Genomic DNA, 57671 nt, shown 5'->3' with positions numbered 1-57671 from the left:
TACGAGCTATTAAAAAAGAGGCCCTCCTAGAGAGGCCTCTTCAGCGTATAGACAAACCCTCGCATTCGTTGTCAGGTCTGCGCGCTGGTGCTCACGAATGTTCAATTCGCTCCGCGCCAGTGCTCGCCCTTCCTAGACTACAAAGGTTTTCTATCACGCTGAAAAAAGAAGACAAAGTGCTAAAATAAAAATCATTTTAGCACTTTGTCAACAATCTAAAGAGGCCCTCCTAGAGAGGCCTCTTTGTTCTGTTAATTCGTTAAATGCTTTTGTAAGAAGGCAAGCTTCTCTGTTTGAAAAGCCGGGATGTACTCGTGTCCAAAGTAGCGATACACCTTTAAATCTTTATCTGTTTCTAAATGGTTATATACCGCAAACACAGTAGATGGCGGGGTGATTTGATCGATCAAACCGATGGCCATCAATGTGGGCTGTTTCACCCATCCGGCTAAATTGATCAAATCAAAATAGCTTAACGTCTCAAATACCTTTTTTTCCGCTTCTGGATCGCTGTTTCTGCGAAAGTATGAATTGATTTCTAAATAAGGCTGCTCCAATGCCACATCTACTGCACGTTCAAAATTCGATAAGTACGGATAATCTGCCACGACGACCTTCGGAATGTCTGAAAGTGCTGCAGCTGCAACCGCTAATGCACCACCCTGGCTCCCGCCCACCACGCCGACCCGGTGTTCATCCACTTCCGGGAAGGACTGAATCACGGCGAGCGCTCGAACCGCATCTAAATAAACACCCCGATAATAGTAGGTCTCTTTCGATAAAATGCCTTTTGTCATCCACCCCAAAGCCTGCGCACCTGGTGTCACTGTCTTATCTTCACTGCCGCCTTGACCGCGGACGAGCATACCAAATGTCGCATAGCCATGCAGTGCCCAGTTGACGATGTCATGAATGCCGCCGTCATAGCTGGCATTATAGCCATGAAAATGAACGAGTGCTGGATGTGGACCTGTTTGATCTGGTACTGCATACCAGCCTTCAATTCGAGAATGATCAAAGCTTTGATACGTCAGACGGTACACCTTCACTCCCTTTACTGGATAATCATAAGGTTCAAGTGCTGGCTCTGCCTCCACTTGGTTCAGTTCTTCAAGCGATGCCTTCCAAAAGTCTGAGAAATCAGGACGTGCTGTTTTCTTCGGTTTATACTTTTTTAGCTCATCTAATGGTAAATCAAACAATTGCATATCCTACTATCCCCCTTTGTTTTATTAGTTGTGTGTATCATATCACTGTTTTCTTGACGAAGAAAGCCATTTTCTATACAAAAGACAAAACCTTCTGACATTTCTATTGGCAAAGAAGTTTGAAACCTTTATGATAAAGAAACTGGCTTGAAAACTAGAGATTCTCAGACAAAAAAATCGATCGATCCATTCATGGATTTCATATTTGCAATCATCGAATAAAGGAGGAACCTGTATGAAAATCGCCCTTGTCCAGATGGACGTACAAATTGGAGAACCTGATGTGAACTTTCAAAAAGCAGAAGCATTTTTAGAAGAAGCGATCCGCGAGCAGCCCGATCTGATCATTTTACCCGAAATGTGGAATACCGGTTACGCTCTTGAACAAGCCGATCAGCTTGCAGATGTAAATGGTGAACGCACAAAACAGCTTTTCTCTTCCTTTGCCCGTAAGCACCAAGTAGTTCTCATTGCAGGAAGTGTATTGAACAAGCGCTCAGAAAGTGACAACATCACCAACACGATGTATGTCTTTAACCGCCAAGGTGAGCTTTTAGTCGATTATGATAAAATTCATTTATTCCGCTTAATGGATGAGCACAACTATTTAACCGCTGGTGATCAGCTTGGTTTATTTGACTATGATGAGGATGTGAAGATCGGGGCCATGATCTGCTATGACCTTCGCTTTCCGCAGCTTTCCAGAACACTTGTCAACAAAGGGGCGAAGGTGCTTATCAATACGGCGCAATGGCCTTCAGCAAGAGTGGATCATTGGCGCAGCTTGCTCATCGCAAGAGCAATTGAAAATCAGTCATTTATGATTGCTGTTAACAGAACAGGCACAAGTAGAGACACTGAATTCCCTGGCCACTCCATGGTGATTGATCCACTTGGCCGTATTTTACTTGAAACAAACCATGAGGAAGATATTTATTATGCGGACATTGATCTTAAGCTAGTGGATGAAGTGAGACAGCAGATTCCTGTGATGACAGATCAGCGGCTGGATATTTATTAAAAAGCAGGGTGCTCCCCTGCTTTTTGCATTTAATTAAACGTTTGTTTAAGCTTTTTCTTGATTTTGATAAAGGTCCATTAGGGCTTGAGCGGCTTTCGTTAAATACCTTTCTTCCACATATGCAAACACAAGTGTGCGGGTTGGACTTGAATCAATTTTCAAATAAGCGACTTCGTTCCTTTCCTCTTGTGCCACCATTTTCGGCACAACTGTCACACCTAGCCCATTTTTGACCAATGCCTGCGCTGTTTGAATATGACTTGTTTCAAAGGTTATCTTCGGCTGAAAACTATGATGATGACAGAGTTCTGTGACCACTTGCCGAAAGCCATATCCCTCTTTCAGCATAATAAATGCGGCATCTTCCAGAAGGCGAAACGGAACAGTCCCTTTCTGATCTGCTTGATTGATGATATCGTTCAATTCCGCCTGTAACCAAGGTTGAGCAGATGGCGGAACTGCAAGAAGAAGCGGCTCTGTCAGCATGTGTTTCGTTTTCAATGATTCATGCTCGACCGGCATAGATAAAATAGCCAAATCCAGCTGACCAGCCAATAGAAGTTTTTCTAGCTCACGAGGTGATTCTTCTATTAGTTGAACGTGAACATGAGGATACGTTTGACAAAAGGTTTTTAATAAACCGGGTAAGACATATCCCCCTGTGACGGCTGGCGCTCCAATGTTCAGCTCTTTCCCCACCTCATAAGCTGCTTCTCCCATTTCACGCAGCAAATCATCTCTTTCCTTCAAAATGTTCTCAGCCCTTTTAATGAACCGAATCCCTTGAGGTGTGGGTGTGACTTGTCCATACTTTCGAATAAATAGGGGGGTGTCTAATTCCTCTTCCAGCTTCTTTATTTGTTGGCTTAAAGAAGGCTGTGCAATGTGAAGCTGATCCGCTGCTTTTGTAAAACTTTTCTGCCGGTACACTTCCATGACATATTCCATCATCCGTATATCCACTTTCATCACCTCATAGGTTTTAACTATTCAAGTCATATCTTTTATGTCTTAGACAAATAACAAAAGGAATTCTACGATAAAGAGACAACAAAAGGGGGAGAAGAAATGAATCCATATACGAAAGCCGAAAACCAATTCTCACAAAATGCTGAGAACTATCGCGATTCACCTATATTTGCAGCCGGAGAAGAGTTGGAATGGGTAAAAGCGGCAGCAAATACGAAGGGTCACGAGTATTTACTTGATATCGGTTGCGGAGCTGGACATACCGTTTTTTCCTTTTCAGACATCATTTCTAAAGGAATCGGCATTGATGTCACGCAAAAAATGATCGAGGTTGCAGCAGCACTTGCGGAAGAACGCCAGCTGAAACATATTACTTTCGAACGGGCAGCCGCAGAAGCTTTGCCATTCGCTGATGAATCATTTGACATCGTGACGTGCCGCTTTGCCGCTCACCACTTTCCAAACCTTCCCGCAGCCATGTCTGAAATCAGCCGTGTCTTAAAAAAAGGCGGCACATTCCTGCTCGTCGATCATTATGCACCTGAGAATGCTGCACAGGATGCATTTATTAATCACTTAAATAGACTTAGAGATCCTTCTCATGTGCGAGAAAGCTCTTTATCAGAATGGGAAGAGCTTTTCACTGCCAAACAACTGACTCAAAAAGAGATTCGTTACTGGGATCTGCAAATTGATTATCAAGACTGGATCACACGTGGACGCACACCAGAGAATGTTCAAAAGGAGATCGTTTCCCATCTTCAAGCCGCAGACCCTGATACAAAACAACTCTTTCAGCTTCAATTCGATGCACAGCAGCAGCCTATTTCCTTCTGCTTAAAAGCTGCATTCATTCAAGGAATCAAGAATTGAATTTATAGAAAAAGTCTACCTTCATCGGTAGACTTTTTATTTCGTATATACATCTTCACTGTCTCTCAGGTATTGCTTTTCATGTTCGTGATCATGTTACTATTATATGATAAATGAACGGAGATAGGTTAGGCATTTTAAAAATTGTACATAGATCCTCTGAATAAAAAAAGAACCTACCCTCTTTAGAATAAGTTCTTCACTGCGTGCGTCAATCACGGTGCAATATCCTCTAATACTTTCTCGCGCGTTTCGATCATTTTAAAAGCAAGAATTGCTCCCACTACAGTCACACTTGCAAAAAGAATAAAAATAGTTGAAACACCGCTTACCTCTAAAATAAAGCCTATCATAATAGGAGCGATCGCTGAGGCCAGCCTAAGCCACGCTGTAGCAAATGCCGTTCCAATCACCCTCATACGTGTTGGATAAATTTCAGGTGTATATAGATAGAGAAGAACTGTAATCGTCCCCATCATTCCGTAAGCAGCGGACCCTAAATATATCACACTTTCTGGAGAACTCGCTCCGCTGATCCATAAAGCAGTTAATAAAGCACCTGTTACGATAAATGCAATGGTTGCCCAGCGCTTTCGTCCTACTTTATCAATTAAAAATGCACAAGCGAATACCCCTATGGTCTGTAAAATATTTGTGAGAGAGGCTGCCCTTAATGAATCTCCAACTGGCAAATTGTAAACCGTATTATAAAGACTTGGTAACCAGTTATTTAAACCATTTGATACAAAGTAGGCAGAAAACCATAGTCCCCATACAATCAGTGTTCTTTTACGGTAGAAAGTTGAAAAAAGCTCTTTCCAGTCGCCCTTTTCAGTACTGCTAAATACTTGCTTTGCTACAGGCATTCGTTTGTCAGTACTAGCTTCAATTTCTTCAATAATTCTTTCGGCCTCATCTAACCTGCCTTTCGAAATAAGCCACCTTGGAGATTCACGTAACATAAAAAAGAATACAAAGACGATTAAACCTCCAATGCCTCCAATCAAAAACATCCACTTCCACCCAAAGCTAGGTACAACAAATGCGCCGATTTGAGCTGAGATCATTAAACCTAAAGGAAAAATCATCTCATACAGCATAAAAAATCTGCCTCTCCCTTGAGCCCGGGACAGCTCATTGATATATGAAGCCGCTACCGGCACCTCTCCTCCTACCCCAATCCCTTGTATAAAACGAAAAATAAACAGTGCCATAAAATTACCTGAAAACACACATGCAAAACTCATGACGGACATGAGGAGTATAGTCCACTTTGCACTAAAAACACGGCCACGCCTTTCTGCTAACCATCCAAAGAAAATGGCACCAATCGCTTGTCCTATATAACCAGACCCAATAAGAAGACCAATTTGAGCAGGTGATAAACTCCACATGCCGATGAGAACTGGGAGAACAAACGCTAAAGACAGAGCATCAAAAGCATCAAAAAAGGTGGCAGATCCCATAATGATACGAGGCTTTAAATGCCATCTAGAAAAAGGTACACTTTCCATTCTCGTCAATAGTTGTGAAGCTCTATCAACAACTTGCCCATCATGAGAATTTGAATTTCCGCTGACTTCTAACGTCATGATATCTCCTCCTTATTAGAGGAAATGATGCAAAAGTACATGCCGAAGAGCGCTAAAGAAATCGCTTACATTTCAAATCAAGAGACATTCTAAAGCGTTCATACGAGTTTTCAGCATCTATCATTTCTTTTTTGGCGTTCCCGTGGTGCCCCGATCTATGTAGTACATAGGGAAGATATGTTCCATCGCCTCTAACTGTTCTCCTTCTAATACCTGTGTTAATAAAGAAACAGCTTTTCTCCCCATTCCAACTAAATCTACATGAACTGAAGATAAAGAAGGGGTTAGAAAACTTGCAATGGGCACATCATCGGCACCAACGACTGACAAGTCATGAGGTATGGACACATTTGCGTGATCTGCAGCTTTCATGACCCCCATCGCCAAAAAATCTGAAGAGCAAACAACTCCAGTCATGTGCTGGTTTCCTTGGAGAAATTGAGAAACCACTTCTACTACTTTTCCCCCATCAAATTCATCTAACTCAAACACAAGTTCTTTGTTCATTGTTAACCCTAAATTTTTAAGTGTGCGCTCATATCCCTTGTAGTACCTCACACTATGCATCGAACTCATTGGACCATTGACCAGCCCAATGGTTCGATGACCTTTCTCAAATAAGGCCGTTACGGATTGACACACACCTTCTTCATCATCTGGCCTGACACATGGGAAAGGAGAATCCTCTAAGTAACTTCCAACAACAATAATGGGAATAGCTAAACTTTTTAACCAATCCATACTCAATTCTTCATTTCTTGGAGAAAATAAAATGGCACCATCTACAGCCTGTGTTTCAAGTAATCGCTGCTGCTGTATAGATGTAAATGACATCAACATATTGAATTCAGTTTCATCTAATTCCTTCGCAATACCATCTAAAATCGTCGAAAAAAATGGATTATTCAAAATATATGAACCACGCGGAACCACGACAGCTATATTGCCAGTCTTTCTTTTAACGAGCCCTCTAGCTCCTAAATTAGGGCGATAGCCTAACTCATCAATCACTTGTTTGATTCTTTCAGCCGTTTGAGCACCTACTCCTGGTTTACCACTTAATACTCTGGAAACAGAGGCGATAGACACTCCAGCTTTCAATGCGACATCTTTAATACTTACTGACACATTTCATACCTCCGGGAGTCTGTTGTTTTATACACTATTATAACCTGACTCACCTTCATCATGAAATCAATGGTCTGTTATCTACCGACGTTTTCCTTAAGCAAACCAACACTTTGAAGGCCCTGACGAATTTCTTCTTTCTCCTCATCAGTTAAAGGTAGTACCGGCTTCCTAGCAAGCGAACTACTGATCAAACCTCGCTGATACATCGCTTCCTTCATGCGCAGATGAGAAGTAGATGAAGGTTCATCCATTTTATACACAGCATGCTTTAATTCGAATATTCTATCGTAAACTTTATTGGCCGCTACAAGGTCTTTTTCTTCCACACATTTCACAAGTTCAGCGATCAAATCTGGCACGAAACAGCCGAAACCTACAAGTGCTCCATCAATGCCTTGAACCAATGTTGGCAATAAATATTCATCATGACATGTGAGTAACGATACATCTGGTGCATGTTTTTTCAATGCCCGTACATCGACCTCGTATTGTGCCATGTCTCTTTGACCAATTTTAAACGAAACAACATTCTCAATTTCCGACATTTCTAGTAATTGACTGGTTGTATATGAGGTTTTTGTCCATGTTGGATATTGATGGACAATGATTGAAATATCAATCGCTTCTGCAACATCTTTAAAGAATTGGACAGGTGATTCAGGCTGCATACCGAATCTTAGCCATGAATGTGGCGGCATGAGAAGTATACCTTCACCACCAGCTTCTTCAACGGCTTTTGCATGCTGGATTGCTTCAATTGTCCCTTCAGCAGAAACCCCAGAAATGACAGGTACTTCCCCTTTTAATTCGTCGGCTGCAATGCGCACTGCTTCAGCTCGTTCATGTGGCAGTAAAGTCATAATCTCGCCAGTATGTCCATTGACAACGATCCCGTTAATCCCTTTGTGATCCGCCACCCAACGGACAAGCTTACGAAAAGCAGGTTCATCAATTGAATAGTCATCTTTAAAAGGAATTAAGACAGCCGGGAATACACCGCTCCATTTTGCTTTATTTTTCATAAACAAATTCCTCCCCATTCGTTATAGTAAACGTTTACGGTAAGCGTTTACGTAAACAATCATAGAATGATATTGTGAATGATGTCAACATTATTTTTTAATAATTACAATAATTCAAAAAACTCTTGTTGAATTTTAGATACTATTTTATTTTTCCAAAAAAGAAAATGAGGGATATATTTTGTGTACCACATCAACCAAAAAACCTCATCTTCGTGAACTGGTTGAAGTATGATACCTCTTTTTCCAAACGGCAACATACCAAAAAAAGGATAAATAAATTTTTATTGTCAAAACATCATCATATCTACGAAGGAAAAGGCATCAATAAAAAAAAGTCTACCCTAAACGGTAGACTTAGATTGTTGACAAAGTGCTAAAATGATGTTTATTTTAGCACTTTGTCTTCTTTTCAGCGTGATAGAAAACCTTTGAAGTCTAGGAAGGGCAGCTACTTTTGCGGAGCGAATTGAACATTCGTGAGCACCAACGCGCAGACCTGCGGGCGAATGCGAGGGTTTGTCTACACGCTGAGTCTACCCTAAACGGTAGACTTTTTTTATTTCGAATATAAATCCCAGCCAAGCTTGAGTGTGTCCACAATATAATTGGCGACTTCCTCAGCCTCTAAATGATCTGTTTCCACTCTGGAGTTATGAAGAGAATAAATCTCCCGGCGTTCTTCAAACAGCTCTTTCATTTCATCAAGCGACCGGTTGTGAAGAACAGGACGGTTTTCAATTAAAATATCAAGTCGCTGCTTCCAATTCTCCCAAGATAGGTCAAGGAAAAGAACCGTACAATGCTTCAAGCAGGCACGTTTGATTTCTTCCTGTTTGAAAGCACCGCCTCCAAGTGAGACGATCTTGAGCTGTGTATGTTCACATAAATCGACGATATAATCCTTTTCAGCCTGCCTGAAGAATGCTTCTCCTTTATGCTGAAACATCTCTGGAATCGTCATGTTGTATTTTTTCTCAATCTCCTGATCGACATCAATAAAATCTCGATATAGCTTTTTGGCAACCAGCTGACCAATGGTTGTTTTCCCAACACCCATAAAGCCAATGAGAACAATATTCCGCTGTCTTACAGGGATTTCTCTATTGATTTTCATGATCGTGACACGTCCTCCTTACGACAAGGAATGCTACATAATGTTTCTATTATATGATAAATGGAGCGCGAAAAGATAGGCAATCTTAAAAATTGTGTTTGACGACGTAGCCGAGCTGTTCAGAAAGCCTCTGTGCCTGTTCTTTCACTTTTTGCTGCAGCTGGGGAATGACTTCTTCAGTAAACCGGTGGGTTGGACCAGATATGGATAAACAAGCCTTCACTTCCCCATGAATATTAAAGACTGGTGCCGCTACTGCCGCAGATCCTACCTCTCGTTCATCGATGCTGCAAGAAGTATACGTGTCAAGAATATGTTTACATTCCTTTTGCCAGTCATCTCTCATCACATGCTCAGCCTCAGACGCTAATACTTTTTGTTGAAATTCTTCACTTTGAAATGCCAATAATACCTTTCCGCCTGCACCTGCGTATAACGGCAGCTTCTCACCAACCTTGACAAGATGTCGAATCGATTGCAGCCCTTCCGCTTGTTCAATACAGACCCTGCTTGTTGCATCCAGTACATACAGGTTGACGGTTTCTTTTGTTTCATCACGAAGTGCGTACATGAGTGGTTTAGCCAGTTCTCTCAATTGAATGGACTTCCCTGCAATGTATCCAAGGAGATAAAGTCTTTGACCCAATCGGTATTTCATTGTGTCTGGATTCTTTTCCACAAAATGATTCATTTCAAGTGCCTTGAGCAGTCTCGTTGTAGTAGACATTGCTAAATTCATCTCTTTTGAAATATCCGTTAGCGTCAGCTCTTGACGTTCTTCACTAAAACAATAAAGAATATCCAAAGCGCGCTGAACTGTGCGCAGTCCTGATTCTTCTTTTGACTTCTTATCAGCCATGTTCAGTTTCTCCTTTTCCCCTTTGATTTCTTATCGACATAAACGATCGATTTTGCTATAATCCATTTTAAACGTTCCACTAAAAGAAAACAAATTCCACCAGTCGGAATAAAATCGATTGGAGAGGTTTGATGGAGGAGATATTTGAATGTACCTGCTCGTTTTTACACTTCTTATTAGCCTATATATTGTTCATCAACTATTTCCCGCTCCCATACTCTCCTATTTTGTTGGTCTGCTGGCCGCTGCTTCGCTCATCATTTCTTTTAAGAAAGCAAGTGGGCTTTATTTGAAAACAGGTGCTATGTTTCTCATGATTGGCTTGTTCTTATTTTTCTTATCCGACGAGCCATTGCACACGTTGTTTCTTCACTTTCATTCCATGCTAGGCTTGCTTTCTCTATTTTTCATGCTGCCTTTTATTCATTCTCTCATACATGTTGGACATTTCGATACACAATTAAATAAACTGCTCACACTGCATACAACGAGCACAAACCAGCTTTATCGCAAGAGTTCATTTGTCACTCATATTCTTGGCATGTTTTTAAATATCGCAACGATCCCCTTACTATATACATCGCTCAAACCGTCGCTGGATTCCCTAAAAGAACAAGTGAAACAACATCTTTATACACGCAACCTTTTAAGGTCATATGCATTATGTTTAAGCTGGAGTCCTGTTGAAGTGCTCGTAAGCGTCACCATTGATGCAACCAAACTCAAATATTATCAAATCGCACCCGTTACTTTTGGTTTAATGGTCATCGTGCTGGCGACAGATTGGATGCTCTTTTCTCGTCAAAGCAAACGACACCCAAACATCATTCAGTCCGCAGAAACACACTCCAATCCTCGTCGAATTAAGCGAAAAACCCTTCAGCTTGCTTTCATGCTGCTGAGTTTTATGACAGCCGTCTCACTTGTCGATGCATGGATTGGGAAAGGCTATTTATTCGCTGTTGTGCTGACAATTATTCCATTTGCTCTATTATTCTCTTCTGTCATCAAAAAAAGAAAACAATATATAGCCGTCTCTGTCCCTCATTGGAAAGAAAGAACCCGTCAGCTCTCCAACTATATGTGTCTATTTTTAAGTGCTGGCTTCTTTGTCGATATGCTGCTTGCCACAAACAGTATGCAGCCGATTCAAGCATTTATTGTCAGTATATCAGACCATGCCATTTTGGTTTATTGTGTCATTGGGTTATATTTTCTGATCACCGCTCTTTGCGGTTTTCACCCGCTCGTCTCGCTTGCTTTGTTAGTTAGCCTGATGGCACCTGTCATCCAAGAACTTCCTGCTCTTCCCATTGCCATCATGCTTATCGTTGCTGGAACATCAACTGTCATGTTTAGTCCTTTTAATGTTTCTGTCTCCCTGTTAGCTGATTTGATGAAGGTCAACCCTTACCGTATCACTCGCTGGAATATATGGTTTGCTGGCTTTTATATCAGTATGGGTATCGCATGTGCAACGATCATCACCGTTATCTTTTATTCATAAAAAAGAGAACTCATCTTGGTTTGAGTTCTCTTTTGCTTCGCTTTCTCACTCTGGTTTTAATTGAATACGTTCAATTTTCCCTACGATAAAAATGTACGACAATGCCCCGCCTAATGCGACTAAACTGACGAACAAAATCCCCCCGTTGTAAGAGCCTGTCGCCGACACGATGAATCCGATAATAAGCGGAGTGATGATCCCAGCTAAATTAGCAAAAAAGTTAAATACACCGCCAGCCAGCCCAACCATTTCCCTTGGTGCCACTTCAGACAGCATCGTCCAAGAGATATTAGACAGTCCTTGTGCAAATGAAGCGATGGATAAAATGGTCAGCACAAGCGGAATATTCGTTGTAAAGTTCGCTAAAACAATGGTACTCGTCAGAAGCAAGCCAACCACTACCGGCAGCTTCCTCGCTACATTAACGGATACGCCCTTTTTAAGCAGCCAATCAGACACATAACCTCCAAACAATACCCCAAAGAATGCAGCAATATAAGGAAGAGAAGCCGCAAAACCTACCTTAAGAAACGCCATATTTTTCGCCTCTGCCAAATAGGTCGGAAACCATGTTAAAAAGAAAAAAAGTGTAGACGCAACAGAGAATTGGCCAATATAGAGCCCGATCAATTTACGATATTTTAGAAGGGCTGCAAAATCTGCCCATTTCAGCTTCTCCTGTGATGCGACTGTCAGCCCTTCACCTTGCCGGATTAATTCTAACTCCTCTTCATTCATCTTCGGATGCTCTTTCGGTTCGTGATAATACTTGTACCAAAAGAAAGCAAATATGATACCGAGCGCACCTGCCGTAATAAAGACGGTTCTCCAATCGAATGTCGTCATGATCCAAAAAAGAAGAGGTGTCGCAAATGCAAGACCCACATACTCTCCAGCAGTATAAACACCTGTTGCAAAAGCCCGTTCCCGCCTTGGAAACCATGTGGTGACAATTCGGTTATTCGCAGGAAATGCGGGAGATTCTGTAATCCCAATAAACAAACGACAGCCGAATAAAAAGGCAAAGCTGTTCGCAAACGCCTGCATGCCTGTGAAAATAGACCAAGTAATGAGTGATATCCCATACGTTACCTTTGAGCCAAATTTATCGAGAATAAAACCGCCTGGTATTTGCATCGCTGTATATGTCCAGCTAAATGCTGAAAAAATGAGACCTAATAAGGCAGGATTTAATTGCAATGAAGATTGAATAGCAGGTGCAACAATGGATACACTGGCTCGATCAATATAATTAATGGCGGTAATAAAAAACAACAGAATCAATATGCCAAAACGGGCTTTCGTTGGCTTCATATAAGCGGGCCGCAATTCATTCCCCTTCAGTTCTGAATGCACTTTCATAACCATCCTCCTTTGTTTCCGCAGCGTGCGATTCGGTTGAGTGTCTTAAATAACCCCTTTTTCTTCCAATTGTTTACACTCTTCTTCTGTTAACCCAAGCATATTTGTTAAAATCTCATAATTATGTTCGCCTAAATCAGGTGCAATGTGACGGATATTTCCGGGTGTTTTTTCAAATTTCGGAATGATCCCGGGCACCTTTACTTTTCCAAGACGGGGGTGATGCACCTCGACGATATTCTCTCGTGCTTTAAATTGCGGATGCTCAAAAATATCCTGAATACTTAAAATTGGGCTCACAGGAACGCCATGAGTATCTAGAATTTCTAATACGTCATCCCTTGTTTTCGACGCGATCCATTGAGAGACGATCGCATCCATCTCTTTGTTATGCTTCAGCCTAGATGCATTGACCGCGAATTTTTCATTCTCTAATAAATCTAAGCGATTCATCGCCTCTGCCAATCGATTGAAGGTCGAATCCGTACTTGTCACAAGAACCAAATAATGCCCATCCTTTGTCTCATAGGTGCCGGCAGGGCTTGAATGACCGCTTAACCCCGGTGAACGCTCACGCACCTTCCCAAGCTTGTCATATTCAGCAACCAAAAATTCTAACATACGAAAGACAGATTCATAGAGGCCCAAATCCACCATTTGCCCAGTTCCTTCTGGATGTGTATCTCTGTAATACATCGCTGTCACAGTAGCAAACGCCACATATATGCCTGCAATATAATCAGTTAAAGAAAAGGAAGGACTGACTGGATGCCGGTCTGGAAACCCTTGAATATATGTAAAGCCGCTAAACGCTGTCGCAGGTGTTCCAAATCCGGCCTTGTCCTTAAACGGACCCGTTTGTCCATAACCCGATACACGAATCATAATTAATTGAGGGTTGATTTCTTTTAATACGTCGTACCCTACGCCCCATTTTTCGAGGGTTCCAGGGCGGAAATTTTCAATCAACACATCGACCTGACCTGCAAGCTTTTTAAAAATGTCTTTTGCTTCGTCTTTGTGCAGATCCAGTGTTAGAGATTTCTTATTCCGTGAGAGACCTGACCATCTAAGTGGTTCACCTTCTGCAAAAGGGCCAACATGCCGCAGCGTATCGCCTTTACCAGGAATCTCGACTTTGATGACCTCTGCACCAAAATCCCCTAGAAGCACCGCGCCATAGGGTGCAGCGATCATCGTAGAGACGTCTAATATTTTCATTCCTTCGAGCGGTGTATTCATATTCATTGCTTGACTCCCTTTCATTCAAGTGATGAAGGGCTAAATAACTTTCTATTTTAGCCCTTTTCATCTTTCAGATTGACTCGGAAGACCCTGATGATTCAAAAGGAGGGCTTACCGGTGCAGTTTTTTAATCCTTCGGAAGCTGCCCTTGCGGTGTGTAAAGCCAAATGAGCCATAAAGGTTCATCTCCTGTATTTACATGCTGGTGCGAGACACCGTCTGGAATGAACATGAAATCATTTTGTTTAAAGGACTGCCTTTCTCCATCACAAATGACTTCGCCAGATCCTTTAATCACATAATCAAATTCCTCTGAACCCGGGTGATTGTGCACTGAACTTGCTTCCCCAGGTTCAAAAATGGTGAGACCCGCCATCATATGCTCTGACCCAACAGTATCTGGTGTAATAGTTTGAAATACCTTTCGTATCATTTGCTCCTCTGGATGATCTAAACCTAACCATAATGGGTTCCCATCTTGAAACGGATTCAATACTTTAATTTTCATTGTTCATTCCTCCTCGTTATGTTTAATTCACGCTGACATGTGAGCGTTTTGAATTTGGTGAATAAATATCATTAATATTCCAATGTCCATCCGTAGGGACAGGATCATTTTTCATTGCTACATCTATGACGCAAGGCTCTTGAGATGCAATGGCTTCAGCTAAAGCTTCTTTGAATTCAGAAGCAGAGGTGATTTTAATCCCCTTCATCCCATAACCTCTTGCAATGGCAGCAAAATCCGGAGAATAGCTTTCTCCACCTTTCCTGAAAACAGTACCGTACGTCGTTTCATAGTGCGCCATTTGCAAGCCAGCTATTGTTCCAAATGCACTGTTATTCATCACAATCCACACAACAGGAATGTTCTCTTCAACGGCTGTTGCGAGAACGGATGGATTTTGACCGAATCCGCCGTCCCCAACGAGTGACACAACGACACGGTCAGGCTGGGCAATCTTTGCCCCAAGTGCGGTAGGGGCTCCAAATCCCATCGTTGCAAAGCCGCCTGGTGTTAGAATGGTCCCTGGCGTCAACACGGGAAATTGCTGTCCGACCCCATTTTTATTCCAGCCAACATCCGTTGTAATAAAGGCATCTGGCGGTAATATTTCCCGCACTTCCTGCAAAATACGCTGCGGCTTCATTGGGAAGGATTCATCTTGAATGTTCGTCAGATTGCTCGCCTGAAAATCCTTACGATATGCCGCAATTTCCTTTTTCAATTCAGGTCGATTCAGCCCTTCTGGCAGTCTTTCTCTCGCCACTCGATTGAGCACACTCAAGGCCTGCTTAAGATCGGCTACTACTCCAATGTCAACAGGATAGTTACGTCCAATTTCATTCGGATCAATGTCAATATGAATGAGCTTGGTTGACGGGAAACGGAACGTATAATTTGATTCCCACGAACTCGCATCAGCTTCAGCAAAACGGGTGCCTAAAGCCAATATATAGTCCGCCGCTTTGCACTGATCATTGATAAATTTTGTCCCCCAAAATCCTGTCATTCCAAGGGTCATTGGGTGATCATCTGGCATGGCTCCTTTCCCCATCAAAGAATGGGCGACAGGGATACTTAGATGATCAGAGAATGCCTTTAATTCTTCAGCTGCATCAGCTAGTAAAATGCCTCCCCCTACATATAAAAGCGGTCTTTCTGCCTGCAGCAATCGATCTAATATCCGATTGGCCGTTTGATCATCAATTGAAGGTTTTTCAATGGTCTGTGTATGATGGTTGATTTGTTCAAACAAGGACACATCTAGGTCTTTTGAGAACACATCCATTGGAACAGATATCAGCACTGGGCCAGGACGGCCGCTTTCAGCTAACTGAAATGCTTTTGATAAAATCTCTGGAAATAATTCTGGAATATCGACTCGCCATGCTCTCTTCACAAACGGCCGGTAAATTTCGTATTGAGAGGCATCGGAATGAAGATTGATCTCTTGATGTGGGTGCTTTCCGTAGTAATGACTCGGGACATCTCCTGCAATGACAACCATTGGAATGGAATCAAGTGCTGCATTCGCTACCCCTGTTGCCGCATTGGTGAGTCCAGGACCTAGATGACTGAGAACAACAGCTGTCTGTTTCTTTGCTCGCGCATAACCATCTGCTGCATGTGCCGCTATCTGTTCATGTCTGACATTTACAAATTGAATCGAGCTTTTTTCAAGCGCTGATAAAAAAGCAATATTCGTATGACCGCAGAGACCAAAAATATGCTCGACTCCCCGATTCTCTAAATACTGAATAACCTGTGTAGAAATATTCTTCTTCATGTTTCTCTCCTCTCACGGTGCAGCTATGAATCTGCTACTCACTTATTCTTTGAAAAACAATCGATAGAACGCTGTTCAAATCCTGTATCGCCACTTGCCCGGGAGCTGAGCTTTCTTTCCCTACAGCAAAGGTCATGACAGATCCAAAAAGTCCACCAACCATTCTTGTAAAAGCCCCATATTCCCCCATTGCCATCGAAATAACGGGAATCGACAGCTGCTTGTTCGCATGGCTGGTCGCCGAGACCAATGTTAATGCATCCTCATAGGAATGCGGCATCACTGCAATCTTTGCGATGTCGGCGCCGACTGATTCTGCATTGACGAATAGCTGCACGAGACGATCCAACTCAGGGGTGCGCTGAAAATCGTGATACGACACAATCAAGGTGACCCCATTACTTTTAGCCGCCTGACTGACTTGCTGTAAATGTGTCACATCATGCATCAATTCATAATCAACGGCGTCCACAAGCTGTGTGGAACAAAGCTCGACAAGCAGAGAAACCTTCTCATTTTCTGAGAGTGATATACTTTCGCCGCCCTCCTTTTCAGAGCGGATGGTGAATAAAAATGGTATACCCTTTGCCTTTTCTACCATTCCCTTAAGGGTTTCTATGACTTGTTCCTTGTCATGAAGGTGATGAAAAAAATCCGCCCGCCACTCTATCACATCAGGCTTCTTCTCAGTTAATACCTCGACCTCATGAAACAATTCTTCCTTTGTTTGCCCGATGAGCGGCGTACAAATCATTGGCTGACCGCCTGTCTGCACACTTTTTACCTTTTTCTGAAATGCATTCACATCCATACGCCCCTTTCACAGACCATTTGGAAGCACAATCATTTTGGTTTCGGTCATCTCCTCAATAGCGAAACGTGGACCTTCTCTTCCAAGACCACTTCGCTTAATTCCTCCATAAGGCCAATGATCCAGTCTAAAATTTGATGTCCCATTGATGACAACACCACCAGTTTCAAGCTCTTTTGCTGCGTGTAACGCAACATCCAGCTGATTCGTAAAGATCCCTGCCTGCAATCCATATCGACTATCATTTGCTTCTTTAATTGCCTCCTCCAGCTCCGCATAAGGGAAAATGCTGACAACTGGGCCGAATACTTCCTCACAGACGACCTTAGCCTGTTTCGGAGGGTTCAGCAAAATAGCCGGTGTGATGCTCGCTCCATTTCTTTTTCCCCCACATAAAAGCTGTGCCCCCATACTCTCTGCCTCTTGTATCCATGTCTCAACTCGCTGCGCGGCCTGTACATCGACCATACAGCCGATATCACTCTCACTGGACAGCGGATCTCCAACGACAAGCTGCTCTACTTTTTGTTTTAATACCTCAGTAAACGACGGCATAATTTCCTGGTGGACATAAATTCTTTGGACAGAAATACAGCTTTGACCAGAATTACTAAAGCCTGTCTTGGCACAGAGGGATGCGGCTTGTTCAATATCAGCATCGTGATGAACAATCGTCGCGCCATTCCCTCCGAGTTCGAGCAATATTTTTTTTAATCCCGCAGAAGTTGTAATATGTTCTCCTCCGGCAGCCCCGCCGGTAAAAGAGATGAGATTTGTTCTTTCATCAGTGACTAACTGTTTCCCAGCGTCGACCCCGCCAATCACAAGCTGCAAACTTGCCTCAGGAAACCCTGCTTCGAGAAGGAGTTTGACAAACGCTGAGGCAACAGCTGATGTTTGCGGTGCAGGCTTCAAAATAATGACATTCCCTCCCGCAAAAGCTGGACCAATTTTGTGACAAATTAAGTTGAGCGGTGCATTAAAAGGGGTAATCGCCAGCACAACTCCGACTGGTACTTTAAATGTCATGGCCATTGCTCCCTGCCCACGCGATGATACATTGCCTGGAATGGTCTCACCTACTAATCGATTCGCTTCTTCCGCCGACTGCGCCAGCGTCTCGATTGATCGTGAGACTTCATCTCTTGTATTTTTAAGCGGTTTGCCTAATTCTAACGAAATCAGTTTTGCGAAATGGTCTTTTTGTTCTTCAAGCAAGGTGGCTGCTGTTGTTAGAATCTTTGAGCGTTCGATTGCCGATATTCCCGCTATTTGTTTTTTAGCATGCTGCGCAATAGAAAGTGCCTGTTCTATGTCTTCTGATGAGGCGAGATATGATGTACCTATCCTTTCTCCTGAGTAAGGATTGATGATATCTGTTTTCACACGATCGGTATCCATCCACTCGCCGTCTATATATGATAACGCTTTCAATCTACTCAAATTTTCTCTCCCTCCTTTAGGTGCCGCGTTCCATGTCCTGCATAACGAACCAATCTTTCTTCGTTCGGACAAGGTCCCTTCACGAGGGCTCCCTTTGTCAACTCCTCATATGCATGCGCCACGATGCCCATTCCTCTGGATAAGGAAAAAATGCCTTTTGCTGCTTCTGCTGGAATGTTTAATTCACATTGGATTGCAGCAGATACACCGTCTATATTCATAGTGATTTTCTTCCCTTTCAGGTGTTCAAGCTCATGTCTAATCGCTTCGGCTAACCGTAAATATATCCCACTGATAAGGCCTTGCTGGACATATGTGTGACTCAGCTCATATAGACGTCTAACCCTCGGATCATCATCATGAAGCTGATGGCCGATCCCCGGGATTTTTTCCTTACGAGTTAACCATGTGTGACATACTTGCTTGGCCGCAGACTGTATATCCTTTTGATCATCGTAGATCGCTTTGGCTTCGTATAACATACGCATGGCCTTCTCTCCGGCTCCGCCATGAATATCACCTAATAAATTCACCCCTGTTGCAACAGAGGAATTAAACGAAATACCGCAAGTCACCGCCATTCTGGCTGCTGCAATAGATGGCGCTCTTGGTCCATGGTCCGCACCTGCGACAAGAACACTTTCAAAAAGAGCTGCTTTTGAATCATCCAATAATTCACCAACAAGCAGTAAATAAAGCATTTGTGGATACGACAGTTCGCCAATCAGTTCTTCAATAGGATAACCTCGAAGTTCAATTGAATTTTTTTGAATATGACTAATCTCAGTTTCCCACCAAGCGCCTCCCTCTTTGTAAATTTCCAGTGCACTTCGATTCTTCATTGTGTCAATCATTCCTTTAGCTTCTTATTTGGAGGTGAACCACCCCTTTATTCCATTCAGTGGAATTTAATTTCACTTTTCGGAATGTGATTTCATTGTAAGCGCATTCTTTTTCTTCGTCAATCATTTTTTCTGAAAATACTGTAAATAGTATTGGAATTAAGTGAATCGAACTAATTATGCTTGCTTTTTTTGATCAAAAAAATCTTTATTTAGTTAAATGGACTTAAGTAGATCGTTCTACTAATTTAATGAATTTTTGGTTATTTTGTCAAACCCACTTAAAAATTCAACATAAAAAAACCTCTCCATCTTCTGGAGAGGTCTCTGATTGTTGACAAAGGGCTAAAATGATGTTTATTTTAGCCCTTTGTCTTTTTTTCAGCGTGATAGAAAACCTTTGCAGTCTAGGAAGGGCGAGCACCGGAGCGGAGCGAATTTGACATTCGTGAGCACTGGAGCGCAGACCTGACAACGAATGCGAGGGTTTGTCTACACGCTGAAACCTCTCCATCTTCTGGAGAGGTCGCTTTTTTATTTCCACCAGTCATCAAACATGGAAGCGGGTACTTGGCGTTTATGCTCTGATTGAACATAGCGCTTTTCAATCGCTTCTGCTGCTTGTTCTGACACGGGCTTACCTTCTAAGTAATCATCAATTTCATTGTACGTAATGCCTAGTTCTGTTTCATCCGTTTGCTGAGGTTTGTCATCAAGCAGATCAGCTGTCGGTTTCTTTAAGTATAGGCGCTCTGGTGCTTGCAGCGCTTCTAGCAGCGCCCGGCCTTGGCGTTTCGTGAGACCTGTGAGCGGGAGAACGTCTGCACCGCCGTCACCATACTTCGTGAAGAACCCAGTGACTGCTTCGGCTGCATGATCTGTACCAATGACAAGTAATCCTTCTTCTCCTCCGACAGCATATTGCGCGATCATTCTCATACGTGCTTTGACATTCCCTTTATTAAAGTCAGACAACGGTCCGCCTGTGTCTTTTTGATATTGTTCACTGAATGCCGTCACGGCAGGCGCAATATCATATTTCCACGACTTGTCCGGCTGAATAAATGATAAAGCGAGCTGTGCATCATCTTCATCCTGCTGTACACCATGCGGGAGACGCACCGCAATAAAGACTGCCTCTTCCTTTCCTTCTTGACGCAGTTCAGATGCAGCGAGCTGTGCAAGACGGCCAGCGAGCGTTGAATCCTGTCCGCCGCTAATGCCGAGAACGAATCCTTTCGCGCCGGTTTTTTTCAAGTAGTCCTTTAAAAATCCAACCCGTTTTTCAATCTCCTGCTTCGGGTCAATTGAGGGCTGCACATGCAACTCTTGGCTGATTTTTTTCTGCAAACTCATACACTTTTCCTCCTAAGCATCCTCTACATGAAGAGAACAGGTTTTACTCTGAATTCATTGATTTGACAACGTTTTTTGAATCTTCATTATACCATGTTTTCAGGAAGAACATTTTGTAAGACGTTCCCCTATTTCATCAATGATCAAACATTCACAAATGAAAAAGACCATGTCTATACGGACTGGCCCTTTTTTTCAATCAATTTCTACCCGTATAGATGTACAGCTTGCGCCATTACACTTCCCAATATCAGCAGGGCATGCGGATACGGCCACAATGAGGTCCATTTCGGCTCGCAGACGAATGTAATCACCGGGAAGAGATTTTGGCAGCTCCACAGACAGCTTTCCTTTTTCATCAATGACTGTATTCATAAAGGCATTAAAAGGATAGTACATATCCTCCTTCGGAATCCCAAATGGTTCAAAGGCAGTCCTTAAATTATCGTAGCATGTATGCATGACCTCTAAATGCGTCCGTCCGTATAAAAGCTGGTACATTTCTTGCCGGCAAGCGGGCATATATAAATCATGGCATTCGACTGTGTCTTCAATGACCGTAAACATCGGTTTGTATAAGTTAGAATAGAGCTTATCGTCTTTTTTCACTTTTGACGAAAATAGGCTGTCCATTGTCGCGCCTTGGTCAAATTTTTCATAAAAATCCTTTTCGTGATAGGCCATGACATCTGCTACTTGCTGGCCTTCAACATCAACCACCCGCATACATTGGCCTTTTCCTAAACGAAAGCCCAGTCTGCCCTTTGGTAAAATGACATATTCTCCGTTCATCACATACACTCCTTTCCTTGACAGTATGCCCAAAACGTCCTCTTGATCATGTATAAAAAAAAGAGGCGGTCACAAGCTAATGTCATTGAAACAGAAAGGTGTTGCGCATGCATTGAAAGAAGAACAAACTTTATCTTGGTGGCAGCTTTCTCTCATCGGAGTCGGCTGTACGATTGGCACTGGTTTCTTCCTTGGTTCCAGCATTGCCATTACAAAGTCCGGTTTTTCCGTCTGCATTTCTTTTTTACTTGCTGCGGTTGGAACCTATCTCGTCTTTAAACATTTGGCTGCGATGACAGCCGATAATCCTGATAAAGGGTCATTTTGTTCCTATGCTCGTAAAGCATATGGACGCTGGGCAGGGTTTAGCAATGGCTGGGTGTATTGGTTCGCAGAAATGCTGATTACAGGAAGTCAGTTAACAGCGATTTCTCTTTTTACCCGCCACTGGTTTCCATCTGTGCCGCTCTGGGTGTTTTCTGCAATTTATTCCGCTCTTGCCCTGCTCGTGATTATCATAGGGCTCTCTTCTTTTCAAAAGACAGAAAATGTCCTTGCGGTACTGAAGACAGCTGCGATTTTTCTGTTTATGATCCTGGCGGCGCTTGTGTTATTCGGCATTCTGACAGATCATAAACCGACCCTGCATCTCCCAAACAAAGATCACGAATGGATGCCGCTCGGTCCGCTTGGTCTTTGGAATGGATTGATTTATGCGTTTTATGCATTTGGGGGAATAGAAGTCATGGGGCTGATGGCGGTTCATTTAAAGGACCCGAAGGATGCAGCAAAGTCTGGACGCGTCATGCTGATGATTCTAGCGGTCATCTATATCGTCTCAATTGGACTTGCTCTCTTGCTTGTCCCAGTGACAGCCTTTAATGAGAACAGCAGTCCATTTATTACATCATTAGAGCCATTTCATTTATCAATCTTTCTTCATATCTTTAATGGCATTTTCATTATTGCCGGCTTTTCGACATTGGTTGCCTCACTCTATGCAGTCACGACGCTGCTTGGCACGATGTCGGAGCATCAAGATGCACCTGCTTGTTTTAAACAAAAAGACCCATCTCATGTCGGATGGCCTTCGATTATTTTAACTGCTGCTGGATTAATTGTCTCGATTTTGCTTGCACTCTTTTTGTCCAAACACATCTACGAGCATCTCACAACAGCAGCCGGTCTTACCCTTCTGTACACGTGGGTCTTCATTCTGTTCTCAAGTAAAAAGCTATCAAAGCCATCCACTCGCCAAACGTGCGAAATGTTTCTTGCACTTCTCCTGATTGGAGCCGCCATTTCAGGCACTTTAACAGAGGCAAGCGGACGACCTGGCTTTTTTATCAGCCTTGGGATCATTGCAGTGATTGCCATCATGGTGCTATTTATGAGGAAAAAGTGGAAGCAGCAGGATCAGACCGCATCATAATTTCATCATGTTTCTTAATGCAGTAAAAGGACATTTGGCGGAGGCTGGTTTCTCCGCCTCTTCATCTGGGAGAAAGTATTGCTTCCATTCATGATTGGTCGGATCACCGTACCATTTTAATGATGGATGAACGCCGACCTCATCATACGCTTTGAGCCGCTTGCGAACGAGCTGGCTCATTTTTTGACCAAACTTGGTCGATCCATTCAATTTCTCAAACACCCATCTAGGCTGAAATGCCATTAAGACATAAGGAAAGTGGCGGCTTTTTCTGAGCTTATGAGCCGGTGTGGAGCATAAAATAAAATACGCTTCCCCGTGAAAGCAATACTCCCACTCATGATGATGAGCATCTAGCGGAATATCCTCAGGCCATGGCACTTCATCTTTCTGGTGCAGTCGTTGAAGCAATGACCAAAACTGCTGCTCAAGCTCTTCAAGCGAACTTTCCTTTAAATCCTGCGGTGTTTCAAAAAAGCATATAAATGAAGCATATTGACCCGTTTCTTTCGCACAGCTTTGATATTCTCTCAGTAGCTGCGCTAATTCCTCAACAGCTTCCTCTTTTCTCGGATCACCCACAAACCCATAGCGTAAATGATCGAGAAAAAACCCCTGTCTTCCTGGTACACAAGGGAATGTATCTGCCTCATCTCCTACCATCTCTCCAAATAGCGTAAAAGCATCCTGCTTCCATTCTTCTAGTGATCGTAGATTTTGATCAAGGCAACTTTTTGCATATAACTGGGCCATTTCCTTCCACCTCGTTTTAGCGTCTTCTCCATAGCCTATGAGAAAAAAAGGCTGTGGTGACTGTCCCTAAGCGACTTTCCTTGCGCATTCCAGAGGTGGATGTTCTCGTTCAAATTCAGCATGTATGTGCGTCTTTCACTCCATGCTGCTTCTTTTAATAGAGCGCTTTTGTATCTTCCCTATGATCGGTTCTTCATCAAAAAGACAGAATCGAGCACCCAATAAATGAGGGCTGAGCAAAAGCTAAACAGATAGACTTTGTAGCTAATGAACACAACCAGTCCATAATCAATCCATAACGCTAACGCAGAGCAAATCACCCACGCCGCAAGAAAATAAACAAGTAAGTCACGACCTCGAAACCTTCTAGGATGCCTGTGTAAAACAAGCTGAATCGGTGCAGCAAACACTACATAAGCGATTAAAATCAGCAGACTTGTCATCTCCACATAACCAAAGCCTGATTCAGTCAGGATAAATAGCATGGTATATACGAATGTTGCTGTGATGACTGATAAGATCAGCATGCACAAATAGTTGAATACTGGAAGAAAAATACGCATGGCAAAGCTCCTTGAATCCATTTTATATCTCACCATTATTCAAGAATGTGTTATGTCTGTCAATCCTTACAAAAAAGCAGACTGACATGAGTCTGCTTTTCTACCCAATCAACGCCATGATCCCTTGATACCCAAAATAAGCGCCGAAACCAAGTAAAGATAAGCCTGCAAGCACGGATAAGCCATGTAAGACACGTTCACTTAAATAGCGCCTAAACGAACTAGCAAGCAGTGCCATGCTGAAATCCCAGATCAACATGCCGATAAAAATAGCCAAGCTGTACATCAGCATTTGAGATGCCCCATACTTTTCGATCGTATTGGCCAAAATACTGCCGTAGATACCAAGCCAAAATAAAATACTGAGCGGATTGGAAAGAGAAATGAAAAACCCCGTCATAAATGACTGACCCATCGAAGTGTTTCCAACATCCTTTTTCGGGCTCTCCTGCAAATTGATTTTACGTAGGCTCTCAATGCCGGTATAGGTCAAAACAAAAAAGCCGAATAGCCACAAAAAGGTTTTCACAAGAGGTGCGGTCAAAAGCTGGGCGACACCAAAATAGATGAGGAGCATATAGACAATATCCGCAGCCATTGCCCCCACACCAAAAATCCACGCGTGCCAAAATCCACTTTTAATCCCTCTGTCGATTTGAGCTGCATTGACTGGCCCAACAGGCGCTGAAAGTGACAACCCTAAAAAGATATAACCAAAAAACACCGCCACATAGACGTCCTCCTTTTGATGCTGACTTGTACATATTATTCAAACGTTCTATGGTTTAGTACAAGTCCTTTGCCATCTTTTCAGGTGGACTCAAGGAGACATTGGATATTGCTTAACGATCGGCTTTCAGCGCCGATTGTTGCGGCAAGACCGTTTCCTTTTTCGTAGCACGTTTCATTTGAATCGCAGCTGCAAACAGAAGAACAGCTAAGAAGGCGAAAACAAAGACGGCACTTGCTGCTCCTGCCCATTCAAGACTAAAGCCGATCAAGAAGGACAAGCAGGCTCCGCCTAAACTTGCGGCTGCAATAAAGTAGCTTGTGGCCTCGTCGATGGCATTTTCAATCATTAATGCAGATGCAGTCAGTGCGATTGGGAACATACCAGCTGCGCACAAGCCGATGAAAAAGATGAGAAGCAGCTGGGCGGCAATGTGGGTTGTCATGGCAAAGACCACGAGCAGCAGAATCATGAGTGCTGCACTTAGCTTTAAAAAACGCAGCGGGTGCAGCTGATCTGCTTTTCTCGCAATGACAGTTCTGCCGATGACAATTGCTGTCCAGAAAGTGGAGACTGCAAAGAGACCCCAATTGTCTCCCCCCTTCTCCAGCATGATCGACGGCAAAAAATTCGCAAAGTTCGTTTCAATCCCTGCGTAGAAAAAGGCAAAGCAAATCATGATCACCACAATGATTCGATTGTTTCGATCAACAAGTAAGGACGGTTTTCTCACCCCATTGGAGGAAGAAGTCATCTGTCCACGAGGCAATTTGTTCATAAAGGCAAGCCAGAGCATCAGGAAGAAAGTCAGTGCACCGACTTGAAATAAAAACACATAGTGCCACGTCTGTTCATTGACAGTCAGTAAAATCACAAGTGGAAACAGCAGAGCTCCTAACCCAAAGAAGACCTCCATGATACTGATTCGCTTCGCACTGTTTGCCATCGAAATCACATACGCTCCGGCTGTTGTCTCAAGACTGCCTGCCCCGTTCCCAAGAAAAAAACCTGCCAGCACAAGTGTTGACCAGCCAGGAACCAAAAGCCCAAGCAGAAGTGATCCGATCATCAGCAAAAGACCCATAGTCAGAACAGCGCCATAGCCTTTTTTCCTCACAAGGATGGGTGATAACAGAACCCCTGTCAAAAAACCAATAAACTGAAAAAAGATTAAAGAAGATAATTCCCCAGGACCCTTATCGTAACTAGACAGTAAATAAGGAGTTAAGCTGCCAAAAAACACATGAATGGTCCCAATAAAAAAATAAAAGACACAGCCAAAATAAAATATTTTTTTCATCTTTTCACTTCCTCTAAAAAGGAGCGGAGTTTTGACATCCTCCGCTCCACCTCTTTAATATGCCCGGGCAGACTCGACAGCCTCTTCCCTCTCGAAGCATGTATTAAGCGCAGCCTGTGCGCGATACCCGTCTACAAAATCAGCAACTTTCATATGAGATGGATATGGATCTGTATTCACCCAGTGCATCAGCTGATCACGGAACGTATCAGACCATCCGTAAAATTCATTTGGCGGATCTGTCAGCAAGGTTTGCGGCATTTGATGACGCTCCACACACAAGCCATCGCTGATCTCATATTCGTTTTGCATGTTCGTATGGTATTTGAATACCTTGTCATGACCAACGACTTCTACACTAAATCCGCATTCCTCAGGCTGCGTGCTTTTGGATGTGACCAAGTGAAAGAACACTTGATTCTCCATCTGACCGAAAATTTCGGTATGATCATCCACCTGTACCTTTTTCTCTTCCTTTTCCTTTACATGCGTCAGCATCTTGGTATTAAGTGATTCTTTCTTCATTTCACTGCCAAATAAGTACCACAGCATATCAATTAAATGAATGCCCAGATCCCCTAATGCACCGCTCGTACGCAGACTCTCACCGCTGTCTCTCCATGAAAATGTCTTTCTTCTGAGGGCACTGTTTTTCTTAAAATGAGTCCTGACAGTCAAAATCCGGCCTAATTCACCATTGGCAATCAAGTTCTTCAAAATATTCACAAAGGATAAGTAACGATAGTTAAAGCCCATACTGGCTTGAACCTGGAACTGTTTGGCTGTCTCCACCATTTCCTTCGCTTCCTTCAGCGACACAGCCATTGGCTTTTCACATAAAATGGGCTGTCCTGCTCTTAGTGCCTGAAGGGCATGGTCTTTGTGACAAAAATTCGGGGAAGCAATGATCAACCCATCAGATGCATCTGCTAAAGTTTCGATACTTGAATACACACGTCCGCCGTACTGTTTAATGAATCCCTGTGCAACTGACTCGTGTAAATCATAGACACCGGATAACTCTGCACCTTTGATCGTTGATAATGCTCTTGCATGTGCTTCTGCAATATTCCCTGCTCCAACAATTCCAATTTTCTTCATGAATGTGCCTCCTCATGTTTATACATCACTGTTTTCAGTGTTTCATAGATTCCTTTTGCATACCCATGATGACAAATTTGATGATGGTGCCGCTTGGCTTCGGCCGTCGCATTTTGGACGAGGAAACCGTGCGTGACGGATTGAAGCATCCGCAAATCGTTCCCACTATCTCCAAAGGCAAAGCCTTGATCTTTCGATAAATCATATTGGTTCAGCATAAAGCGGACAATTTCATCCTTCCCTGTGCCGACTGGTAAAAAATCAACATCATAGCAATCAGCAGGGTCTCCTGCAAGCGGATTGCATTTGTTGATGTTGACCGCCACCCCGCGCTCTTTGGCAAGTGTTTGGATAAATGATAGATGATGAAGATCTGTCCGTTCATCCTGCTCCTGATAATAGAAATTCTTCTTATACCCTGAGCTGCCCAGCTGCGTTTGCGGTCTGAGATGAATTCCCTTTTCACGTATAGTTTCGAGGATGTCTTCAATTTTTTCATCTGAGAAGCCCTGCGCATCCAGCCGCTTCATCCACTCCGCATCTGGCTGTCCAAAATGAGCATCGGATGTATACACAATCTCAGTCCCTAAGTTCGACGCAATGAAATGCGGGAATTGACGAAAACCGCCTGTTTCCATTTTACTTGTCACAGAATCAAGGCTGCTTCCCGTGACCCAGCCAAGCATGAGCTGTCCTGCTTCACTCTTTTCTGCCACAAAGGCTTCCAGCCGCTTTACATCCTCTCTCTGCTCATCGGTCATTCCGTGAGAATAATAGGTTTCATCAAAGTCACAGAAGACGATCCACTTCGGATTTTTCGGCTGATTCAGCAGCTTTTTATTGAATGGAAGACTTGATAACATGATGAACCCCCTCGATGACCTTCTCCTGATCTTGCAGCGGCATGCCTGGATACAGCGGCAAGTGAAGTAATTCCTGTGCTGCTTTTTCCGTTTGTGGAAGTGTCGTTTGTTTATACTTTTGAGAAACAAGATTTGTTTGATGCTGATGCGATAGAATCGGGTAATAAACATCCGTTTCTATGCCCATTTTCAGCAATTTCGTTGCAAGCTTATCTCGTTCTCCCTTCAGCACTCTGATCGGGAACAGATGCCAGACATGATCATCCGTCAGCTTCGGAAGCTTCAAGTATCCTTCATCCTCAAGCGTTTGCAGCTGGTCAATGTATCGCTTTGCTAAGTAAAAGCGTTTAAAGTTTTGTAATCCTAAATACTTCATGCGTTCGAGTCCGATCGCTGCCTGCAAATTATCAATTTTCGAATTAAAGCCGTAGTCACTGCGTTTGACATTTTTCTTTCCTACTTCAAAGCCGTGATAGCTGATCTCCATGCATTTTTCTGCTAAGGCTTCATCATTTGTCGCGATGGCTCCTGCCTTGCCGCAGACACCAAGATTTTTGTATGGATTAAAGCTGAGAACAAGCCCATCTCCATATGCTCCAAGGTCAGTACTACCGATCGCCTGACAGCCATCTTCAATGATTTTCAGCCCATGCTTTTTCGCAATCGCCGAAATGGCCTTCATATCCGCTTGTTTTCCATATAAATGAACCGGAAGAATGCATGCCGTTTGATCTGTGATATGCTTCTCTATTTCACTCGGTGCCAAGCAGTAAGTATCTGGATCAATATCGGCATAGACAGGAACAGCCCCAATCGCAAGCACTGCATTTTCTGTTGCAGCAAAGCTATTCGCTGGCAAAATGACCTCATCTCCTGGAGTGACGCCTGCTGATATAAGGCTGATCATTAGAGCATCTGTTCCACTTGACGTGGCAATGACATATTTCTTCCCTAAGTACTCAGCGAGCTGCTTTTCAAACGCCGGGATATATGGCCCTGAAGTAAAACGGCCAGAACTCAATACTTCTTTCAACACCTGCATAATATCATCGATTTCATCCTCTGAAATCAGTTTATCAACTGGCAGAAACGGTATCTTTTTTTCCTTATTTTGTTTATAATGGAAGAGAATTTTTTCCAATCCTGTGTGCCCTATATCTTGCTCGAGGAACGTCACCAGCTTTTCATTTGCTAGGTGCTTCTCAACTGAATCAGACTTTACTTGAACACCTTGATTGATCATATCCAGCAAAGGAAGATAATCCTTGCTTTTACCTGATATCTTCGTCAATATTTGCATTCCATTCCCTCCAATTAATCAATTCCATTTGTTAATATTTAACTTGTTTCACATTGTAAATGATGTTATCGATTTCAGAACAATAACTTTGTGTAAAGGATTTGTTAATATGTGTACAATTTATGAAATTGCCAAACGCTGCGGGGTTTCAACCACCACCGTTTCCAGAGTGCTGAATCATCATCCATATGTGTCAGAGGAAAAGCGCCAGCTCATTTTACAGGTGATGAAAGAAATGGAATATACACCGAGTTCAGCGGCTCGCACCCTTCGTTCACATCAGACAAAAACCATTGCTGTGTCTGTCCCGGCTGTGGACCATCCTTTTTTTGCACAATTCATTAAAGGAATTTCAAAAGAAGCACTGGATCAAGGCTATAAAGCCATCGTGCTTCAGACGTTTTATCAGGAATCATTAGAGCTTGAAGGGCTTCAATTATTAAAAAGAAGAGAAGTAGATGGGGTCATATTAGGGGCATTAGAAAATCCGTGGGAAAAGATCGAGCCATTTTTAACGAACGGCCCTATTGTCATGGCGAATGAATATCATCAAACAGCAGACATCCCGATTATTGGATACGACGAGCGGGAAGCTGCCTATAAAGCAGTTGACTACTTGATTCAGTCGGGGCGGAAATCGATCGGGTTTTGCTTTGATACAGAAAGCAGTGAAGCACAGAAACAAAGGAAACAGGGCTATCTCGATGCTCTTTCTGCACACGGCTTGCCGCTGCATGACGATTGGCTGTTCGGCGAGGCCTTCACCATTGAAGACGGTTTTCGCTTAATGGATGTCATCCATGACATGAAGAATGCACCTGATGCCATTTTCACCGGTAATGACCAAGTCGCAGCAGGGCTCATTAAACAGGCCATTTCATATGGTTATCAAATTCCTAAGGATCTAGCGGTGATTGGCTATGACAATCAAGACATTTGCGAGGTGACGGCTCCAACGATCACCACAATCGACATCCCGATCGTAGAGCTTGGCCAGCGGTCTGTGCAGCAAATAATCGAGATCCTGCAAGACCAAAAACCATTACAGCGTGAACATATCCAGCTGCCTACCCGGCTCGTAACAAGGGAATCGACATAAACAAAAAAAGACTGAGAGCTGTCCAGTCTTTTTTTAAACCTATATAAATTGAGCAAGAATGAATGTCCATACACACACTATGCCGAGCAGGATGAAGCTGTACTTCACAGTCTTTTGGAAGAGCTCAGATTCTTTACCTGTTTCTCCAACTGCTGCTGTAGCAATGGCGATAGATTGTGGAGAAATTAATTTCGCCATGACCCCGCCTGTTGTATTTGCTCCGATTAACAAACCTGCTTGTGAGCCGATTTGAGAAGCAGTGACCGCTTGAAGGTTACCGAATAAGGCGTTGTTACTCACGACAGATCCTGTAATAAACACCCCGATCCAGCCAAGCACTGGGCTGACAAGCGGGAACAAATCGCCTGTTTTGGCAAGTGCAAGCCCAATGGCTGAACTTAGTCCAGCGAAGTTCGCCAAGTTGGCAAAGCCCATGACAAAACAAATGGTGAGAACTGGTACCCAAAGCTCTTTCACTGATGCTTTTAAGCAGGCAGCGCCTTCTGTTAATGTAATATGTCTGCTAAACAAACCTGTCAGCATCACCGCAATCAGAATGGCAGTACCCGTTGCACTGATCACATCAATTTTAAAGATCGCATCAATAGGTGTTGCTGTTTGTGCAATTGGTGGTAATTTCACAATTTGCTGATGCAAAAATGGCATTTTCACTAAAATGGTTGTCCAGTTGAGCGGGCCTCCTACAGCAAACAATGCTTTAAATGCTGGCAGACTCCATACCGTAATCACGGCAGTTAAAATATAGAACGGAGACCATGCTTTCAGCACTTCAACGCCGCGATACGTTTGTTTCTGTTCAATGGCTGGTGCTCCTTCTTCACGATAAATATGTTTCGGCTGCCATTTTCGAAGAAATAAAGCCAAAATCCCCATACTTGCTAAAGCTGAAATAATATTGGCAAGCTCAGGACCCATTGTCACCATTGTGACAGCTTGCAAAATGGCATAGCTTCCACTCACAACAAGCAAGGCAGGGAGCGTTTCTTTAATCCCTTTGAATCCGTCCACAATGAGAATGAGTAGGAACGGAATACAGAATGAAATAAATGGAATCGTAAACACAAGGGTTTGAGATAACGCAAGCGGCGTCATATTGCCCATTTGCGCCCCTGTAATGACTGGGATACCCACAGCACCAAATGCGCCAGACGCAGCATTGGCAATTAAGCAGAGCATCGCAGCTTTCAGCGGTTTAAACCCAAGCTCTGTTAAGAGAGCGGCACTAATCGCAATCGGTACACCAAACCCAGCGGCTCCCTCTAAAAATGCGTTAAAACTAAAACCAATTAATAAGAGCTGAAGACGTTGATCTTGAGAGATTCCTGCAATACTAGAACGAATAACATCGAATTTACCAGATTTCACAGCAATTTTATAGAGCCACACCGCCATGATGACGATATATCCAATCGGCCACAGCCCATTAGATATACCGAGCAGCACAGCAGATAATGCTTTTTCAATTGGCATATGAAAGAAGAAAACCGCTGTTACAAAGCTGACGATTAAGGTAAAACAAGCGGCTAAAACACCTTTTAACTTAAATACGGTTAATGCAAGTAGGAAAAACAAAATTGGAAGCATTGCTACCAATGCACTCACGAACTCATTACCAAACGGATTATATATTTGCTGCCACATAGTGATTCATCCTTTTCTGCTCAGATAGGTTGCTTTTGATTAAAAATGAGGAGCCAAAATCTCTTTTAACACATTCACACTGTGCGCGAATTGTTCTTTTTCTGTATCATTCAGTGCAAGCTCTATCACTTCTGTTGCGCCATTTCGATTCACAAGGGCAGGTACACCAATGTAGACATCTTCTGCTCCGTACTCTCCATCTAAGTAAGTGCTGACAGTCAAAATACTGTTTTCATTGTGCAGAATCGCTCTTGTTATGCGGGCCAAACTCATCGCTACGCCGTAGTAAGTAGCGCCTTTTTTCTCAATGATTTGATAAGCGGCATGACGGACATTTTCCATCATCTCATCTAAATCTTCTTGTTTGTATTGATCATTTTTCTTCATTAATTCTGTAATCGGTACACTTCCGATATTCGCATGACTCCAAACAGCAAGCTCTGTATCGCCATGCTCTCCAATGATGTACGCATGCACATTGTGTGCCGCTGCGTCAAAGTACTCACTAAGCATGTATCTAAACCTTGCAGTATCAAGTGTAGTTCCGCTGCCGATCACTCGTTCTTTTGGCAGTCCACTGAATTTCCAAGTCGCATATGTTAAAATATCAACAGGGTTTGTGGCGACTAAGAAAATACCATCGAATCCACTTTTCATCACATTGTCTACAATGCCTTTAAATATATTTAAGTTTTTTTCAACAAGATCAAGTCTCGTTTCACCTGGCTTTTGGTTCGCTCCAGCACAGATACACACAATGTCCGCATCCTTACAATCCTCATAATCTCCATACCATGTGTTCACCGGATGCGGAGCAAATGCTTTCCCGTGGTTTAAATCCATGACGTCACCCATTGCTTTATCTTGATTCAAATCGATGACAACCAATTCATCTGTGATCACTTGATTTATTAATGTAAAGGCATAACTGCTACCTACAAAACCTGCTCCAATAAGTGCTACTTTGTTTACTTTTTCGTTTGTCATTTATCTCATCCTCCTGAGTAAAACTAGGTTGTTTTTCTTATGTGAAGTATTTCACATTCTTATTGTGCGATACTTCACAAACTTTTGCAAGGGGGTTTCGGAAAAAAAATATGTAGCGAATTTGTGAACACACTTATTGTGCTTTCAAAGAGCTGTATACATGCATATTTCTTACAAGAAAAAAGCTGCCAAGCCATTGTCAGCAGCTTTATACATGTTAATAAGGTCCCCAATTGATCATCACGCCGATACAAATAAAGACAAGGCCAATGACAAACCAAATGAGCGCAAGCGGCACCATAAAACGAAGCCACTTCACATAAGGAATACCACTTGCAGCAAGCACAGCCATGAGCACACCTGACGTCGGATTGATACAGTTAACCACCCCTTCGCCAAGCATCACCGCTTCTACAGCGACCTGTCTTGTGATGCCCATTAAATCAGCCAGCGGCGCAAGAATTGGAATAAAGACAACCGCTTCTCCTGAACCTGATGAAATCAAAAAGTGAAGAAGTGCACTCGCAATATACATCCCGATCGCACCAGCAATTGGACTAAATCCTGTCAGCATACTCGCCAAGCCATTAACCACGGTATCAAGCAGCTTACCATTTTCCAAAATGACAGAAATGCAGCGTGCCATTCCGACAATGAGTGCGCCGTAAACAAGGCTTTGACAGCCGACAATAAACGTTTTCGCAATATCATTGGCTGCTAATCCGCCAAGCAATCCAGCAGCAATCGCCATGAAAATGAAGACTCCTGCCATTTCCTTATCGGTCCAGCCAAGCTGAAGCGCGCCATATAAGAAGCCCCCAAGAGACAATCCACACACTGCTAAAATCAGCTTATGTCTGCCCGTAAATGCAGGCTTGTCCACAGATTCTGCATCAGATCCGCCAAGCCCCTTCGCAGGAAACCATTGATCACCAAGAAGACTTCCCTTTTCTTTATTCTTTAGGCGTCTTGTATATAAATAGATGTACACAATACTAGATATAAGAAAACAAAGATAAATAATGACACGCAGGCCAATGCCAGAAAAAATCGGCAGCTCTGCAATCGTCTGAGATAACCCCAGTGGAGATGGAGACAATATGGTTGCGTTAAACCCGGCATAACAGCCGATGTAAATCACCGCCGCTCCTGCCACAGCATCCCATTTCAAGGATCTTGCCACAATGATCCCGATTGGAATAAATCCTATAACAGAGTTCACGACAATTCCGGTCGTTCCAAGCACTGAAAATAATCCTCCAACGATACAAATAAACAATAATTGCTTTGTTTGAAACCTGTTGATGACATGGTGAATCATTCCGTTAATGGCACCTGTTTTCTCCAAAATGGCTATGGTTCCACCAGTAAATAGAATGAGAAAAATAATAGAAGAAGACCCTACCATCCCTTCCTGAATGGCTGTAAAAAAGCCCACTGGACTTACGGGTGATTGATCAATGCGATGATAGCTGCCAGGAACAGCTGTTGTAATTTCCCCTGACGTCTTTCGGTCAAATTCACCTGCTGGCACAAAATACGTTGCAACGGTACAAATGAGCGCAATGATAAATAAGAGAACATACGCATCTGGCATTTGAAGTTTTCTTTTTTGTTTCTCTGGTGGTAATACTGCTGCTGTTTTCATGTGTCAAAACCCCTTTGTCCCGATCGAGATTTCACTTAATTTTCTGAATAATCAAATGATGTGTTATATTATAAACACTGATGATATTTAATATCAATATTATTTCACTAAAAGAATATTTTGACAGGTTTTCTGTCAGCAAGGAGGCTATTCATGACAACTTTGACAAACGACATGCAGCAAACGGTGAAAGACATCTTTGATCACCTGCACGCCCACCCTGAAATCAGCTGGGAAGAAACGAATACGACGGCTTATCTTGAGGACTTATTAAAGAAAATGGGCTGTCAAACTCGAACATTTGACGACTGTACAGGAGTGATCGGTGAAATGGGAGAAGGTTCACCAGTGGTCGCTGTAAGAGCCGATATTGATGCACTTTGGCAGGAAGTAGGTGGTGAGTTTCAAGCCAATCATTCATGTGGTCACGATGCACACATGACAATGGCTCTCGGCACCTTCATGGCATTAAAAGAAAAGGAACTTCCAAACGGCACCATCCGGTTCATTTTTCAGCCTGCTGAGGAAAAAGGCGGCGGTGCGCTGAAAATGATTGAAAAAGGTGTGCTAGCAGACGTTGATTACTTATACGGAGTGCATGTGCGCCCAATTCAAGAAACATTAAACGGACGCTGTGCACCTGCGATCTTACATGGATCGAGTAATCATTACATCGGCACAATTATTGGTGAGGAAGCCCACGGTGCACGCCCGCATCTAGGGGTCAACGTCATTGAAGTCGCTTCTACCCTCGTGCAAAGACTGGCGCATATTCATGTCGACCCAAGAGTTGCACATTCTGTGAAAATGACCAACCTACATGCTGGCGGAGGCAGTTCAAACATCATCCCTGGCAAAGCTTCTTTTACATTAGATGTCAGAGCACAAACAAATGAAGTGATGGATGAACTAGAAAAAGAAATTGAAAGAGCCGTACATGCTGTAGCGGATGCCTTTGGTGCTTCCATTACACTTTCAACAGATCATCGTCTGCCTGCCGCCACCTTAAATGAAGAAGCCGTTCAGATGATGTCTCAAGCCATTGAAAAGATTTTAGGGAAAGAACAGCTTGATCCTCCGATCGTAACGACAGGCGGAGAGGATTTTCACTTTTATGCAGCAAAGGTTCCGCATATCAAATCGACGATGCTTGGTTTAGGCTGTGACCTAAAGCCCGGTCTACATCATCCGTATATGACATTCGACCGCTCTGCTATTTTTACCGGCATTGAGATTTTGACTGAAGCTGTTTATCAAACCCTTCAGCAGCATTCATCATAAAATCAAAAAACCACCCGTTTTTTCTTTAAACGGGTGGTCTGACTGTATTACGCATTCAAATCTGTCATTGCTGGGACGTTGATTTCTTTTACACAGGATACCCTTGATAAATGAATCACACATCTCGCAAGTTCTACTATATCCTGTACAGGAATTCTCGTTTCATCATATAGAGCGATGGCTTTTTCGGCACCATCTTCATATGGTACCTCCGCTGCCAGCTCTCCTGGATTGATACAGGTGACAGATATTTTATCTTTTCTCACATGCTCTCTTAGTGCATTCACAATTCCGCGCAGGCCAAATTTAGATGCGACAAAAGAAACTTGCGGTAGGTTTGTATGATCGAGTCCCGCCGTTGAACCAATCACGATGATTTTTCCATTCTCCGATTTTCTTACGTGCGGAAGCAGTGCTTGGATGTAAGTAATCGTAGACGTGACATTCACATTGATTAAATGAGCGATATCCTCTGGCTGATCGTGATCAAATGAATAATCATCTTCAAAGCCTCGTTTTTCCCATAAGCCGACGTTATAGATGAGGACATCAATGGTTTTGTCCCCCAATGCTTCGATCATGTATGGGATATGAGATTGGCTTGATAAATCAATTTTCAGCCAAATTCTATGTACACCGTCATCTAATTTCAAACTGCTCGGTTCACTTCGAGACACAATCCAAACTGTATCTCCGCTTGTCGGAAGACCTTTAACAAAAGCATCCCCTAATCCTTGACTTGCACCGAATATGATATAGTTTTTACTCATAACTCCTCCTTCTACGTCTCATGAGCTTTCAGTCAGACAGTAGCTCATCTGTAATCGTTTTATACCTCTATCATATAGGTTCTAAGATTTGGCTGCCTCTTTTATGCCTGTCTTTACTTTCAGTTACTTGATTTCCTTTAATTCCACTGGTAATGTGCGTTCCTCTATAAAGCATTGAACCATATCCATAAACAGTTCTTTCTTCTCAAACGTAAATGTATGTCCAATAGCGGGAACGACGACACCTGCTGCCTGCGGATGTGAATTCGTTATTTTCTTTGCTGACCGTTTCATGATGCCTTTTTCCTTTTCCCCCACTGTGACAAGAATTCGTGCCTTCGCTTGTTGAAACGTGTCTGGGAGCTTGTAATGGAGATTTTCTTGAAACATCGTCAGAAGGGTTTTCTTCTGCAAATTCTTCGAATCCGCCACATAGTGATTGAGTACATCGTTTGGAAGCCCCATTTTTTCAGCTTGGAGCTCGATAAACCAATCTTTCTTTAATAATGGATACGTAAGAGGTAAAAGAGGTCTCACCATCAAGTAAAGCCATGGCAGCGGCATCACAAGAGCGCTATTGATGACGGCTATGTCTACGATGTCAGGCTCTTTTGATAACACCTCAACGGCAACCTGTGCACCTAGAGAGAAGCCAATAAGTATCACTTTACGTCCATGCGTATGCTGCTTGATCCACGAGATGACTTCAAGAGCACTTTCTCTCATGGAAAATGACTGTTCATCTGCTCTAGTCCCGTGACCAATGAGGTCAGGCGTATAGCATTCATACGCTTCCTTGAATGTTTTTATCTGCTCCTGCCACATCCAGCTACTTACTCCTCCACCATGCAGGAAAATCATGATCGGCTTAACCATCATCGACAACTCGTCCACCTTCCTTATATATAAGAAAAAAAGCAGCCGCTTTTTGAGCAGACTGCTTTTTCATATGCTCCCTTCTATTATAAGGGAATCTCATCATAATTGGCTATTTTTTCAAATCCTCAATCGAGTTGACGTTCTTCATATATGTCGGAACAACTAGACCCATGCGAAGACCTTTCATACTTGTGCCTAGATCATCATATTTCCCTTTAAACTTCGCTGCATACGTTTTATGCGTATTTGGCAGCCAAGCAGATAACGAGGCATCCGCACTTCCAGTTGCAATTGCTGTCCACATTGGACCTGCTTCCACCTGAGTCAAGGTTACTTTAAATCCGAGGTCACGCAGTACTTCTGCAGCAACATTGGTACTTGCAATCTCACTATCCCACGCAACGTAGGCAAGATTGACTTTGTCACCATTCGACTTTTTCACGCCTTTTGTCCATTTCGCTACTTGGTCTTTATGTTTCTTCACATATTTAACGGCGGCATCCTTTGGATTGATACCATCTTGGATATCCATCATGACTTCGCCCATATCATCTTGAGACCATTTAAACTGACCAAGCATTTTGGCTGCATCCGGCTGATCCTTTGCAAACCCTTTACGTGAAATCGTATGAATCTCTTCCGCTTCACCGTAAGATTTCTTTGGATCATCTAAATATTTTAAATCATATCGAGAAAACATCCAGTGTGGATTCCAGCCAGTGATGATGATTGGCTTTTTACGGTCGTAAGATTTTTTGAGCGTTGCAGTCATAGCTGCACTTGAAGCAGACACAACCGTCCAATCCTCTAAGCCGTAATCCTTTTTCGCTTGATCCGTTAGCGCCATAATCCCTGAACCGGGATCAATGCCGATAATGGTTTTATTCACCTGCTGTGCTGCACTCGCATTAGAATCTGACTTTGCGCCACAAGCGGCTAGTAAAAAGACAAGCAGGGCGGTCATCCCAATGTAGAGAGACTTTTTCCACATTAAGCATTCCCCCTGGTTTTTTTCGTTTTAATGTTTTGTGTAATACGGTCAAGTGTAATTGCCACAATGACAATAGCAATACCTGCTTCAAATCCAATTCCTGTTTTCAGCTGCGTTACCGCACTATATACTTCTGAACCAAGTCCTGGTGCACCTACCATTGCCGCAATGACGACCATTGATAGAGCAAGCATGATACTTTGGTTAATACCAGCTAGGATGGTTTTTGTTGCAAGTGGAAGCTGAACTTTGAACAAACGCTGGAATGTCGTTGAACCAAATGCTTCTGTTGCTTCAATTAAATCAGCTGGTACTTGTTTAATACCGAGAATCGTCATACGAATTGTTGGCGGCATAGAGAAAATAACCGATGCCACAACTCCAGGCACAACGCCAATGTTAAAGAAGAAGATGGCTGGTAATAGATAAACGAATGCAGGCATTGTCTGCATTAAATCTAAGATAGGTGTCACAATTTTACGCACAGTTTCCTTCTGTGATGCCCAAATACCGATCGGAACCCCGATTACGATGGAAATGACCACAGCTGTTAAAACGAGCGCAAGTGTTTGAAGCATTGGATACCAGTAGCCTAAATAGTCAATCAGCAAGAATCCAATAAGTGTGAAAAGAGCAATTCCTCTTGTACTGATCCACCAAGCAATGCCGGCAAAAATAAGGGTTAAAATAATGGATGGAATCACACCAAGTACTGCCACAATTCCATTTACTGTACCTGCTAATCCATTTGTGATCCCATCAAAGAAACCACCAAAGGTTAATGTTAACCAGTCAACAAATCGATCGATATAATCCGCGAACGGAATTCTAGGTAAATCACTCATACTAAACATCTTATTCTACCTCCTGTGCAGAAGGCTCTTGTGTTTTAATTTCCTCAAGCTTGTTAGAAGACATGTTGATATACTCATCATTACCTGATAACGCACCAATTAATGCACCTCTGACCACAATACCCTTCATTCTGTTTTTCTCATCGACAACGGCAATTGGAATGTTTGCCGCATCAGACACCGCATCAAAGATTTCTGTCAAATACGTAGATTCCAATACTGTCGTGAATTCTTTATCAAGAACAGTTTCAAGCGATGCTCCCATTTCTGCCGCCTTTTTCGCTGCTTGTGCAGAAATAACACCTAATAAATGCTTTTTCTTATCGACTGCATAGATTGACGAAATTCCAAGGTTTTTCATGAGCGTAAGTGCAACACGAGCCCCTTTGTCGATCTGAACTGTTTCTGCACGTTTCATAATATGACCAGCGGTTAATACTTTAGAAAGGTCGACATCTTCAACGAAACGTTCAACATATTCATTCGATGGGTTCATCAAAATTTCTTCTGGTGTTCCGATTTGGACGATATTCCCGTCCTTCATGAGCACAATGCGGTCGCCAATCCGAAGCGCCTCGTCTAAATCATGGGTAATGAAAATGATCGTTTTTCCTACAGATGTGTGAAGCTCAAGCAATTCATCCTGCATGTCTTTACGAATTAATGGATCGAGTGCGCTGAATGCTTCATCCATTAATAAGATGTCAGGGTCATTTGCTAATGCACGTGCCAATCCAACACGCTGCTGCATCCCACCACTTAATTGGTTTGGATATTGCTCTTCAAAGCCTTCAAGTCCAACAAGCTTTAAAGATTCAAGCGCTTTTGAGTGGCGCTCTTCTTTGTCTACACCTTGTAATTCAAGACCATACTCTGTGTTCTCAAGAATGGTGCGGTGCGGGAACAATGCGAAGTTTTGGAAGACCATGCTGATCTTTTTCCGTCTGACTTCACGCAATTGATCCTTTGACATATTTGTTATCATATCCCCATCAATATATATCTCGCCGGAGGTTGGTTCGATTAACCTGTTTAGCAGCCGCACAAGTGTGGACTTTCCGCTCCCTGATAGCCCCATGATGACAAATATCTCGCCGTCATACACATCAAAATTTGCTCGATTGACACCAACTGTTGCGCCGGTCTCTTTTAGGATCTCTCTTTTTGTTTTCCCTTTTTCAAGCATTTGAGTTGCTTTTTTAGCATTTTTACCGAAAATTTTAGATACATTATTTATCTTGATTTTGATATTTCTCTCTTCAGAATTCATATTTTCCCTCCAAATTAGCATCTTTATAACCGTAACATAAGCGTTATGATGCGAACAATCTTTAGAATTCGCTTATTTCTGCACAATATGTATGAATTCCCTATAAGAGGTCTGGTGATTAGAGTTTATACGCCGTATTACTCGTAAATCCTATAGAATGCTTCATAAACAACATAATTTACGGGGTATTTCCTCTCATCAGACAATATTTTACTGGAAATTCCTAATTGTGCTAAAAAATAACTCGAACCCCACCATAGCGAACTTTTTCAAACATGGGTGAACCATTCCTCTGAACAGGATTTACCCGAAAATGGTCACATAGAAACCTTTTTCATTCAAATTTTAATTAAAATATTAAAAAACTGCCTGCAACTTTAGTTACAGACAGCTTATTTTTTTAGGACTCTAGGGCAGCTCGCTTAATATTATCTTGCAATTCAAGCATACGCTTTGTTCCATCTTCGCGTAATCGTTTGTTTTCTTCTTCGATCTGTTTTGTCTCTTTCATCCCTTGTACAATCGTATTAAAGGAAGATTCGATCGTTTCAATGTCGATACTTGGACGTCCAGACAATTTGGCAATCTCCACACTTTGGCTTGAGATGTTTTCAGCATTTCGTTTCAGCATTTCATTTGTTCTTCTATCCAGCTCACTCATTGAATCAGCCACAAGCTTTTGTCTTTTCGCTGTCACAGCTTGAATGATGCCATTTTTAAAGATCGGAATCGTGATAATGAACGCTGAGTTGATTTTACCGATTAGTTTCGTATTCCCACGCTGCAGCAAACGAATTTGCGGTGCTGTTTGAAGAGCCACCATCCGTGCCATATCAAGGTCATATACACGCTCTTCCAACGCTTGAATGCCGTTACGAAGTGTATCAAGCTCCATTTGTGCGAGCTGGTTTCCACTAGCTGCTTTTTCTTCATAAGAAGGAACCAATTGCTTTAATTCCTCGATTTTCATTTGACCTGCAACGACATACTTTTCAAGCTCCATATAGTATTGAATGTTATGCTCATACATTTCTTCAAGCGTCACAGTCGATTTGGTCATTTCGTCTTTATATTTACTGATTTCCACATTAATTTTTTCAATCTCTGCACCGAGCGTTTGATATTTACTGAAAATCTTTTCAATCATGCTGCCGCCGCGTTTAAAGATTTTTGACAGTAAACCACCCTTTGGCTCGTCAAAATCATTTTTATCAAAACGATCCATAATTTTTCCAAGCTGCGTCAGCATCGTTCCTGAGTCAGTGACACTAGTTGAACGCATCATCGAAAGAATACGATCAGAGAACTTAGAGATTTCAACGGCCGGCTGTTTTCCGTATTCAAGCAGATCCAGCTGATTTTTCGCATCGATCTGTCTTGCAATATTTTGCACTTCTGGTTCATTTCGAAGCTGAACGCGAATATCGTCTGCCTTCTCAATGGAGATTTCCTCTTTATCAATTGAAATGATGTCATTTCCGTTTGTATTTGTCATAAGCTTTGATCTCCTTATCGGTTTTTAATGGATTGAAATAATTTTCTTACGATGGACGGCTCTTTAAACTCCTGGTTCATAACCATCTCATCAAGCCAATGGGTATCAAATAATTGGTCATCTATATACCGCTCGATACACTGGTATCCCGCCGGATGATACACGAAGAGATCCACACCCATTTCATTTAGGAAAATGAGGACAGCCGCATCAGAACGAGTTAGCTCACCATTATATTCCGTATGATATAAAATCACTTTCGGTACAGTTTGTGCATAATCAAAGGTTTGAATGAGTTCAATGAGCTCCTGGCCGATATGCAGTACCTGTTTGAATAAATAAATACGGACATCTAATTCAGTCTCATTGACTTCTTTTAATAGCTTCGGATGCTGACAGATTCGAGATATCGCCTCTGCTATCGCACGCTGCGTCCCCTCATATAGATGAGAAAACTGCCACACGTTGCTTTTCATTAATAATTCAGGATCAATCTCTCCAGCAGAAGAAAGGGCATGCTGATAATGAAATTGATAATTCGAAGACACTTCTTTCGTAAAAGGAAAATGGCGAATGGTCTTCGTCTCTTTCCATTCCATTAACGTGTGGATACGATCCCAGTATTCACGCTTGTCTCGAGTGACCCCCATCGTTTTCGCAAAGAGATTCGGGATCTGTATCGTGTCGCGGTCTGCTTGAAAATTAGGGCGGATAAAGGAACGTTCCTTTGCAATTAAAAACAACTCATCATACGTTGTCTTCAGCGTAATAGAATGAGGAGTATGATCTCTGAATTGCCAAGGCTTATACAGCATTGAATCTTCCGTGTGGAGCACCTCTTCAAGCTCTCTTGTCGAGCGGTACGCCACCGTTGACTTCCTCTCAGGCTTTTCAGTAGGGAACGGTTCCAGCTTTGAAGTCCCCGGATACTGATCAATAAAAGTCAGCTTTTCTTCTGGATCTAGTTCGCGGAACGAATCCTCGCCCTCTGGATGAAATAGCACAACATCACAGCCAATCAGCATGACATAGTAAAGAAAATAAAGCTGACTTTTATTCGCCTCTCCATACCAAATGACAGCCGGCATTTTTTCTTCTATATTGACTTCCTTCAGCCATGGACCTAGATGATTATTTGAGAACTTTACTACATCCAGCAAAACCCGGCGGAAATCGGGATGCTGAAATCCCCCTTCATGCAGCTGTTTGAAATGCTCAAACACCTTGATCAATGAAAGGCGGATATGCCGGTTCATTACAGGGTTTGGATGGCGTACAATCAGCTGTTCACCATCTAAGAAAGCCACAAAGCGATTCACAGATAATCCTTTTTCTTCTTGGTTAATCAAATGAATGCGTTGAAGCGCTTGAAAATGCTCCGGCTCAATATGACGATTGAGCGTTTCACTTAAAATATGAATGCCATCTGTTTCATATAATTCATGTAAATAAATAAAATAATCGGTTGCATCATGCGGAGTTCCAAGGACCCGGGCGGCGAGACGCGGCAAGGACAATGTATGCTCGTCCTTGACATAACCGTCTCTTTCAGGGAGCGGCTTTTTCAGCACGTTTTTCCAGGCTTCCTGCTCCGCCCGTGTTTGGTTAACATTGATTTCTTTATAACTCACGCCGCTCCTTCCTTTCTCCTATATTTTCTCGAAAGCTACTACTATCATATCATTCACCCTTCTACTTCTGCTATCGAATCGAAGGCTTTTTTGCGGTCGTCATCTGCTTCATGACACAAGCGGTGATTTCATCTGCTGCTGCCATGCCAGATGCTGCTGTCGGCTCAAGTAATGGATCAAAGTCGAGCACTTCTCCATGCCTTGGGGCAAAGCCCATATCTGCCTGACGAATGAGACCTGCATCTAAGAGGGAATCACCCGCACCGTATACATATTCAAGCTCCAGCCGTTCCTTTAGAAAAGCAACAGCATCCCACTTATTGAGCGGTTCCGGAATAAAGTAAAGCTTCCGTCCTTGTAGAGACACCTGCCAGCCTCTCTCCTCGCCCCACTGCTTCAATTCAGCAAGTGGAATGCGAGACAGATACTCATCTTTCATAATCAAATAAAGAAATCTTCCCTCTGCTGTCCGGGTACGCTTCACCCATGCCGCAACTGGAAGTTCGGAGATGGCTCTTAGCATCTCTCTGACTGACATACACGCTTTGAGCCTCTCATCAACGATGACCTGCCAATCCTCAAGCGGCTTGCCGCGATGAAGGATACATCCCCCATTTGTCGTGATAGCATACTCCGGTTTGAGCTCTTGCTGAAAGAAGGTGATCCGTTCATACTGAGCGGTCGTTCTTGTCGTCACTGGAATGAACCAGCCCAATTGATGAATCGTCTGCAAAGACTTCTTCGTTTTAACCGACATATAGGAAAGCGGACGTTCATCCAGCATTTCAACTAAAGCATAATCTCCTTCATACGTATACTGATCCAGCACTCGATGTGAGTAAATCAGTGTGCGGTCTAAATCACTGGCAAACGCACTTGTCTTCATGACGTCTGCTCCAGCGGACGAATGAGTCCACAGCACGTATAGGACATATTGGCATATTCAATGACAGGAACGCCTCTGTCCTCTGCCAGAAGCAAAATATGCTTTAGCTTCTCCTGAGACCCAGGCTGTATCAAGATTTTCCAAGGGATTCTTCTCAGCAGCACACGGGTCGTCTCACCAACACCCGGCTTAATCAAATGGGTATTTTCAATTTGAAACTCCTGACCGATCGCTTCAATGGACGCCATCCCCCGCCAATCCGCAGGCATTCCTTGCGCGAGGATGGTCTCTGCTTTCTCTTCTACATTTGGTTCGAGGCTAGAAAATGCTTCTTCAATTGTATCCACATACAGATTGGACACATCCTCATCAAGCAGCTCTTCATAATATTTTGCCCCATGGAAATCATCGGCATTGATCCAGCGGTTGTTTAGTACCGTACGACTAACAAGTCCAGATACAGTCGAATTCAGGCAAGCACTTGGAATGAGAAAGTCCTCTCTCGTTCCGTAGACATGTGTACAATAGCCAGGATCAGCGAGTACAGCTAGTTCACTAGAAAGACGAATACCGTACTTTCTTTCAAAATCAATCACCGCTTTTTGGAGCTCTCTCGAAATCGCACCTTTTCCGGTCCATCCATCAATAAAGGCAATCTCATAGCCCGGATGTTCCTTGAGCATATAATGTAGCGCATTCTCATCTATTCCTCGATCACGAATAATCGAGATGCTGTAATGAGGCAGTTCAAGACCATATGTCTTTCGAATATATCGTTTGATGAGTACCCCGATCGGCGTTCCCGCTCTAGCCAAACTGCAAAGCACCGTTTGGAAGCCTCGCTTTTTCACAATCTGTTCTGCTACAACAGCTACTGCTTCTGCTACCTTCTCCTTACTTTCTTTCAGAGATTCATAGAATAAATCCATATAAGATTCGGTTGGTTTATATTCAATCGGCAGCATTTCTGAATAATGCGCACCACTCTGAATCGAACGCTCCCGCTCCTCTGTACTTTTCTCCATCTCAATGGATGATAAATCTTTGAGTAAGAAGGTTACATCCTGCTCTGGATAGCTTCCCATCTTTGTATACACATTAGCCATTCACCTTCACCTCGTCTGATAAAGTCACAATATGCACATGCTTCACATGCCGCTCGGCAAATAAATGAACAAGCGGAAGCAATGCCTCCTGAGAGACCTTTTTCTCAAAGAAGAGAAATACATCATCGTATTGACCTTTTGGTATGTTGTACACGTAGTGCTGAATTCGAGCATCCTCTGGACTCACAAAGGTGAACCCATTTTGAACAGCGTATCCACCCTTTTCAACGGGATGAATTGGGCTTCTCGTCGTTGAATGAAAGAGAACACCTTCTCCCATATGTGCAGCCACTCTCATCGGCACATACATCAGCTCACCAGTTCCTAAACAAAGTGTCTGCTTTCCTTTGCGTTCCTTCTTCAGTTTCAGTCCAGCCGCTGCAGCTGCTTGGTCGATGGCTGCCGTATCTGCTGCGTTTAAACCAAAACGACCCGTTTCATGTATATATGGCGAATGACCAGCCGAATTGGTTGCATGAGAACGTGCATACGGCTTTTGCTGAAAGAAGGATTGAAGGGAGTGAACAGAGAGGCTTGGCAGATCCTTTTGCTCAGCAATCTCATACGAATAAGCTGGTTCATCCAGCGTTTTGCCGCGAAAGACCATTTGCCCTTTTAATAAAGACAATGAGGTGATGTGAATACCAAGCTCCTCTTCAAGCTCACACATGGCTTTCTCGTGCTCCTCTGTCCGCCAGTCTAAAATAGAAAGAATCGTGTAAGAATGTCGCGGGTGCTTTGCATGAAGGTCCCGAATGATATTGATATTCGTACGGCCTGTCGTGACTTCATCATCTACTAGCACGACGGGACGGTCTGTGCGAAGTAATGCTTCGTCTGCATAACAAAGCTGATCCGTTGCATGCGAATGCTCTTCTTCAAATACCAATGAAGGATCAAGATCCAGCAGCTGTTCACGTGTCGTATGAATGTAAGATGCTCCTTCTAATACGTCATACACACCGTGACCAAGAGCTGTGGCTGTTTCTGCAAAGCCGATCACGATCGGCTGTTTTCCTATTGAAAGCTTCTCTTTTTTGAGCGCTTCGTAGGCTTTAGTTAATACCGTGTGGTCATCCGTCTTAAGTGCTTCTACTAAAAGCTCTTGATGCGGAGACGTCTTGCCTGTTTGCTCTTTGGCATACGCCATGGCTAAAAGACCCGAGACAAGGAGCGGTTTTACTGGATGAACAGGAATGTGCTTACCGAGCACCTTACTAACGAATAAAAAGGCTCTTTTTTTGTTCACCCTTGCTGCCATGTCAAAGAGATGCTCTTTTTCTAGCTGAAGCGCACCTTCTTTGAGAACAAGCTCAACTTCCATATGTTCCAAGATGCTCAGCGTATGCGGCTTCTGCTTCTGTGAGTATGTCGATATAGCTTCTATTTTCATGAAACACCCCGTAAATATCTGACTTCATTATAATGTGCTCTGCCCATCTGTAATGGGGCTTCGTTTCATTCATTTTATTAGAGAAGGTACTCTTCATTACGCCAACTGTGCCGTCTGCATGTTCAAGAATGCTTAATGCATCCATATACTCTTCCTTCGTTACAACATACATGCTTTGAACCGGCTTGAGATGTGTTGGATGAATGACCGTCTTTCCATGAATGCCGTTAGCCACATCGAGTTTTGTCTCCTTGAGTAAACCTTGTACGTCATCAAATTCAGATGAAGACGATTCACCACTCTTATGAGAAAGTGCCCGGATGAATGGCTTTTGTTCCTTTCGTGCAGGGCCAAAATGCTCCCACACAGCACCTGATACCACAAAGGAACGGCCAAAATAATTGGTGATATCTGTGATCAAATCAGCAATCAAATTAATCTCATAAATGGTCGTGTTACGATCACGGCGAATTCCGTACAAACCGCAAAGATCCGTTGCCCCAATGCGAATATTCAAAATATATTCCTCGTCATTCAGCAAGATCTGCTTTAACTCTGACAACACCGTATATCTTGTTTCTTTTTCTAGTAAATCGGGTGTTTCCAAAATGGGCATCCCATAAAGGGTTGTCTGCGTTTGGGACGATGCCTGTTTCAGACTGTCCAAATAATCCTTCGCATTATGAACCGAGCACTTCGGGAACACAAAACCGGTAAGTAATTGAAGAGAGGAACCGAGCAAGTCTGCCATTTTGAGCAGCTGTTTCGGCGAACGAACGCGAATAAATATAAGAGGCAAATGTTCAGCCGTTTCAGGCGCATGCGTGACTTTCTCTTTGAGACTGGCCAATTGTGCCACTAGATTCTGTTCAGCCATGTCCACTTCTTGATCACCGATGGCATCCTCCAAGCAAAATACAACAGAGCAAAGCGCTTCATATTTCTGCGACAGCAGCATATCTGCTATATCTTGTCTTGTCGCAGGCATATACAAAGTAGCACCTAATGCATGCGCAAGTACATGCCTCGGTGTCAGTGAATGCATCGCCCCCGGCCGCTTGAAAAATAGATCGTGCTGCATCGCCTCTGATAAAAATCGAAAATACCGCATGCTGTGCCACCTCCTGTTGTTTAGAGAAAATAAATAAATGACCTGATGATTCAAAAAAGGATGGAGCCGCTAGTCAACTCCATTCCTTTTTGATCGTCCTATTCTTCTTTTGAAGCCGCAGCTTCGTTTGTCACATCTTGATGTTTCTTCTTATTGATTTTATGAACAATAAACGTCCCGATAAATGCTAGGATAATAATCGCAAAGAATGCGACATGCGGAATTTCAATATGAGCAGCACTTAAGCCCATTTTGATGGCAATAATTCCAATGAGAATAAACGCTGTATTCTCAAGCTCTGGAACACGGTCAATGAGGACAAGGAATAACTGTGCCACTGTACGCATCATGAGAATTCCAAGCATTCCGCCTAATAGCAGAATCCATACTTCCTCAGATACAGCGAATGCCGCAAGAATACTGTCCACCGAGAAGGCAAGGTCCATAATTTCCACAGAAATAACGGTTGCCCAAAACACGCCAAATACACGAATCATCCAGCCTTCTTTTTTCAATTCCTTCGCTTCGTCATCGCCGTCACCTAACCAGAAGTGCTTAATGACAAGCCATGCTAAATATGCAGCTCCGAGAACCTTAATCCACCAAAACTTAATAAGCAGCATCCCTACGCCAATGAATAGAAAACGGAAGAAATAAGCGCCAATTAATCCGTAGGTTAATGCCTTTTTACGCTGCTTTTCTGGTAAATGTTTCACCATGACAGCTAATACAAGTGCGTTATCTGCTGATAACAATCCTTCAAGCACAACAAGGGTCCCAATGAGCCCCCAAGAGACAGGGTTTGTTAATACCTCTGCCCACATATGCCAATCAAAAAACGAGGCATACGTGTCCAACATATGTTTCAAAATATCCAACTGGTTTTCCTCCTATAAGTGTAGAAGCATCAGCAGGCTTTCGCCTGCTGTTATTCTTGATCGCTGTTTCTTTCTCACTTTGGAAAAGGCCCTCAAATGAGTCATTGGCAGCGCCTCTTGAATTTTGTTTCTCTCGTTTATACTTCTAACCCATAATTTTGACAAAGAGCTGCAAGTCCGCCAGAGAATCCGCTTCCGATCGCGTTAAACTTCCAATCGCTTTCGTGTCGGTACAATTCACACACTACGACAGCCGTTTCAATTGAGAAGTCTTCCCCTAAATCAAAGCGAATCAATTCTTCCCCGCCCTCTTCATTTACAACACGAACAAACGCATTTGAGACTTGTCCAAAATTCTGGCTGCGCGTCTCTGCATCATGAATCGTCACTGTAATTCCGATACGATCAATGTTAGCAGGAATTTTTGAGAAATCAACGAGAATTTGCTCGTCATCTCCATCTCCTTCACCGGTCCGGTTATCACCTGTATGAGTGACACTGCCGCTTGGGTGCTGAAGGTTATTATAGAAAACAAAATCTGTGTCTTGCTGACAACGATTGTTTGCATCCACTAAGAATGCCGAAGCGTCCAAATCAAATTCGGCTCCGCCAGAATATTTATTCGTATCCCAGCCAAGACCAATCATCACTTTCGTCAGCCCTGGGTTGGTTTTTGTTAAATCGACACGTTGTCCTTTTGAAAGCTGAATCGCCATATTCGTCCCTCTCCTGTCTCCTGAAAATATAAAACTAGCCGTTACCCGATATCTAAACCGAAGTCCGTTGCAATGCGGGCAAGTCCGCCTTGATAGCCCGATCCGACAGCTGAGAATTTCCATTCCCCGCCATGACGGTATAATTCACCTACAATAATCGCTGTCTCGATGGAGAAGTCCTCTGCCAAATCGTAGCGAATCAGTTCTTCATTTGATGCCGCATTTAAAATACGCACATATGCGTTCGTGACTTGTCCGAAATTTTGACTGCGCGCTTCCGCATCATGAATCGTAATGACAAATGAAATCTTCTCAATGCTCGCTGGTACAGCTGATAAGTCGATATTGACCTGCTCGTCATCTCCGTCGCCTTCACCAGTGCGGTTATCGCCTGTATGTACGACACTGCCGCCTCCGCCAGTTGTTTGATTGTAAAAGACAAAATCCGATGGAGAGCTTGCCTTACCTGCCGCATCTAAAAGAAATACACTTGCGTCTAGATCAAAGTCATGTCCGCCGTCATACTTATTGACGTCCCAGCCAAGACCGACGACCACTTTTGTTAAACCTGGATTTGTTTTTGTTAAATCAATTTTTTGACCTTTCGCTAAAGAAATTCCCACTAGGAACCTCTCCCTTCTAATTAAATGTAGTTTCTCGTAATATCGGCAAGCTTCGCATCATTTGTACCGTCCCCAACAGCCGCAAACTTCCACTCATTCTCGTGACGATAAAGCTCTCCGACGATTAATGATGTTTTCCCTGCATACTCATCTTTTAAATTATACTTCACTAATTCTTGATTGTTTGAACGATCAACGATGCGAATGTACGCATTTTGAATCATACCAAAATGCTGATTTCTTCTAAGTGCATCATAGATGTTCACAACAAACACCAATTTATTCACATTGCCCGGCACCTTGCTCAAGTTGACGAGGACTTGTTCATCATCTCCGTCTCCTTCACCAGTCAGGTTGTCACCTGTATGCTCGACACTGCCGCATTTGCTTTTCAAGTTGCCAAAATAAATCAAATCTTTATTTTCCGTAAATTTATCATTTTTCAGCATGAGCACTGAAGCATCACAATCAATATCAGCGCCGCCTCCGCCGCCAAACAGCTTTCCTAAAAATCCGCCGCCTTGTGATACAGGGTCCCAGCCAAGTCCAACAAGAATATTCGTTAGCCCTGCTTTGCCTTTTGTTAAATCAATACGTTGACCTTTTTCTAATGTAATCGCCAAATCAATCACTCCTCCAGCATAATAAAAATCTATTTATTAAGCGATGGACCCTATTAAAATCATCATACATGAAAATTCGACAAAATTCATGAAATGACATTGGAGCCTCTTACTCTTTTTTCTATTTACTAGTATATACGATCTACGTTCAAGATAGGTTTCAAACAGATGATATTTTTTTAACGAAAGATCCATGTTGAAAATGGTTCATGTCGTAAATGAAGTGTTTCATGTGAAACATTGTCGAAAATTCTCGTCCACAGCTCTTGCTGATAAATAACGTATTGATGTGTTTTCGTATGTTGATATAGAAAAGATAAAGCATGAAATCAAAGGATAAACCCTTTCATTTCCTTCTATTCAAGGATTTCTTTATACTGAAATGAAGAACATTGACCGTGTAAATGAAAGGATGTTGATGATGCCATCACTTCACATATTAGATCAAGTCGCTATTCCTAAAGGTCAGACAGCGCAAAAGACATTGATTCACACAACACAGCTGGCTCAACTTGCGGAAACTCTTGGGTATGAGCGTTATTGGTTTGCTGAACACCACAGCACAAGAGGGCTCGCTAGTACAGCACCTGAAATATTAATGGCACATATCGCCGCTCATACATCGACCTTACGTACCGGGTCTGGCGGCATTTTACTTCCGCAGTACAGCCCCTTTAAAGTAGCAGAGGTCACGCGGCAGCTTGAGGCTCTGTATCCTGGACGAATAGAAATCGGTGTAGGCAAATCTCCGGGCGGGATTGAAAGGACGAGACTTGCTTTGACAGACGGCGTGCATAAAGATCTATCTCAGTTTGACCGCCAGCTGAAGGATCTTCTATTTTACTTATCAGACAGCCTGCCTTCTAGGCACCCGCATGCAGGAGTCAAAGCTTCTCCGCTTGTTGATGCTCATCCGCCAGTTTGGCTACTTGGTCTCGGAGAAAATAGTGCCGTGCAGGCAGCGGAACTTGGGATCAACTATATTTTTGGTCACTTTATCCACCCTGCACGCGGCAAACAAGCATTTGAGACGTATCGGTCTCACTTTTCTCCATCTGTCTTTTCCACGCAGCCGCACGCTATGTTCGCCGTGTTTGTCATTTGTGGTGAAACCGATGAAGAGGCCGAACGGATCGCCAGCAGTACAGATTTATGGCTGCTGCGTATTGAAAAAGGACTGGACAGCCGCGTCCCTTCTATAGAAGAAGCCAGTACCTATCATTACACCACGCAGGAAAAGAAAAAAATGTTACAAAACCGCCAGCGGATGATCGTCGGCTCAAAGGCAACGGTGAAAGAGCAATTACTTAGCTTGATGGACCGCTACCAAACGGATGACATCATGATTCTAAACAATTCATTTGATCCGATAGAAAAACAGCGCTCCTTCAAACGAATCGCCGAATTATTTTGAAGCCAATTCCCTTGGCTTCTTTTTTTACATTGTCATAAAAAATGGGAAATGTAACATCAAGATGTCAAAATCCTTCCGCCTGTCATCTGATCGCAACTGTGTCTTCTAATCGTTAGCGAACTGTAAACGCATAAGGGGTGTACCTTTTATATAGTAGAGGTACATATGAAAGACCCGTTTACGACGCTAGAAGGAAGGAGATGACAGGCCATGAATAAGAGACTCGAATGGGTCGATGCGGCTAAAGGGATCGGTATTCTGCTCGTGGTCATGGCGCATGTGCCCATTCCAGATTCGTTAAAGCAATTCATTTACTCTTTTCATATGCCGCTTTTCTTTTTACTATCCGGCATGATGTTTCGATCATCCTCACGCCCTGCTCTGTCATTTATTCAGAAGAAAGCCAAGAGCTTACTCTTGCCCTATCTCTATTTCTCCATCATTACGTATGTTTTTTGGTTCACCGTTACTCGTTTTTTTGCCTTTAAGGGACAAACGGATATTGACCCTTTCGTTCCGTTTACAGGTATTTTTATATCCAATGCAGATGAAGCTAGACTCACGCATAACCCAGCCATCTGGTTTTTAACGACACTCTTTTTAGTGGAAATGATCTTTTTCTTTATGCACCGTCTGACAAAAGGGAAACCTGCTGTCTTGATCTTACTGACCGTCCTTTGCGGAGGTGCTGGATATGCCTCTACCTTGCTTTTAGACCAAAGTCTACCGTGGAATGCCAATGTCGCCTTGACGGCTGTTGTGTTTTATTCAATTGGCTTTTTGGCAAAGCAATGGTTTGTGGAATTAAAGACAGACCCAACCCTTCTTCTATGTACAGGTCTGCTTGTACTGACGGCTTACATGCAAAGCTTTAATTCACGAATCGATATGCGCGTGAATGACTATGGTGATCTTTTTCTTTTCTATGCATGTGCACTGCTCGGTTCAGCTGCCGTGATTTATTTAAGTTTTAAATTCAAAACGTCCCCTATTTTGACGTATCTCGGTCGGAATTCCATTGTGATTCTCGTCTTGCAGTTTGCCGGCATCGATATTATGAAAGCATTTGTTTATTATGGACTTGGCATCAATATTGCAGATACAGCGCAGCTCTCTTGGACTCTCTTTTACACGATCGGAACATTGCTGCTTATGGTGCCATGTATCTCCTTCCTAAGCAAGTACCCGATGCTGCTCGGCAAACCAGCTAAAGCCGCACACCGCTACGAACAAAAAACATCCGCCGGCTGATTGGGCGGATGTTTTTTGGATTAATCATTGATTTGAGAAGGGTAAAGCGTCATTCCTCCATCTACAAATATAGTGGTGCCTGTGATATACGAAGCTTCCTTAGATACGAGGAATGCAGCGGCTGACCCAATCTCCTTCAGTTCACCAAATGCTCTCATCGGAATCTTTTCAAGCTGCTTTTGTTTTTTCTGTTCATCCTGCAAATCATCATTCGATTCGGTCGCCATTGTACCTGGTGCAATCGCATTGATCCGAATACCTGCTTCCGCATAATCAAGAGCCAGCGTTTTTGTCATCATGTTCATTCCGCCTTTGGAAGTGGAATAGTGAACATTGAACGGGCGCGGTATTTCCTGATGGACACTGGATATATTTAAAATAGACCCTTTGATGTCATGCTCCATCATATAGGCGATTGCAGCCTTTGCCCCTAAAAAGGCGCCTGTAATATTCACATCAATGACTTTTTGCCATTGCTCGAGCGTCATCTCATGCGGCATCGCTTCTTCGCCGTTAAAGCCTGAATTGTTGACGAATACATCAACTGTTCCGAAATGCTCCAGTGCTGTATCCATGATGGATTGAATTCCTTCCTCTTCGGAGACATCTGCGTGTACTTTCACCGCCCTACCTCCGCGCTGCTGAATGGCTTGGACCGTTTCTTCAGCACCCTCTTCATCACCTTTATAGTTCACAACCACATTCATCTGCTCTTGTCCAAATCGTAATGCGATGGCTTGTCCGATTCCTTTTGAAGAACCTGTGACAATGGCGGTTTTTCCTTTTAAATCTTGATACATCTTTATTTCCTCCTATCACGTGCTTCATCTAGTTGATACAAAATGGTTACCCATTTTGAAAAAAAGAAAAACACAATCCTCTGCAATCGTTGACTAAGAGGATTGTGCTGTTCATCAAGCTAAAAGGTGTTATAGACATTTTCACATGTTTCAGCGGTTGGTTGATAAAAGCAATGAGACTTATACCTTGCCACAAACGGCTGATTGTACCAAGTCGGTGGACAATTACCAGGCGGCTTAAAATACCAAAGGCTGAATTTTGCTGGCCAAAATCGTTCTCCGTTAATATTCCTCCGTGCAAGTGTTTTTTCTGTTTCTCGTGCTCGTTGATAAAAATAACCATGCGTGACTGCTTCAAATGCATGCTCTTGATAAATCATTTGTGGAATCGTACGCAGCCCTTTAAAGTCAGAGCAGTTGGCACGCAACCGGTTGATGCCCACATTTCCTACGAGCAGCATCCCTTGCTTTCCTTCTCCTTCTGCCTCCGCTCTCAGCAGTCTGGCCATGAGGTCAATATCAGAGCTTGTCGCTCTTACCACTGCCATACATCCACCTCCATTCGTTTCTCTTTTATTTTATGTAGGGTTTCTGTGTAGATGACTGCCATTTTGAAGGGAAAAGACACATTCCGTGTCGAGAGCCTGTCTAAACACCTCAACATTTTGCTGGACATGTGTCTCTCTGCCAACAACACACAAACCTAGTGATCATGCACATTACAGGAAAAAATATTCATTACTATAGACTCACTTACAAGTCATAAAAATCCTTCTAATTGCGACACCAGCATCAAAAACAGTCATTTGAACCTATTCAACAATCCGACTCAAAACCTTAAAATATAAAATATTGAGTTTTTACAGGAGACATCAAATCATATTTTACAAGTTTCTCCTTTCAACTTAGTGTCATTTTTACTACTTGAAGCTGTGCGACCTTAGAAACGCACTGAAGTATTGACAGTACTTTCGCTTCATTCTACAGTAAAAAACATACAGTATTTTTCTTTTTGTGCAAAAAGAATGATATGAACTAAAGCTTTTCAATAAAATTCATCATAAACCCGAGGAGGAAAACACGTCATGTTTAAAAAGAAATTATCCCTGTTTCTTCTGATCTTATGTGTCACTGTTGTCGCTGCTGCTTGTAGTGGTGGAAAAGAAAAGTCAGCTACGAAGGAAAAAGATACAAAATCCCTTGATGCAGCAGAGGTAAAGGTAGAAAGTGCTGAGTACACATTACCACCTCAATACGATACATCTGTACAGGATGATCAGTATGTACTAAAAGTGAACGTATCTGTAAAAAATATCAGCAAAGAGCCTCTAAACGTTGATAAAAGCAACTTCACGCTTTACCAAGATGACTCACAGGTGTCTACGATCTCTCCAGATGACTACAACGAAGTATTATCTTCAAGCTCTCTAAATGCAGACAAAGTATCAAAAGGCGGTCTTTTCTTTGTTGTTGACAAAGAAAAAGACTATCAGCTTGTGTACACAGAGCCAGGTAGTGGTTCTAAAAAAGATGACAAAACACTAGAATTCGATATCAAAGGTAAAGACTTAATGAAAAAAGCAGATACACTTCAAGCATCTGCAAAAGCCCTTTCTTCTTATATTGATGTCATGATTTTTGGTAAGAATAACGACGAATTCGAAAAACTAACAGGTGATAACAAATCAACTGTTGTCAACCAATTTGATAAATCATTCAAACAAGGCTACATCACGTCATCAGGTATTTCTTCTAGCTCAGCGAAGGACGAAAACCTTGATAAGCTTCTAAAAGCTGTAAAAGAAACATTAGCTGAAAAATCAAAAGTATCAACAAAAACAAAAGCCATCAGTGGTGATAAAGCCGTTGTGACTGTAACTCTTACACCAATTGATGCAAGCCCGCTTGTCGATCGTTTAAAAGAAAAAGCGACTGAGTTCTACAGCAAAAACCGTACTGCGTCTTATGATGAAGCACAAAAATATTTACTCTCGATCTACCCAGAAGAGTTCAAAAAATTAGGACCTTCCTCTTCTGAAGAAACAGTAGAAGTCAACATGAAGAAAAATGACATCGACCAATGGAAACTTGATTTGAACGATTACAAAACAAGCTCATTAGTTGAAAAGTTCATCAAGAACTAAGAAAAAACCCCCGATGCCGGGGGTTTTTTCTTATCGTTTTTTGTTTGAACCCTATATTTAATTCCGAATTACAGCCAAGAAAGTAAGATACGGTCTATTATGAAGGAGTTTCTTTTACAGCTTCATACTCTTTTATCACCTCAACCGGATCAACCGCATCCTCATCTTGTACGTATTCCTCTACATAAGGATCCATTAATTTCTCAAACTTTTGTTCGTCGTCTACTAAAGCAACATACGTTTCATATCCTTCAAAATCAGATGGATATAAATGTGCAACGGAACTACCCGTTTCTAATGCCTCATCTATCGCTTTTCTTAATTCCAATAATCCTTTCCTGTTCCCCAAAATAAACGCTTCAAAATGGTGTGTTTGTTGAGCATATATATTACATAGCTCTAGCACATCATCGTCTACTGTTTGATAAGACATACACGAATCACCTCATTAATCTAATTGGGATAATAATGTAATTTCTCCCTTCCATTATGCCATTCCTTTCACCCGATAGTGAATCTCTTTTATATAAATCTCTGGATATAAAAAAACTTGCAGATAAAATCTACAAGTTTTTACTTTCTTATTTCGCAAGCATCCATTTTTCTTTCATAAACAAGCTTCTCACGATGACAAACAAGATGACGACTGCGAGGGCTGAGGAGCCGAGTGTCAGAG

At 42.7% G+C, this 57671-nt stretch carries 55 protein-coding genes (2 of these 55 cut by a window edge); 10 read left to right on the top strand and 45 right to left on the bottom strand.

The genetic code is table 11. The features are described 5' to 3' along the window. Nucleotides 1-13, top strand: the final stretch of a protein-coding gene (locus MKY18_RS01850; RefSeq protein ID WP_044140457.1) for a hypothetical protein. The gene continues 302 nt to the left of window position 1, outside the view; 13 of the gene's 315 nt are visible here — the last part of the coding sequence; the start codon falls outside the window, past its left edge; the stop codon is at nucleotides 11-13. A 238-nt stretch (nucleotides 14-251) separates the two neighbouring features. On the opposite strand, the gene MKY18_RS01845 is transcribed toward MKY18_RS01850, so the two are convergent. Then, entirely contained in the window at nucleotides 252-1208 is a 957-nt protein-coding gene (locus MKY18_RS01845) for an acetylxylan esterase (protein ID WP_185108282.1), read from the bottom strand. Nucleotides 1209-1443: 235 nt separating this feature from the next. On the opposite strand from MKY18_RS01845, the gene MKY18_RS01840 reads away from it, so the two are divergent. Then, nucleotides 1444-2229, top strand: coding sequence for a carbon-nitrogen family hydrolase (locus MKY18_RS01840; RefSeq protein ID WP_342497690.1), 786 nt, complete (start codon nucleotides 1444-1446; stop codon nucleotides 2227-2229). A 45-nt stretch (nucleotides 2230-2274) separates the two neighbouring features. Here MKY18_RS01840 and MKY18_RS01835 read toward each other — a convergent pair whose 3' ends face one another. Next, entirely contained in the window at nucleotides 2275-3180 is a 906-nt protein-coding gene (locus MKY18_RS01835) for a LysR substrate-binding domain-containing protein (RefSeq protein ID WP_113768518.1), read from the bottom strand. 117 nt (nucleotides 3181-3297) lie between these two features. On the opposite strand from MKY18_RS01835, the gene MKY18_RS01830 reads away from it, so the two are divergent. Then, on the top strand, nucleotides 3298-4071 hold the full coding sequence (locus MKY18_RS01830) for a class I SAM-dependent methyltransferase (RefSeq protein ID WP_113768517.1): 774 nt from the start codon (nucleotides 3298-3300) through the stop codon (nucleotides 4069-4071). 215 nt (nucleotides 4072-4286) lie between these two features. Here the strand turns inward: MKY18_RS01830 and MKY18_RS01825 are convergent, their stop codons facing one another. From MKY18_RS01825 to MKY18_RS01805, 5 genes are all read right to left on the bottom strand, one after another. After that, on the bottom strand, nucleotides 4287-5663 hold the full coding sequence (locus MKY18_RS01825) for an MFS transporter (RefSeq protein ID WP_342497689.1): 1377 nt from the start codon (nucleotides 5661-5663) through the stop codon (nucleotides 4287-4289). Nucleotides 5664-5783: 120 nt separating this feature from the next. After that, entirely contained in the window at nucleotides 5784-6791 is a 1008-nt protein-coding gene (locus tag MKY18_RS01820; RefSeq protein WP_003213988.1) for a LacI family DNA-binding transcriptional regulator, read from the bottom strand. A 77-nt stretch (nucleotides 6792-6868) separates the two neighbouring features. After that, nucleotides 6869-7816, bottom strand: a complete 948-nt coding sequence (locus MKY18_RS01815) for a dihydrodipicolinate synthase family protein (protein ID WP_278177726.1) — start codon at nucleotides 7814-7816, stop codon at nucleotides 6869-6871. 559 nt (nucleotides 7817-8375) lie between these two features. Continuing rightward, the gene (locus tag MKY18_RS01810; RefSeq protein WP_044139273.1) at nucleotides 8376-8933 is read right to left on the bottom strand and encodes a shikimate kinase; all 558 of its coding nucleotides are present in this window, start codon (nucleotides 8931-8933) and stop codon (nucleotides 8376-8378) included. An 85-nt stretch (nucleotides 8934-9018) separates the two neighbouring features. Continuing rightward, nucleotides 9019-9792, bottom strand: coding sequence for an IclR family transcriptional regulator (locus MKY18_RS01805; protein WP_342497688.1), 774 nt, complete (start codon nucleotides 9790-9792; stop codon nucleotides 9019-9021). 148 nt (nucleotides 9793-9940) lie between these two features. Between MKY18_RS01805 and MKY18_RS01800 the strand changes: the two genes are divergently transcribed. Beyond that, nucleotides 9941-11299 (top strand): hypothetical protein, encoded by a 1359-nt coding sequence (locus MKY18_RS01800; RefSeq protein WP_342497687.1) that lies wholly within the window; start codon nucleotides 9941-9943, stop codon nucleotides 11297-11299. A 45-nt stretch (nucleotides 11300-11344) separates the two neighbouring features. Here the strand turns inward: MKY18_RS01800 and MKY18_RS01795 are convergent, their stop codons facing one another. The 9 genes from MKY18_RS01795 to MKY18_RS01755 form a co-directional block, all read right to left on the bottom strand. Beyond that, nucleotides 11345-12661, bottom strand: a complete 1317-nt coding sequence (locus MKY18_RS01795) for an MFS transporter (protein ID WP_342497686.1) — start codon at nucleotides 12659-12661, stop codon at nucleotides 11345-11347. Between the two features lie 45 nt (nucleotides 12662-12706). After that, the gene (locus tag MKY18_RS01790; RefSeq protein WP_080772931.1) at nucleotides 12707-13909 is read right to left on the bottom strand and encodes a CoA transferase; all 1203 of its coding nucleotides are present in this window, start codon (nucleotides 13907-13909) and stop codon (nucleotides 12707-12709) included. Nucleotides 13910-14033: 124 nt separating this feature from the next. After that, on the bottom strand, nucleotides 14034-14414 hold the full coding sequence (locus tag MKY18_RS01785; RefSeq protein ID WP_003216877.1) for a cupin domain-containing protein: 381 nt from the start codon (nucleotides 14412-14414) through the stop codon (nucleotides 14034-14036). Between the two features lie 22 nt (nucleotides 14415-14436). Further along, nucleotides 14437-16197, bottom strand: a complete 1761-nt coding sequence (locus tag MKY18_RS01780) for a thiamine pyrophosphate-binding protein (RefSeq protein ID WP_342497685.1) — start codon at nucleotides 16195-16197, stop codon at nucleotides 14437-14439. A gap of 34 nt (nucleotides 16198-16231) precedes the next feature. Next, nucleotides 16232-17008: a type I 3-dehydroquinate dehydratase gene (gene aroD / locus MKY18_RS01775; RefSeq protein WP_342497684.1), complete on the bottom strand. Its 777-nt coding sequence runs from the start codon at nucleotides 17006-17008 to the stop codon at nucleotides 16232-16234. Between the two features lie 9 nt (nucleotides 17009-17017). Then, nucleotides 17018-18451 (bottom strand): aldehyde dehydrogenase family protein, encoded by a 1434-nt coding sequence (locus MKY18_RS01770; protein WP_342497683.1) that lies wholly within the window; start codon nucleotides 18449-18451, stop codon nucleotides 17018-17020. Further along, nucleotides 18448-19305, bottom strand: coding sequence for a citryl-CoA lyase (locus tag MKY18_RS01765; RefSeq protein WP_080772930.1), 858 nt, complete (start codon nucleotides 19303-19305; stop codon nucleotides 18448-18450). The genes MKY18_RS01770 and MKY18_RS01765 overlap by 4 nt, the downstream gene beginning before the upstream one ends. 522 nt (nucleotides 19306-19827) lie before the next feature. After that, on the bottom strand, nucleotides 19828-20649 hold the full coding sequence (gene nadE / locus MKY18_RS01760) for an ammonia-dependent NAD(+) synthetase (protein ID WP_065098754.1): 822 nt from the start codon (nucleotides 20647-20649) through the stop codon (nucleotides 19828-19830). 195 nt (nucleotides 20650-20844) lie between these two features. After that, nucleotides 20845-21441, bottom strand: a complete 597-nt coding sequence (locus MKY18_RS01755) for an urea carboxylase-associated family protein (protein WP_113768667.1) — start codon at nucleotides 21439-21441, stop codon at nucleotides 20845-20847. Nucleotides 21442-21520: 79 nt separating this feature from the next. On the opposite strand from MKY18_RS01755, the gene MKY18_RS01750 reads away from it, so the two are divergent. Then, nucleotides 21521-22873: an amino acid permease gene (locus MKY18_RS01750; RefSeq protein ID WP_113768666.1), complete on the top strand. Its 1353-nt coding sequence runs from the start codon at nucleotides 21521-21523 to the stop codon at nucleotides 22871-22873. On the opposite strand, the gene MKY18_RS01745 is transcribed toward MKY18_RS01750, so the two are convergent. The 7 genes from MKY18_RS01745 to MKY18_RS01715 form a co-directional block, all read right to left on the bottom strand. Further along, nucleotides 22868-23626, bottom strand: a complete 759-nt coding sequence (locus MKY18_RS01745) for a YqcI/YcgG family protein (RefSeq protein WP_003216950.1) — start codon at nucleotides 23624-23626, stop codon at nucleotides 22868-22870. The genes MKY18_RS01750 and MKY18_RS01745 overlap by 6 nt on opposite strands. Nucleotides 23627-23805: 179 nt before the next feature. Further along, nucleotides 23806-24189 (bottom strand): UPF0715 family protein, encoded by a 384-nt coding sequence (locus tag MKY18_RS01740; protein WP_342497682.1) that lies wholly within the window; start codon nucleotides 24187-24189, stop codon nucleotides 23806-23808. A gap of 100 nt (nucleotides 24190-24289) precedes the next feature. After that, entirely contained in the window at nucleotides 24290-24919 is a 630-nt protein-coding gene (locus MKY18_RS01735) for a LysE family translocator (RefSeq protein WP_003217164.1), read from the bottom strand. Between the two features lie 112 nt (nucleotides 24920-25031). Further along, complete coding sequence (locus MKY18_RS01730; protein WP_065098751.1) at nucleotides 25032-26219, bottom strand: MFS transporter; 1188 nt, start codon at nucleotides 26217-26219, stop codon at nucleotides 25032-25034. 54 nt (nucleotides 26220-26273) lie between these two features. Beyond that, on the bottom strand, nucleotides 26274-27320 hold the full coding sequence (locus tag MKY18_RS01725) for a Gfo/Idh/MocA family oxidoreductase (protein WP_126741576.1): 1047 nt from the start codon (nucleotides 27318-27320) through the stop codon (nucleotides 26274-26276). Beyond that, complete coding sequence (locus MKY18_RS01720) at nucleotides 27317-28183, bottom strand: HAD-IIB family hydrolase (RefSeq protein WP_278177705.1); 867 nt, start codon at nucleotides 28181-28183, stop codon at nucleotides 27317-27319. The genes MKY18_RS01725 and MKY18_RS01720 overlap by 4 nt, the downstream gene beginning before the upstream one ends. Beyond that, nucleotides 28158-29483, bottom strand: coding sequence for a DegT/DnrJ/EryC1/StrS family aminotransferase (locus MKY18_RS01715; protein WP_065098748.1), 1326 nt, complete (start codon nucleotides 29481-29483; stop codon nucleotides 28158-28160). Before MKY18_RS01715 ends, MKY18_RS01720 begins: the two co-directional genes overlap by 26 nt. A 109-nt stretch (nucleotides 29484-29592) precedes the next feature. On the opposite strand from MKY18_RS01715, the gene MKY18_RS01710 reads away from it, so the two are divergent. Further along, the gene (locus MKY18_RS01710) at nucleotides 29593-30582 is read left to right on the top strand and encodes a LacI family DNA-binding transcriptional regulator (protein WP_003217004.1); all 990 of its coding nucleotides are present in this window, start codon (nucleotides 29593-29595) and stop codon (nucleotides 30580-30582) included. Nucleotides 30583-30621: 39 nt separating this feature from the next. Here MKY18_RS01710 and MKY18_RS01705 read toward each other — a convergent pair whose 3' ends face one another. From MKY18_RS01705 to MKY18_RS01695, 3 genes are all read right to left on the bottom strand, one after another. Continuing rightward, on the bottom strand, nucleotides 30622-32244 hold the full coding sequence (locus MKY18_RS01705; protein WP_065098746.1) for an L-lactate permease: 1623 nt from the start codon (nucleotides 32242-32244) through the stop codon (nucleotides 30622-30624). A gap of 39 nt (nucleotides 32245-32283) precedes the next feature. Then, entirely contained in the window at nucleotides 32284-33231 is a 948-nt protein-coding gene (locus MKY18_RS01700) for an L-lactate dehydrogenase (protein ID WP_003217251.1), read from the bottom strand. Nucleotides 33232-33448: 217 nt separating this feature from the next. Continuing rightward, a complete protein-coding gene (locus MKY18_RS01695) occupies nucleotides 33449-34879 on the bottom strand; it encodes a YfcC family protein (RefSeq protein WP_342497681.1) in 1431 nt (476 codons plus the stop codon). A gap of 153 nt (nucleotides 34880-35032) precedes the next feature. On the opposite strand from MKY18_RS01695, the gene MKY18_RS01690 reads away from it, so the two are divergent. Then, nucleotides 35033-36160, top strand: a complete 1128-nt coding sequence (locus tag MKY18_RS01690) for a M20 peptidase aminoacylase family protein (protein WP_342497680.1) — start codon at nucleotides 35033-35035, stop codon at nucleotides 36158-36160. A 47-nt stretch (nucleotides 36161-36207) separates the two neighbouring features. On the opposite strand, the gene MKY18_RS01685 is transcribed toward MKY18_RS01690, so the two are convergent. The 15 genes from MKY18_RS01685 to MKY18_RS01615 form a co-directional block, all read right to left on the bottom strand. After that, nucleotides 36208-36930 carry an SDR family oxidoreductase gene (locus tag MKY18_RS01685; RefSeq protein WP_044139252.1) on the bottom strand — a complete coding sequence of 241 codons (723 nt, stop codon included), beginning with the start codon at nucleotides 36928-36930 and terminating at the stop codon, nucleotides 36208-36210. Between the two features lie 123 nt (nucleotides 36931-37053). Continuing rightward, the gene (locus tag MKY18_RS01680; protein ID WP_260564589.1) at nucleotides 37054-37809 is read right to left on the bottom strand and encodes an alpha/beta hydrolase; all 756 of its coding nucleotides are present in this window, start codon (nucleotides 37807-37809) and stop codon (nucleotides 37054-37056) included. 109 nt (nucleotides 37810-37918) lie between these two features. Then, entirely contained in the window at nucleotides 37919-38800 is an 882-nt protein-coding gene (locus MKY18_RS01675) for a glycine betaine ABC transporter substrate-binding protein (RefSeq protein ID WP_126741580.1), read from the bottom strand. Then, the gene (opuAB, locus tag MKY18_RS01670) at nucleotides 38800-39645 is read right to left on the bottom strand and encodes a glycine/proline betaine ABC transporter permease subunit OpuAB (protein ID WP_106066614.1); all 846 of its coding nucleotides are present in this window, start codon (nucleotides 39643-39645) and stop codon (nucleotides 38800-38802) included. The genes MKY18_RS01675 and opuAB overlap by 1 nt, the downstream gene beginning before the upstream one ends. 10 nt (nucleotides 39646-39655) lie before the next feature. After that, nucleotides 39656-40924: a glycine/proline betaine ABC transporter ATP-binding protein OpuAA gene (gene opuAA, locus MKY18_RS01665; protein ID WP_044139249.1), complete on the bottom strand. Its 1269-nt coding sequence runs from the start codon at nucleotides 40922-40924 to the stop codon at nucleotides 39656-39658. Between the two features lie 400 nt (nucleotides 40925-41324). Continuing rightward, nucleotides 41325-42419, bottom strand: coding sequence for a toxic anion resistance protein (locus MKY18_RS01660; RefSeq protein WP_044139248.1), 1095 nt, complete (start codon nucleotides 42417-42419; stop codon nucleotides 41325-41327). Between the two features lie 14 nt (nucleotides 42420-42433). Continuing rightward, a complete protein-coding gene (locus MKY18_RS01655; protein WP_342497679.1) occupies nucleotides 42434-44050 on the bottom strand; it encodes a YceG family protein in 1617 nt (538 codons plus the stop codon). A 70-nt stretch (nucleotides 44051-44120) separates the two neighbouring features. After that, nucleotides 44121-44936, bottom strand: a complete 816-nt coding sequence (locus MKY18_RS01650; protein ID WP_126741582.1) for an HAD family hydrolase — start codon at nucleotides 44934-44936, stop codon at nucleotides 44121-44123. Then, nucleotides 44933-46042 carry a cysteine protease StiP family protein gene (locus tag MKY18_RS01645; RefSeq protein WP_126741583.1) on the bottom strand — a complete coding sequence of 370 codons (1110 nt, stop codon included), beginning with the start codon at nucleotides 46040-46042 and terminating at the stop codon, nucleotides 44933-44935. Before MKY18_RS01645 ends, MKY18_RS01650 begins: the two co-directional genes overlap by 4 nt. Next, a complete protein-coding gene (locus tag MKY18_RS01640; RefSeq protein ID WP_342497818.1) occupies nucleotides 46035-47366 on the bottom strand; it encodes a phosphoribosyltransferase family protein in 1332 nt (443 codons plus the stop codon). Before MKY18_RS01640 ends, MKY18_RS01645 begins: the two co-directional genes overlap by 8 nt. Next, nucleotides 47356-48546 (bottom strand): HpcH/HpaI aldolase/citrate lyase family protein, encoded by a 1191-nt coding sequence (locus MKY18_RS01635; RefSeq protein ID WP_044139242.1) that lies wholly within the window; start codon nucleotides 48544-48546, stop codon nucleotides 47356-47358. The genes MKY18_RS01640 and MKY18_RS01635 overlap by 11 nt, the downstream gene beginning before the upstream one ends. A gap of 98 nt (nucleotides 48547-48644) precedes the next feature. Then, nucleotides 48645-49424, bottom strand: a complete 780-nt coding sequence (locus tag MKY18_RS01630) for a TerC family protein (RefSeq protein ID WP_044139241.1) — start codon at nucleotides 49422-49424, stop codon at nucleotides 48645-48647. Between the two features lie 137 nt (nucleotides 49425-49561). Next, on the bottom strand, nucleotides 49562-50140 hold the full coding sequence (locus tag MKY18_RS01625; protein WP_003216935.1) for a TerD family protein: 579 nt from the start codon (nucleotides 50138-50140) through the stop codon (nucleotides 49562-49564). Nucleotides 50141-50181: 41 nt separating this feature from the next. Further along, a complete protein-coding gene (locus MKY18_RS01620; protein WP_034664247.1) occupies nucleotides 50182-50763 on the bottom strand; it encodes a TerD family protein in 582 nt (193 codons plus the stop codon). Nucleotides 50764-50783: 20 nt separating this feature from the next. Further along, nucleotides 50784-51386 (bottom strand): TerD family protein, encoded by a 603-nt coding sequence (locus MKY18_RS01615; protein WP_044139240.1) that lies wholly within the window; start codon nucleotides 51384-51386, stop codon nucleotides 50784-50786. Between the two features lie 421 nt (nucleotides 51387-51807). On the opposite strand from MKY18_RS01615, the gene MKY18_RS01610 reads away from it, so the two are divergent. Both MKY18_RS01610 and MKY18_RS01605 read left to right on the top strand, forming a co-directional pair. Next, nucleotides 51808-52800 carry an LLM class flavin-dependent oxidoreductase gene (locus MKY18_RS01610; RefSeq protein ID WP_268454200.1) on the top strand — a complete coding sequence of 331 codons (993 nt, stop codon included), beginning with the start codon at nucleotides 51808-51810 and terminating at the stop codon, nucleotides 52798-52800. Between the two features lie 210 nt (nucleotides 52801-53010). Then, entirely contained in the window at nucleotides 53011-54051 is a 1041-nt protein-coding gene (locus MKY18_RS01605) for an acyltransferase family protein (RefSeq protein WP_342497678.1), read from the top strand. A 20-nt stretch (nucleotides 54052-54071) separates the two neighbouring features. Here MKY18_RS01605 and MKY18_RS01600 read toward each other — a convergent pair whose 3' ends face one another. Together MKY18_RS01600 and MKY18_RS01595 are read right to left on the bottom strand one after the other, a co-directional pair. After that, entirely contained in the window at nucleotides 54072-54851 is a 780-nt protein-coding gene (locus MKY18_RS01600) for a glucose 1-dehydrogenase (protein ID WP_342497677.1), read from the bottom strand. Between the two features lie 119 nt (nucleotides 54852-54970). Beyond that, nucleotides 54971-55399 carry a cell wall hydrolase gene (locus MKY18_RS01595; RefSeq protein ID WP_003217242.1) on the bottom strand — a complete coding sequence of 143 codons (429 nt, stop codon included), beginning with the start codon at nucleotides 55397-55399 and terminating at the stop codon, nucleotides 54971-54973. 537 nt (nucleotides 55400-55936) lie between these two features. On the opposite strand from MKY18_RS01595, the gene MKY18_RS01590 reads away from it, so the two are divergent. Beyond that, nucleotides 55937-56995: a DUF4352 domain-containing protein gene (locus MKY18_RS01590; RefSeq protein WP_185108256.1), complete on the top strand. Its 1059-nt coding sequence runs from the start codon at nucleotides 55937-55939 to the stop codon at nucleotides 56993-56995. Between the two features lie 97 nt (nucleotides 56996-57092). Here MKY18_RS01590 and MKY18_RS01585 read toward each other — a convergent pair whose 3' ends face one another. Next, nucleotides 57093-57428: a hypothetical protein gene (locus tag MKY18_RS01585; protein ID WP_065098732.1), complete on the bottom strand. Its 336-nt coding sequence runs from the start codon at nucleotides 57426-57428 to the stop codon at nucleotides 57093-57095. A gap of 148 nt (nucleotides 57429-57576) precedes the next feature. Then, nucleotides 57577-57671, bottom strand: partial view of an ABC transporter permease gene (locus MKY18_RS01580; protein WP_342497676.1) — the 3' end only. 1081 nt of this gene lie beyond the right edge of the window; only the last 95 of its 1176 coding nucleotides appear in the window; its start codon lies off the right edge, out of view — the gene reads right to left on this strand; its stop codon occupies nucleotides 57577-57579.

It is taken from the genome of Bacillus sp. FSL R7-0672 (assembly GCF_038601465.1).
Lineage (GTDB): Bacteria > Bacillota > Bacilli > Bacillales > Bacillaceae > Bacillus > Bacillus pumilus.
This window is presented reverse-complemented; position numbering and strand designations above follow the sequence as displayed.

What these genes read in the sequence shown, in the direction of transcription:
- MKY18_RS01845 (WP_185108282.1), bottom strand. Translation starts at nt 1,208, where the DNA reads ATGCAATTGTTTGATTTACCATTAGATGAGCTAAAAAAGTATAAACCG.
- MKY18_RS01840 (WP_342497690.1), top strand. Translation starts at nt 1,444, where the DNA reads ATGAAAATCGCCCTTGTCCAGATGGACGTACAAATTGGAGAACCTGAT.
- MKY18_RS01835 (WP_113768518.1), bottom strand. Translation starts at nt 3,180, where the DNA reads ATGATGGAATATGTCATGGAAGTGTACCGGCAGAAAAGTTTTACAAAA.
- MKY18_RS01830 (WP_113768517.1), top strand. Translation starts at nt 3,298, where the DNA reads ATGAATCCATATACGAAAGCCGAAAACCAATTCTCACAAAATGCTGAG.
- MKY18_RS01825 (WP_342497689.1), bottom strand. Translation starts at nt 5,663, where the DNA reads ATGACGTTAGAAGTCAGCGGAAATTCAAATTCTCATGATGGGCAAGTT.
- MKY18_RS01815 (WP_278177726.1), bottom strand. Translation starts at nt 7,816, where the DNA reads ATGAAAAATAAAGCAAAATGGAGCGGTGTATTCCCGGCTGTCTTAATT.
- MKY18_RS01810 (WP_044139273.1), bottom strand. Translation starts at nt 8,933, where the DNA reads ATGAAAATCAATAGAGAAATCCCTGTAAGACAGCGGAATATTGTTCTC.
- MKY18_RS01805 (WP_342497688.1), bottom strand. Translation starts at nt 9,792, where the DNA reads ATGGCTGATAAGAAGTCAAAAGAAGAATCAGGACTGCGCACAGTTCAG.
- MKY18_RS01800 (WP_342497687.1), top strand. Translation starts at nt 9,941, where the DNA reads ATGTACCTGCTCGTTTTTACACTTCTTATTAGCCTATATATTGTTCAT.
- MKY18_RS01795 (WP_342497686.1), bottom strand. Translation starts at nt 12,661, where the DNA reads ATGAAAGTGCATTCAGAACTGAAGGGGAATGAATTGCGGCCCGCTTAT.
- MKY18_RS01790 (WP_080772931.1), bottom strand. Translation starts at nt 13,909, where the DNA reads ATGAATATGAATACACCGCTCGAAGGAATGAAAATATTAGACGTCTCT.
- MKY18_RS01785 (WP_003216877.1), bottom strand. Translation starts at nt 14,414, where the DNA reads ATGAAAATTAAAGTATTGAATCCGTTTCAAGATGGGAACCCATTATGG.
- MKY18_RS01780 (WP_342497685.1), bottom strand. Translation starts at nt 16,197, where the DNA reads ATGAAGAAGAATATTTCTACACAGGTTATTCAGTATTTAGAGAATCGG.
- aroD (WP_342497684.1), bottom strand. Translation starts at nt 17,008, where the DNA reads ATGGATGTGAATGCATTTCAGAAAAAGGTAAAAAGTGTGCAGACAGGC.
- MKY18_RS01765 (WP_080772930.1), bottom strand. Translation starts at nt 19,305, where the DNA reads ATGATTGACACAATGAAGAATCGAAGTGCACTGGAAATTTACAAAGAG.
- nadE (WP_065098754.1), bottom strand. Translation starts at nt 20,649, where the DNA reads ATGAGTTTGCAGAAAAAAATCAGCCAAGAGTTGCATGTGCAGCCCTCA.
- MKY18_RS01755 (WP_113768667.1), bottom strand. Translation starts at nt 21,441, where the DNA reads ATGAACGGAGAATATGTCATTTTACCAAAGGGCAGACTGGGCTTTCGT.
- MKY18_RS01750 (WP_113768666.1), top strand. Translation starts at nt 21,521, where the DNA reads ATGTCATTGAAACAGAAAGGTGTTGCGCATGCATTGAAAGAAGAACAA.
- MKY18_RS01745 (WP_003216950.1), bottom strand. Translation starts at nt 23,626, where the DNA reads ATGGCCCAGTTATATGCAAAAAGTTGCCTTGATCAAAATCTACGATCA.
- MKY18_RS01740 (WP_342497682.1), bottom strand. Translation starts at nt 24,189, where the DNA reads ATGCGTATTTTTCTTCCAGTATTCAACTATTTGTGCATGCTGATCTTA.
- MKY18_RS01730 (WP_065098751.1), bottom strand. Translation starts at nt 26,219, where the DNA reads ATGAAAAAAATATTTTATTTTGGCTGTGTCTTTTATTTTTTTATTGGG.
- MKY18_RS01725 (WP_126741576.1), bottom strand. Translation starts at nt 27,320, where the DNA reads ATGAAGAAAATTGGAATTGTTGGAGCAGGGAATATTGCAGAAGCACAT.
- MKY18_RS01720 (WP_278177705.1), bottom strand. Translation starts at nt 28,183, where the DNA reads ATGTTATCAAGTCTTCCATTCAATAAAAAGCTGCTGAATCAGCCGAAA.
- MKY18_RS01715 (WP_065098748.1), bottom strand. Translation starts at nt 29,483, where the DNA reads ATGCAAATATTGACGAAGATATCAGGTAAAAGCAAGGATTATCTTCCT.
- MKY18_RS01710 (WP_003217004.1), top strand. Translation starts at nt 29,593, where the DNA reads ATGTGTACAATTTATGAAATTGCCAAACGCTGCGGGGTTTCAACCACC.
- MKY18_RS01705 (WP_065098746.1), bottom strand. Translation starts at nt 32,244, where the DNA reads ATGTGGCAGCAAATATATAATCCGTTTGGTAATGAGTTCGTGAGTGCA.
- MKY18_RS01700 (WP_003217251.1), bottom strand. Translation starts at nt 33,231, where the DNA reads ATGACAAACGAAAAAGTAAACAAAGTAGCACTTATTGGAGCAGGTTTT.
- MKY18_RS01695 (WP_342497681.1), bottom strand. Translation starts at nt 34,879, where the DNA reads ATGAAAACAGCAGCAGTATTACCACCAGAGAAACAAAAAAGAAAACTT.
- MKY18_RS01690 (WP_342497680.1), top strand. Translation starts at nt 35,033, where the DNA reads ATGACAACTTTGACAAACGACATGCAGCAAACGGTGAAAGACATCTTT.
- MKY18_RS01685 (WP_044139252.1), bottom strand. Translation starts at nt 36,930, where the DNA reads ATGAGTAAAAACTATATCATATTCGGTGCAAGTCAAGGATTAGGGGAT.
- MKY18_RS01680 (WP_260564589.1), bottom strand. Translation starts at nt 37,809, where the DNA reads ATGATGGTTAAGCCGATCATGATTTTCCTGCATGGTGGAGGAGTAAGT.
- MKY18_RS01675 (WP_126741580.1), bottom strand. Translation starts at nt 38,800, where the DNA reads ATGTGGAAAAAGTCTCTCTACATTGGGATGACCGCCCTGCTTGTCTTT.
- opuAB (WP_106066614.1), bottom strand. Translation starts at nt 39,645, where the DNA reads ATGAGTGATTTACCTAGAATTCCGTTCGCGGATTATATCGATCGATTT.
- opuAA (WP_044139249.1), bottom strand. Translation starts at nt 40,924, where the DNA reads ATGAATTCTGAAGAGAGAAATATCAAAATCAAGATAAATAATGTATCT.
- MKY18_RS01660 (WP_044139248.1), bottom strand. Translation starts at nt 42,419, where the DNA reads ATGACAAATACAAACGGAAATGACATCATTTCAATTGATAAAGAGGAA.
- MKY18_RS01650 (WP_126741582.1), bottom strand. Translation starts at nt 44,936, where the DNA reads ATGAAGACAAGTGCGTTTGCCAGTGATTTAGACCGCACACTGATTTAC.
- MKY18_RS01645 (WP_126741583.1), bottom strand. Translation starts at nt 46,042, where the DNA reads ATGGCTAATGTGTATACAAAGATGGGAAGCTATCCAGAGCAGGATGTA.
- MKY18_RS01640 (WP_342497818.1), bottom strand. Translation starts at nt 47,366, where the DNA reads ATGGAAGTTGAGCTTGTTCTCAAAGAAGGTGCGCTTCAGCTAGAAAAA.
- MKY18_RS01635 (WP_044139242.1), bottom strand. Translation starts at nt 48,546, where the DNA reads ATGCGGTATTTTCGATTTTTATCAGAGGCGATGCAGCACGATCTATTT.
- MKY18_RS01625 (WP_003216935.1), bottom strand. Translation starts at nt 50,140, where the DNA reads ATGGCGATTCAGCTTTCAAAAGGACAACGTGTCGATTTAACAAAAACC.
- MKY18_RS01610 (WP_268454200.1), top strand. Translation starts at nt 51,808, where the DNA reads ATGCCATCACTTCACATATTAGATCAAGTCGCTATTCCTAAAGGTCAG.
- MKY18_RS01605 (WP_342497678.1), top strand. Translation starts at nt 53,011, where the DNA reads ATGAATAAGAGACTCGAATGGGTCGATGCGGCTAAAGGGATCGGTATT.
- MKY18_RS01600 (WP_342497677.1), bottom strand. Translation starts at nt 54,851, where the DNA reads ATGTATCAAGATTTAAAAGGAAAAACCGCCATTGTCACAGGTTCTTCA.
- MKY18_RS01595 (WP_003217242.1), bottom strand. Translation starts at nt 55,399, where the DNA reads ATGGCAGTGGTAAGAGCGACAAGCTCTGATATTGACCTCATGGCCAGA.
- MKY18_RS01590 (WP_185108256.1), top strand. Translation starts at nt 55,937, where the DNA reads ATGTTTAAAAAGAAATTATCCCTGTTTCTTCTGATCTTATGTGTCACT.
- MKY18_RS01585 (WP_065098732.1), bottom strand. Translation starts at nt 57,428, where the DNA reads ATGTCTTATCAAACAGTAGACGATGATGTGCTAGAGCTATGTAATATA.